The 57,671-nt window shown below is 70.9% G+C and carries 45 protein-coding genes (1 of these 45 running past the window's edge); 36 read left to right on the top strand and 9 right to left on the bottom strand.

Features of this window, described 5'->3' with window-relative positions; all coding sequences use genetic code 11:
- The 5 genes from J7I98_RS33300 to J7I98_RS33280 all read right to left on the bottom strand — a co-directional run.
- Positions 1 to 2,286, bottom strand: partial view of a cation-translocating P-type ATPase gene (locus J7I98_RS33300; protein WP_214928797.1) — the 5' portion only. 54 nt of this gene lie to the left of the window's left edge; only the first 2,286 of its 2,340 coding nucleotides appear in the window; it begins with the start codon at positions 2,284 to 2,286; the stop codon falls past the left edge of the window.
- Between the two features lie 136 nt (positions 2,287 to 2,422).
- Positions 2,423 to 2,743, bottom strand: coding sequence for a heavy-metal-associated domain-containing protein (locus tag J7I98_RS33295; protein WP_214928796.1), 321 nt, complete (start codon positions 2,741 to 2,743; stop codon positions 2,423 to 2,425).
- Between the two features lie 93 nt (positions 2,744 to 2,836).
- Positions 2,837 to 3,436 (bottom strand): GNAT family N-acetyltransferase, encoded by a 600-nt coding sequence (locus J7I98_RS33290; RefSeq protein WP_214928795.1) that lies wholly within the window; start codon positions 3,434 to 3,436, stop codon positions 2,837 to 2,839.
- Between the two features lie 93 nt (positions 3,437 to 3,529).
- Positions 3,530 to 3,730 (bottom strand): AlpA family transcriptional regulator, encoded by a 201-nt coding sequence (locus J7I98_RS33285; protein ID WP_214928794.1) that lies wholly within the window; start codon positions 3,728 to 3,730, stop codon positions 3,530 to 3,532.
- A gap of 198 nt (positions 3,731 to 3,928) precedes the next feature.
- The gene (locus J7I98_RS33280; RefSeq protein ID WP_214928793.1) at positions 3,929 to 4,840 is read right to left on the bottom strand and encodes a sugar phosphate isomerase/epimerase; all 912 of its coding nucleotides are present in this window, start codon (positions 4,838 to 4,840) and stop codon (positions 3,929 to 3,931) included.
- Positions 4,841 to 4,966: 126 nt separating this feature from the next.
- Between J7I98_RS33280 and iolC the strand changes: the two genes are divergently transcribed.
- From iolC to J7I98_RS33240, 8 genes are all read left to right on the top strand, one after another.
- Entirely contained in the window at positions 4,967 to 6,046 is a 1,080-nt protein-coding gene (iolC, locus tag J7I98_RS33275; RefSeq protein ID WP_214928792.1) for a 5-dehydro-2-deoxygluconokinase, read from the top strand.
- A complete protein-coding gene (locus tag J7I98_RS33270) occupies positions 6,043 to 6,927 on the top strand; it encodes a deoxyribose-phosphate aldolase (RefSeq protein ID WP_214928791.1) in 885 nt (294 codons plus the stop codon). The genes iolC and J7I98_RS33270 overlap by 4 nt, the downstream gene beginning before the upstream one ends.
- Positions 6,928 to 6,959: 32 nt before the next feature.
- Positions 6,960 to 7,901, top strand: coding sequence for a 5-deoxy-glucuronate isomerase (gene iolB, locus J7I98_RS33265; RefSeq protein WP_214928790.1), 942 nt, complete (start codon positions 6,960 to 6,962; stop codon positions 7,899 to 7,901).
- Entirely contained in the window at positions 7,898 to 9,775 is a 1,878-nt protein-coding gene (gene iolD, locus J7I98_RS33260) for a 3D-(3,5/4)-trihydroxycyclohexane-1,2-dione acylhydrolase (decyclizing) (RefSeq protein ID WP_214928789.1), read from the top strand. The genes iolB and iolD overlap by 4 nt, the downstream gene beginning before the upstream one ends.
- A 30-nt stretch (positions 9,776 to 9,805) precedes the next feature.
- Entirely contained in the window at positions 9,806 to 11,305 is a 1,500-nt protein-coding gene (locus tag J7I98_RS33255; RefSeq protein ID WP_214928788.1) for a CoA-acylating methylmalonate-semialdehyde dehydrogenase, read from the top strand.
- A gap of 151 nt (positions 11,306 to 11,456) precedes the next feature.
- Positions 11,457 to 11,945, top strand: coding sequence for a GNAT family N-acetyltransferase (locus J7I98_RS33250; RefSeq protein ID WP_214928787.1), 489 nt, complete (start codon positions 11,457 to 11,459; stop codon positions 11,943 to 11,945).
- On the top strand, positions 11,945 to 12,562 hold the full coding sequence (locus J7I98_RS33245) for a DUF4291 domain-containing protein (protein WP_214928786.1): 618 nt from the start codon (positions 11,945 to 11,947) through the stop codon (positions 12,560 to 12,562). The genes J7I98_RS33250 and J7I98_RS33245 overlap by 1 nt, the downstream gene beginning before the upstream one ends.
- Positions 12,563 to 12,723: 161 nt before the next feature.
- Entirely contained in the window at positions 12,724 to 13,248 is a 525-nt protein-coding gene (locus tag J7I98_RS33240) for a CHRD domain-containing protein (RefSeq protein ID WP_214928785.1), read from the top strand.
- 78 nt (positions 13,249 to 13,326) lie between these two features.
- Here the strand turns inward: J7I98_RS33240 and J7I98_RS33235 are convergent, their stop codons facing one another.
- Both J7I98_RS33235 and J7I98_RS33230 read right to left on the bottom strand, forming a co-directional pair.
- Positions 13,327 to 14,505: a S8 family peptidase gene (locus J7I98_RS33235; protein WP_214928784.1), complete on the bottom strand. Its 1,179-nt coding sequence runs from the start codon at positions 14,503 to 14,505 to the stop codon at positions 13,327 to 13,329.
- Positions 14,506 to 14,665: 160 nt separating this feature from the next.
- Entirely contained in the window at positions 14,666 to 15,076 is a 411-nt protein-coding gene (locus J7I98_RS33230) for a GNAT family N-acetyltransferase (protein WP_214928806.1), read from the bottom strand.
- A 134-nt stretch (positions 15,077 to 15,210) separates the two neighbouring features.
- On the opposite strand from J7I98_RS33230, the gene J7I98_RS33225 reads away from it, so the two are divergent.
- The 4 genes from J7I98_RS33225 (at position 15,211) to J7I98_RS33210 (ending at position 20,866) form a co-directional block, all read left to right on the top strand.
- Complete coding sequence (locus J7I98_RS33225) at positions 15,211 to 17,856, top strand: alpha/beta fold hydrolase (RefSeq protein WP_214928783.1); 2,646 nt, start codon at positions 15,211 to 15,213, stop codon at positions 17,854 to 17,856.
- The gene (locus J7I98_RS33220; RefSeq protein WP_214928782.1) at positions 17,853 to 18,710 is read left to right on the top strand and encodes an ABC transporter permease; all 858 of its coding nucleotides are present in this window, start codon (positions 17,853 to 17,855) and stop codon (positions 18,708 to 18,710) included. The genes J7I98_RS33225 and J7I98_RS33220 overlap by 4 nt, the downstream gene beginning before the upstream one ends.
- A 114-nt stretch (positions 18,711 to 18,824) precedes the next feature.
- Positions 18,825 to 19,301 carry a DUF1772 domain-containing protein gene (locus J7I98_RS33215; protein ID WP_214928781.1) on the top strand — a complete coding sequence of 159 codons (477 nt, stop codon included), beginning with the start codon at positions 18,825 to 18,827 and terminating at the stop codon, positions 19,299 to 19,301.
- A 95-nt stretch (positions 19,302 to 19,396) separates the two neighbouring features.
- Positions 19,397 to 20,866 (top strand): FG-GAP-like repeat-containing protein, encoded by a 1,470-nt coding sequence (locus J7I98_RS33210; protein WP_214928780.1) that lies wholly within the window; start codon positions 19,397 to 19,399, stop codon positions 20,864 to 20,866.
- Positions 20,867 to 20,971: 105 nt separating this feature from the next.
- Here the strand turns inward: J7I98_RS33210 and J7I98_RS33205 are convergent, their stop codons facing one another.
- On the bottom strand, positions 20,972 to 21,175 hold the full coding sequence (locus J7I98_RS33205) for an acyl-CoA carboxylase subunit epsilon (protein ID WP_214928779.1): 204 nt from the start codon (positions 21,173 to 21,175) through the stop codon (positions 20,972 to 20,974).
- A gap of 33 nt (positions 21,176 to 21,208) precedes the next feature.
- Positions 21,209 to 22,816, bottom strand: a complete 1,608-nt coding sequence (locus J7I98_RS33200; protein WP_214928778.1) for an acyl-CoA carboxylase subunit beta — start codon at positions 22,814 to 22,816, stop codon at positions 21,209 to 21,211.
- 211 nt (positions 22,817 to 23,027) lie between these two features.
- Here J7I98_RS33200 and J7I98_RS33195 point away from each other — a divergent pair, with 211 nt between their 5' ends.
- The 24 genes from J7I98_RS33195 to J7I98_RS33080 all read left to right on the top strand — a co-directional run bounded on the left by J7I98_RS33195 (position 23,028) and on the right by J7I98_RS33080 (position 57,656).
- Complete coding sequence (locus J7I98_RS33195) at positions 23,028 to 23,291, top strand: hypothetical protein (RefSeq protein WP_214928777.1); 264 nt, start codon at positions 23,028 to 23,030, stop codon at positions 23,289 to 23,291.
- Between the two features lie 210 nt (positions 23,292 to 23,501).
- Complete coding sequence (locus tag J7I98_RS33190) at positions 23,502 to 24,527, top strand: LuxR family transcriptional regulator (RefSeq protein WP_214928776.1); 1,026 nt, start codon at positions 23,502 to 23,504, stop codon at positions 24,525 to 24,527.
- Between the two features lie 78 nt (positions 24,528 to 24,605).
- A complete protein-coding gene (locus J7I98_RS33185; RefSeq protein ID WP_214928775.1) occupies positions 24,606 to 24,875 on the top strand; it encodes an acyl carrier protein in 270 nt (89 codons plus the stop codon).
- Positions 24,875 to 26,122: a beta-ketoacyl synthase gene (locus J7I98_RS33180; protein ID WP_214928774.1), complete on the top strand. Its 1,248-nt coding sequence runs from the start codon at positions 24,875 to 24,877 to the stop codon at positions 26,120 to 26,122. Before J7I98_RS33185 ends, J7I98_RS33180 begins: the two co-directional genes overlap by 1 nt.
- Positions 26,119 to 26,946 (top strand): alpha/beta fold hydrolase, encoded by an 828-nt coding sequence (locus J7I98_RS33175; protein ID WP_214928773.1) that lies wholly within the window; start codon positions 26,119 to 26,121, stop codon positions 26,944 to 26,946. The genes J7I98_RS33180 and J7I98_RS33175 overlap by 4 nt, the downstream gene beginning before the upstream one ends.
- Before the next feature lie 23 nt (positions 26,947 to 26,969).
- The gene (locus tag J7I98_RS33170) at positions 26,970 to 28,103 is read left to right on the top strand and encodes a beta-ketoacyl synthase N-terminal-like domain-containing protein (RefSeq protein ID WP_214928772.1); all 1,134 of its coding nucleotides are present in this window, start codon (positions 26,970 to 26,972) and stop codon (positions 28,101 to 28,103) included.
- Positions 28,100 to 28,477 (top strand): 3-hydroxyacyl-ACP dehydratase FabZ family protein, encoded by a 378-nt coding sequence (locus J7I98_RS33165; protein WP_214928771.1) that lies wholly within the window; start codon positions 28,100 to 28,102, stop codon positions 28,475 to 28,477. The genes J7I98_RS33170 and J7I98_RS33165 overlap by 4 nt, the downstream gene beginning before the upstream one ends.
- Positions 28,474 to 28,998, top strand: a complete 525-nt coding sequence (locus J7I98_RS33160; protein WP_308378029.1) for a 3-hydroxyacyl-ACP dehydratase — start codon at positions 28,474 to 28,476, stop codon at positions 28,996 to 28,998. Before J7I98_RS33165 ends, J7I98_RS33160 begins: the two co-directional genes overlap by 4 nt.
- A gap of 12 nt (positions 28,999 to 29,010) precedes the next feature.
- Complete coding sequence (gene fabG, locus J7I98_RS33155; protein WP_214928770.1) at positions 29,011 to 29,763, top strand: 3-oxoacyl-[acyl-carrier-protein] reductase; 753 nt, start codon at positions 29,011 to 29,013, stop codon at positions 29,761 to 29,763.
- Positions 29,764 to 29,981: 218 nt separating this feature from the next.
- Positions 29,982 to 30,251 carry an acyl carrier protein gene (locus tag J7I98_RS33150; RefSeq protein ID WP_214928769.1) on the top strand — a complete coding sequence of 90 codons (270 nt, stop codon included), beginning with the start codon at positions 29,982 to 29,984 and terminating at the stop codon, positions 30,249 to 30,251.
- 2 nt (positions 30,252 to 30,253) lie between these two features.
- Complete coding sequence (locus J7I98_RS33145) at positions 30,254 to 31,468, top strand: beta-ketoacyl synthase (protein ID WP_214928768.1); 1,215 nt, start codon at positions 30,254 to 30,256, stop codon at positions 31,466 to 31,468.
- Positions 31,465 to 32,469 (top strand): beta-ketoacyl synthase N-terminal-like domain-containing protein, encoded by a 1,005-nt coding sequence (locus J7I98_RS33140; RefSeq protein ID WP_214928767.1) that lies wholly within the window; start codon positions 31,465 to 31,467, stop codon positions 32,467 to 32,469. The genes J7I98_RS33145 and J7I98_RS33140 overlap by 4 nt, the downstream gene beginning before the upstream one ends.
- Before the next feature lie 222 nt (positions 32,470 to 32,691).
- Positions 32,692 to 34,011, top strand: a complete 1,320-nt coding sequence (locus J7I98_RS33135; protein WP_214928766.1) for a condensation domain-containing protein — start codon at positions 32,692 to 32,694, stop codon at positions 34,009 to 34,011.
- A 100-nt stretch (positions 34,012 to 34,111) separates the two neighbouring features.
- A complete protein-coding gene (gene sbnA, locus J7I98_RS33130; RefSeq protein ID WP_214928765.1) occupies positions 34,112 to 35,095 on the top strand; it encodes a 2,3-diaminopropionate biosynthesis protein SbnA in 984 nt (327 codons plus the stop codon).
- Positions 35,096 to 35,118: 23 nt separating this feature from the next.
- Positions 35,119 to 35,325 (top strand): MbtH family NRPS accessory protein, encoded by a 207-nt coding sequence (locus J7I98_RS33125; RefSeq protein WP_214928764.1) that lies wholly within the window; start codon positions 35,119 to 35,121, stop codon positions 35,323 to 35,325.
- Between the two features lie 52 nt (positions 35,326 to 35,377).
- Positions 35,378 to 40,387: a non-ribosomal peptide synthetase gene (locus tag J7I98_RS33120; protein WP_214928763.1), complete on the top strand. Its 5,010-nt coding sequence runs from the start codon at positions 35,378 to 35,380 to the stop codon at positions 40,385 to 40,387.
- Positions 40,384 to 51,315, top strand: coding sequence for a non-ribosomal peptide synthetase (locus J7I98_RS33115; RefSeq protein ID WP_214928762.1), 10,932 nt, complete (start codon positions 40,384 to 40,386; stop codon positions 51,313 to 51,315). The genes J7I98_RS33120 and J7I98_RS33115 overlap by 4 nt, the downstream gene beginning before the upstream one ends.
- Complete coding sequence (locus J7I98_RS33110) at positions 51,312 to 52,265, top strand: ornithine carbamoyltransferase (RefSeq protein WP_308378028.1); 954 nt, start codon at positions 51,312 to 51,314, stop codon at positions 52,263 to 52,265. The genes J7I98_RS33115 and J7I98_RS33110 overlap by 4 nt, the downstream gene beginning before the upstream one ends.
- Positions 52,262 to 53,515 (top strand): MFS transporter, encoded by a 1,254-nt coding sequence (locus tag J7I98_RS33105; protein WP_214928761.1) that lies wholly within the window; start codon positions 52,262 to 52,264, stop codon positions 53,513 to 53,515. Before J7I98_RS33110 ends, J7I98_RS33105 begins: the two co-directional genes overlap by 4 nt.
- A complete protein-coding gene (locus J7I98_RS33100; protein WP_214928760.1) occupies positions 53,499 to 54,263 on the top strand; it encodes a thioesterase II family protein in 765 nt (254 codons plus the stop codon). Before J7I98_RS33105 ends, J7I98_RS33100 begins: the two co-directional genes overlap by 17 nt.
- A 4-nt stretch (positions 54,264 to 54,267) precedes the next feature.
- Entirely contained in the window at positions 54,268 to 55,203 is a 936-nt protein-coding gene (locus tag J7I98_RS33095) for a TauD/TfdA family dioxygenase (RefSeq protein WP_214928759.1), read from the top strand.
- Positions 55,203 to 55,988: a 4'-phosphopantetheinyl transferase superfamily protein gene (locus J7I98_RS33090; protein ID WP_214928758.1), complete on the top strand. Its 786-nt coding sequence runs from the start codon at positions 55,203 to 55,205 to the stop codon at positions 55,986 to 55,988. Before J7I98_RS33095 ends, J7I98_RS33090 begins: the two co-directional genes overlap by 1 nt.
- Entirely contained in the window at positions 55,985 to 56,905 is a 921-nt protein-coding gene (locus tag J7I98_RS33085) for a TauD/TfdA family dioxygenase (protein WP_214928757.1), read from the top strand. Before J7I98_RS33090 ends, J7I98_RS33085 begins: the two co-directional genes overlap by 4 nt.
- Before the next feature lie 457 nt (positions 56,906 to 57,362).
- Positions 57,363 to 57,656 (top strand): hypothetical protein, encoded by a 294-nt coding sequence (locus J7I98_RS33080; protein WP_214928756.1) that lies wholly within the window; start codon positions 57,363 to 57,365, stop codon positions 57,654 to 57,656.
- Positions 57,657 to 57,671: the final 15 nt, after the last annotated feature.

The following is a 57,671-nucleotide window of genomic DNA, read 5'->3' as shown; positions in this document are numbered from 1 at the left end:
GTTTGTCACTACGAAGACGGAGGAAAACGCCATCGCACATCCGGCGATCATGGGGTTGAGCAGCCCGGCGGCGGCCAACGGAAGGGCCGCGACGTTGTAGCCGAAGGCCCAGAAGAGGTTGCCCCTGATGGTCGCCAGGGTTCTGCGCGACAGCCGGATCGCATCCGCCGCCACCCTCAGATCTCCACGTACGAGCGTGAGATCGCCGGCCTCGATCGCGGCGTCCGTGCCCGTGCCCATCGCGAGCCCGAGATCGGCGGTGGCCAGCGCCGCCGCGTCGTTCACGCCGTCGCCGACCATCGCGACGCTGCGGCCCTCGGCCTGGAGCCGCTTCACCACGTCGACCTTGTCCTGGGGGAGAACCTCGGCGTACACATCCGCGGCGTCGATCCCGACCGTCCGCGCGACCGACTCGGCAACGGCCCTGTTGTCGCCGGTCAGCAGCACCGGCCTCAGGCCGAGCCCGCGCAGCTGCGCCACCGCCTCCGCGCTGGTCTCCTTCACCGCGTCGGCGACCGCCAGGACGCCGCGTGCGGCGCCGCCCCAAGCCACGGCAACCGCCGTACGGCCCTCCGCCTCGGCCGCCGCCGTGGCGTCGGCCAGCTCGCGCGGCAGCTCGATGCCCGCCTCGGTGAGCAGCGTCTCGCGCCCGACGAGCACGACGTGCCCGTCGATCAGGCCGCGCACCCCGAGCCCCGCGACGTTCTCGAACTTCTCCGGTACGGGGAAGGGCTGGGCGGCCGGTCCGACCCGCTCGGCGGCTCCCGCCGCCACGGCTTGCGCGACCGGGTGTTCGGAGGCGTGCTCCAGTGCGCCCGCCAGGCGCAGCAGCTCGGTCTCGTCGGTGCCGGGGGCGGTGAAGACGCCCTGGAGTTCCATGCGCCCCGTGGTGACCGTGCCCGTCTTGTCCAGTACGACGGTGTCCACGCGCCGGGTGGACTCCAGCACCTCAGGACCCTTGATCAGAATGCCGAGCTGGGCGCCGCGACCCGTACCGACCATGAGCGCGGTAGGTGTGGCAAGCCCCAGCGCGCACGGGCACGCGATGATCAGGACGGCGACGGCCGCCGTGAAGGACGCGGCCGGGTCGTCCGTGGCCAGCAGCCAGGCGACGAGCGTGCCCAGCGCGATCATCAGCACCACGGGCACGAAGACCGCCGAGATGCGGTCGGCGAGGCGCTGTACTTCCGCCTTGCCGTTCTGGGCGTCCTCGACGAGGCGGGCCGTCCGCGCGAGCTGGGTGTCGGCGCCGACCCTGGTCGCCTCGACGACGATGCGGCCCGCCGTGTTGACGGTGGCGCCGGTGACGGCGTCGCCGACGATCACGTCGACCGGCACGGATTCCCCGGTCAGCATGGACGCGTCCACCGCCGACGCGCCCTCGGTGACCGTGCCGTCGGTGGCGATCTTCTCCCCGGGCCGTACGACGAACCGGTCCCCGACGGTGAGGGCGGCGACCGGGATACGTACCTCCGTACCGCCCCTCAGTACGCTCACGTCCTTGGACCCCAGCTCCATCAGCGCCCGCAGCGCGGCGCCCGCCTTCCGCTTGGCCCTCGCCTCCAGGAAGCGGCCGAGCAGGATGAACGTGACGACCCCGGCGGCCACTTCGAGGTAGATCGTCGACGAGCCGTCCGTACGCCCCGCCGTGAGACTCGTGAGGGCCGAGAGGTCGAAGTCGTGCCGCATGCCCGGCATGCCCGCGTGCCCGAAGAACAGGGCCCACAGCGACCAGCCGAACGCGGCCAGCGTGCCGACCGAGACAAGGGTGTCCATGGTGGCCGCGCCGTGCCGCAGATTGGTCCAGGCGGCCCGGTGGAAGGGCAGCCCGCCCCAGACGACGGCAGGGGCGGCGAGGGTCAGCGAGAGCCACTGCCAGTTGTCGAACTGGAGGGAGGGGATCATCGCGAGCGCGACGACGGGCACGGAGAGCGCGAGCGAGACCAGGAAGCGCCGGCGCAGTGAGGCGAGTTCCGGGTCCTGCGGCGCGGCCGCCTCCGGCTCCTGCGGGGCGGCAGTGGCGGCGGGCGGCGGGGGCTGCTCAGCGGTGTAACCCGTCTTCTCGACGGTCGCGATGAGATCGGCGATGCCGACCCCGTCGACGTAACTGATCTTCGCCTTCTCCGTCGCGTAGTTGACGGTGGCGAAGACGCCGTCCATCCGGTTGAGCTTCTTCTCGATGCGGGCGGCGCAGGAGGCGCAGGTCATTCCGCCGATGGTCAGCTCGACCTGAGAGGTGTCCACCGTCGGTGCCGACGGCGGCGCCTCGTGCGCTGTGCTGGTCATTTTCTCGCTCCAGAAGGCAGGCCGGGCCGTACGGAGACCAGTATGGGCTGGTCAGGTACGGCCCGGCCGAAGAGGTGCGAAGAGTACGAGAGTACGAAGGGTGGTGAGGGCGGTGAGGTGTACTGCCGGGCGCCGCTCAGGCGGCGCGGCCGACCAGCTCGTACCCGGCCTCGTCGACGGCGGCGCGTACCGCTTCGTCGTCCAGCGGGCCCTCGGAGATCACGGTCACTTGGCCGGTGGAGGCCACGGCCTTCACCGAGGTGACGCCGGCGATCTCGGAGACCTCGCCGGAGACGGCGCCTTCGCAGTGACCGCAGGTCATCCCGCTCACCTGGTAGACGGTGGTGACGGTGCCCGCCCCGGCCTCCGCCGCCGAGCTGTCGTGGCAGGAGCCGGACGGCGAGCAGCAGGAGCCGGTCGCGGTGGCCTCGGTCTTCGTCTCGGTCTCGGCGGTCATGTCGTTCTCCCTCTCGAAGGCGTACGCAGTCGTGGTGCCCCGGAAAGCCACGGGGATGCCGTGACTTTCTGATGCTGAAACAACACTATACCCCTAGGGGGTATGAATGCGAGCGTCGCCGGTCCCGGGGTGGCCGCGATGGACCGCCCACTCCCTGGCCAGGATCGACATGTACATCGCGTCGATCCACTCGCCCTCGTGAAGCAGCGCCTCGCGCTCGATGCCTTCGGAAACGAAGCCGACCTTCTTGTACGCCCGGCGGGCCCGGGGGTTGAAGTCGTAGACGCCCAGTGCGATCCGGTTCAGGCCGAGCCGCTCGAATCCGTGCCGGACGATCAGGCGGCACGCCTCGGTGCCGAGGCCGCGGTCGCGGCCGTTCGGGCCGATCAGGGTGCGGAAGCTGCAACTGCGGTTGGGCGCGTCCCACTCGTACAGCACCACTTCACCGACGCACGCGCCGGTGGCCAGGTCGACCACGGCCAGGTCGAGCCGGTCGACCGCGTCGTTGCGGGTCGTGTACCAGGAGCGCAGCTGCTCGGGAGTCAGGTCCCCGGGCGGTGAGCCGGTGTACTTGCACACCTCGGGGACGGCTCCCATCACCGGAACGTCGTCCGCCGTGAAGGGGCGCAGCAGCACCTTGTCGCCGGTGAGGGTGGGCTTGACGGAGAAGTCTGCGGTCGGCTGTTCGGTCATCCGGGGATTCTCGGCACGCCGAATCCGCACGGACAACTCCATTACCGTCAGGGCCCCGCACCTGCCCGTCAGTCACAGGGCCCTGTGGCCCTCTCAGTCTCTCCGGGCGCCTCTGTTGCCTGGTCGGAGTGAAACCCAGGTACGGATGGTGTCCGCGAACCAGTACGGCTTGCCGCTCTCCACGTGATCGGGCGTGGGGAGCAGTCCGTGCTTGCGGTACGAACGGACCGTGTCCGGCTGGACCCGGATGTGTGCGGCAATCTCCTTGTAGGACCAGAGCCTTCGGTCAGTCATCGATGGCACCTCCCTGCGTGCGCCGCAGCGGCAGCCGGAGGGCTGTCGGGGGGGCTGAGGCGCGAACGCTGGCGATCAATCAGCCTGTGTCCGTTGAACGACACTGAGTAATGGCGGGGGAGGGGCTGTAGAGCATCTGTGACGGAAGCCCCGCACAACGGAGACATGCGTGACGGGACTTCTATGTTCTACGACGTTTCATGCGCCGCAGGAGCGGAGGAAGTCGCGGGTGCGCTGTGCGATCGGCAGCGGCTTGTCCGGCGGGCACGGATACATGTCCTGCTCGACGATCGCGAACAGGTCGACGTCCAGCCGCCGCGCCGCCGCCAGTACGGGCTCCAGCGCCGGCACCCCGCCGGGCGGCTCGCACATCACGCCCCGTCCGACGGCGGGCCCGAACGGCACCTCGTTCGCGACGACATCGGCGAGGATCTCCGGGTCCACCTGCTTGAGGTGCAGGTAGCCGATCCGTTCCCCGTACGTCTCGAGGAGCTTGACGCTGTCCCCGCCGCAGTACGCGTAATGGCCGGTGTCCAGGCAGAGCGAGACCAGGCCGGAGTCGGTCGCGTCCAGGAAGCGGGTGACGTTCTCCTCGCTGTCGATGTGCGTGTCCGCGTGCGGGTGTACGACGATCTTCAGCCCGTACCGCTCGCGCACCTCGCGGCCGAGGCGCTCGGTCTGGGCGGCGAGCGTCCGCCACTGCGCGGGCGTGAGGGTGCGGTCCTCCAGCACCTCGCCGGTCTTGTCGTCGCGCCAGAAGGACGGGATGACGACGAGATGCTCCGCACCCATGGCCCTGGTGAGCCCGGCGACGTCCGACACGTGCTTCCAGGTGGCGTCCCAGACCTCCGGGCCGCGGTGCAGTCCGGTGAAGACCGTGCCGGCGGAGACGGAGAGACCCCGGCGCCGGGTCTCGTCGGTGAGCCGGGCCGGGTCGGTCGGGAGGTAGCCGTACGGACCGAGCTCGATCCACGGATAACCGGCCTGCGCGACCTCGTCGAGGAAGCGTTCCCAGGGGACCTGCCGCGGGTCTTCGGGGAACCACACTCCCCAGGAGTCGGGGGCTGAACCGACCCGGATGCGGGTCGACGCGGGTACGGAAGAGGTCATGGGCGCCAGCTTTCCGGCCGCCGGAGAAAGGTGTCAAGAGTTCGTCCGAATGTAAGGACAAAATGTTGACAGGGCTCGGCGGGGCCGACTAGACCTGGGTGCAGTCGCCGAACCGAGAGGCCGCGCATGCAGTCCAATTCGTACGACTCGCAGGAATCGCACGACTCGTACGCTCCCTACGCCGCGTACGACCTGATCACGATGGGCCGCATCGGTGTGGACCTGTATCCGCTGCAGGCCGAGGTGTCCCTCGCGCAGGTCGACACGTTCGGCAAGTTCCTCGGCGGCTCGGCCACGAATGTGGCGGTCGCGGCGGCCAGGCTGGGGCGGCGCACGGCCGTGATCACCCGCACGGGGCTCGACCCCTTCGGCGACTATCTCCACCAGGAACTGGGGGAGTTCGGGGTCGACGACCGCTGGGTGACGGGGGTCGCGGGGCTGCCGACGCCGGTGACGTTCTGCGAGATCTTCCCGCCCGACGACTTTCCGCTGTACTTCTACCGGCAGCCGAAGGCGCCGGACCTGGAGATCCACGCGGACGAACTCGACCTCGACGCGATCCGTTCGGCCCGGATCTTCTGGATGACGGGCACGGGCCTGTGCGAAGAGCCGAGCCGCACGGCGACGCTGACGGCCCTGGAAGCGCGGAGCGCGTCGGCGGCGGAGCGGGCTCCGGAGGCCCGTATCACCGTGTTCGATCTCGACTGGCGGCCTATGTTCTGGGCGGACGCGACCTGGAACGCCGACCGGGCCGACCCCGACCGGGCCCGCCCCCACTACGCCGCCGCCCTGCGCCACGCCACCGTCGCCGTGGGCAATCTCGACGAGTGCCAAGTCGCCACCGGCGAGCGCGAACCGTACGCCGCCGCCCAGGCACTCCTCGCCGCCGGCGTCGAGCTCGCCGTCGTCAAGCAGGGCCCGAAGGGCGTACTCGCCATGCACCGCGACGGTGCGACGGCCGAAGTGCCGCCCGTACCCGTCAAGGTGCTCAACGGGCTCGGTGCGGGCGACGCGTTCGGCGGGGCCCTGTGCCACGGTCTGCTCGCGGGGTGGGAGCTGGAGCGCGTCATGCGGTACGCCAACGCCGCCGGGGCCATCGTCGCCTCCCGCCTCGCCTGCTCCTCCGCGATGCCGCACCCCGCTGAGGTCGAACAGGTACTCGCCGCCGGTGAAGTCCCCGTACCGGCCCCGGGAGCGGCGTCGTGACCGACGGCGTTCCCCTCTCCGAGCTGGTACGGGTACGGACCCGGCACCCCGAAGCGATCGCCGAGGCCGCCGCCCGCCGTCGGCGCCGCCCCCTCATCGGCGAAAGCGGGCGGCTCATGATCATCGCCGCCGACCACCCCGCCCGCGGCGCCCTCGCCGTCGGCGACCGCGAACTCGCCATGGCCAGCCGCCCCGACCTGCTGGAGCGGTTGTGCCTGGCGCTGTCCAGGCCCGGCGTCGACGGCGTACTCGCCACCGCCGACATCCTCGACGACCTGCTCCTCCTCGGCGCCCTCGACGACAAGGTCGTCGTCGGCTCCATGAACCGCGGCGGCCTGGCCGGCGCCGCCTTCGAACTCGACGACCGCTTCACCGGCCACCGCGCCCAGGACCTGGAGCGCCGGGGCTTCGACGCGGGCAAGCTGCTCCTGCGGATCGACTACGAGGACAGCGGTTCGCTGGACACCCTGCACGCCACCGCCCGCACCATCGACGACATGGCGGAACGCCGGCTCCCGGTCTTCGTCGAGCCGTTCATCTCCCGCCGCGTGGCGGGAAAGGTGCGCAACGACCTGAGCGCCGAGGCCGTCACCCGCTCCATCGCCATCACCTCCGGCCTCGCGGGCACATCGGCGTACACCTGGCTGAAGGTCCCCGTCACCGAGGACCCGGACGACATGGCAAAGGTCATGGAGACGTCGACCCTGCCCGCCGTCCTGCTGGGCGGCGAGGTGGGCGAAGACCAGGACGGTGCGTACGAGAAGTGGCGCAAGGCGCTCCGGCTGCCGACCGTCCAGGGTCTGGTCGTCGGGCGGTCGCTGCTCTATCCGGCCGACGGGGATGTGGCGGGGGCGGTCGACACCGCCGTAGGACTGCTGTAGCGGATGGGTGAGCGAGGGGTAGGGACAGTGTCATGACGGACAGCGACAGCTACAGCGGCAGCGACAACGGGATGTACGTACGGGCGGGGGCCGCCGCGCACGGCCCGTACTCCCTGGACATCGGGCCCAAGCGGGCCGGATGGGACTACTCCGCCCTGCGCGTGCTCGATCTGCCGCCCGGCGGCTCGCACACCCTCGCCGCCGGCGACAGCGAATGGATCGTGCTGCCCCTCAGCGGTGGCTGTACGGTGCACGTGGACGGCGAGAGCTTTGAACTGCTGGGCAGGGAAAGCGTGTTCAGCGCGGTCACCGACTTCGCGTACGTGCCCCGTGATGCCCACGCCCAGATCGCCTCCGGCGCGGGAGGCCGCTTCGCCCTGGCAGGAGCGAGGTGCGAGCGACGACTCCCCGCCCGCTACGGCCCCGCGCCGGAGGTACCCGTCGAACTGCGCGGCACCGGCAACTGCTCGCGCCAGGTCAACAACTTCGCGGCCGCTGCCCCCGCCGGAGGCGGAAAAGCAGGAGGAAGTTTCGAGTGCGACCGGCTCATCGCCGTCGAAGTCCTCACCCCCGGCGGCAACTGGTCCTCGTACCCGCCCCACAAACACGACGAGCACCACCCCGGCGCCGAGTCCGAGCTCGAAGAGATCTACTACTTCGAGACCGAGGGCGAAGGCGGCTTCGGCTACCACCGGGTCTCACCGTCCCGCCCCGGCGGTACGGACGTACTCGCCGAAGTCCGCACCGGCGACGCCGTGCTGATCCCCGACGGCTGGCACGGCCCGTCCATCGCCGCGCCCGGCCACACCCTCTACTACCTCAATGTCATGGCGGGCCCGGGAGCGGGGGACGGGCGGGAGTGGCTGATCCGCGACCATCCCGACCACGGCTGGATCCGTGACACGTGGCCGTCGCAGCCCGTGGACCCCCGACTGCCGTTGTACGGAACCGGACCGCAGGAGCAGCAGCGATGAGTACGCGCCGACTGACCACCGCCCAGGCCCTGGTCGCCTTCCTCGCCCGCCAGTACACCGAGCGCGCCGGCGCCCGCCACCGCCTGATCGCCGCCACCTGGGGCATTTTCGGCCACGGCAATGTCGCCGGCATCGGCCAGGCACTCCTCGAACCCGGCTCGGACGACATGCCGTACCACCAGGGCCGCAACGAACAGGCCATGGTCCACGCCGCCGTCGGCTACGCCCGCCAGAGCGACCGCCTCTCCGCCCACGCCGTCACCACCTCCATCGGCCCCGGCGCCACCAACCTCGTCACGGGCGCCGCCCTCGCCACGATCAACCACCTCCCGGTCCTGCTCCTCCCCGGCGACACCTTCGCGACCCGCCCCGCCGATCCGGTGCTCCAGCAGCTCGAAGTCCCGTACGCGGGCGACGTCTCCGTCAACGACTGCCTGCGCCCGGTGTCCAGGTACTTCGACCGGGTCACCCGCCCCCAGGCCCTGATCCCGGCGGCCCTGCAGGCGATGCGCGTCCTCGCCGACCCCGCCGCGACCGGCGCCGTAACGCTGGCGCTGCCGCAGGATGTGCAGGCCGAGGCGTACGACTGGCCGGAGGAGTTCTTCGCCGAACGCGTCTGGCAGGTACGGGCGCCCGAGCCGGACCGGCATGAACTCGGCGCGGCCGCAGAGGCGTTCCGGACCGCGCGGCGCCCCCTGCTGATCGCGGGCGGCGGCGTCCACCACAGCGGCGCCGAGCAGGCCCTGGCCGCCTTCGCCGAGGCGACCGGTACGCCCGTCGCGTCCACCCAGGCGGGCAAGGGGTCACTTCCGTACGACCACCCGGCGGACGTCGGCGGCATCGGCCACACGGGCACGGCGACGGCGGACGAGCTGGCCCGCAGCGCAGACCTGGTGATCGGCGTCGGAACCCGCTACTCCGACTTCACCACCGCATCCGCGACCCTCTTCGAGAACCCGGCCGTCCGCTTCGTCAACCTCAACATCACCGGCTTCGACGCCCACAAGCTCGCCGCCCTCCCCCTGGTCGCCGACGCCCGCGCCGGGCTCCAGGCCCTCACCGGCGCCCTGCGCGGCCACCGCGTCCCCGACGCCTACGCCGCCGAGTACGGCGAGGCCAAGGCGCGCTGGGAGGAGCGGGTCACCGCCGCGTACGCCGCGCCGGACGAGGACGCGCGGCCCACCCAGGTCCAGGTGCTGGGCGTACTGGACAGCCTCGTCACCCACGACGACATCCTCATCAACGCGGCGGGCTCGCTCCCCGGCGACCTGCACAAGCTGTGGCGGGCCCGCTCCCGCGACCAGTACCACGTCGAATACGGCTACTCCTGCATGGGATACGAGATCCCGGCGGCCATCGGCGTACAGCTCGCGGCCCCGCAACGCCCGGTCTGGGCCCTGGTCGGCGACGGTACGTACCTGATGAATCCCACCGAAATCGTTACCGCCGTCCAGGAGCGCCTCCCCATCAAGGTCGTCGTCCTCCAGAACCACGGCTACGCCTCCATCGGCGGTCTCTCCGAGTCCGTCGGCGCCGAGCGCTTCGGTACGGCGTACCGCTTCAGGGCGGCCGACGGCTCGTACAGCGGCGCCCCGCTGCCCGTGGACCTGGCGGCCAACGCCGCGTCTCTCGGGATGCACGTCATTCGCGCCAAGACGGTGCGTGACCTGCGAGAAGCTCTTGCGGAGGCGCGATGGTCGGACCTCCCCACATGTGTCTACGTCGAGACGGAAACGCCCGACACAGTGTCGGGCGCGCCCGGCGCCCAGGCGTGGTGGGATGTTCCCGTGGCCGAGACCGCGACCCGCCCGTCGACGGTCAAGGCCCGGGAGGAGTACGACCGTCAAGCCGCTGCGCGACGCCGCCATCTCTGACCGACCCGCTGCAATACAAGGAGTTCTGGGATGAAGACCGTCAACCACTTCATCGGCGGCAAGGCCGTCGAGGGCGCGTCGGGCAACTGGGGCCCGGTCACCGACCCGGCCACCGGCGCCGTGACCACCAAGGTCGCGCTCGCCTCCGTCGAGGAGGTGGACGCCGCCGTCGCGTCGGCGAAGGCCGCGTACGCGACGTGGGGCACGTCCTCGCTCGCGGCCCGCACCGCGGTCCTCTTCCGCTACCGGGCGCTGCTCGACGCGCACCGCGACGAGATCGCCGCGCTGATCACCGCCGAGCACGGCAAGGTGCACTCGGACGCGCTCGGCGAGGTCGCCCGCGGCCTGGAGATCGTCGAGCTGGCGTGCGGCATCACGACGCAGCTGAAGGGTGAGCTGTCCACGCAGGTCTCCAACCGGGTGGACGTGTCCTCGATCCGCCAGCCGCTGGGCGTGGTCGCGGGCATCACCCCGTTCAACTTCCCGGCCATGGTGCCGATGTGGATGTTCCCGCTGGCCATCGCGTGCGGCAACACCTTCGTACTCAAGCCGAGCGAGAAGGACCCGTCGGCCTCGGTGCGCCTCGCGGAGCTGGCCTCCGAGGCGGGCCTGCCGGACGGCGTACTGAACGTCCTGCACGGCGACAAGGTCGCGGTCGACGGCCTGCTCCATCACCCCGACGTCGCGGCGGTCTCCTTTGTCGGCTCGACCCCGATCGCCCGCTACATCCACACCACCGCCTCCGCCAACGGCAAGCGCGTCCAGGCGCTGGGCGGCGCCAAGAACCACATGCTGGTCCTGCCGGACGCGGACCTGGACGCGTCGGCCGACGCGGCGGTCTCGGCCGCCTACGGTTCGGCGGGCGAGCGCTGCATGGCGATCTCGGCCGTCGTGGCGGTGGGCGCGATCGCCGACCAGCTGGTCGACAAGATCCGCGAGCGCGCCGAGAAGATCAAGATCGGCCCCGGCAACGACCCGACGTCCGAAATGGGCCCGCTGATCACCGCGGCCCACCGCGACAAGGTCGCCTTGTACGTCAAGGGCGCGGCCGCCCAGGGCGCGAAGGTCGTCCTCGACGGCACGGGCCACACGGTCGAAGGCTTCGAGGACGGCCACTGGATCGGCCTCTCCCTCCTGGACGAGGTCTCCACGGACTCCGACGCCTACCGCGACGAAATCTTCGGCCCGGTCCTCTGTGTCCTGCGCGCGGACACGTACGAGGAGGGCCTCGCCGTCATCAACAACTCGCCCTTCGGCAACGGCACCGCGATCTTCACCCGCGACGGCGGCGCGGCCCGCCGCTTCCAGCTGGAGGTCGAGGCCGGCATGGTCGGCGTGAACGTCCCGATCCCCGTGCCGGTCGGCTACCACTCCTTCGGTGGCTGGAAGGACTCGCTCTTCGGCGACCACCACATCTACGGCACCGACGGCATCCACTTCTACACCCGCGGCAAGGTCACAACCACCCGCTGGCCGGACCCGGCAGACGCCCCCGCAGGCGTGGACCTGGGCTTCCCCCGCAACCACTGATCCACGGGGCGCGCTGGGGCCCGTACGGACACTTGTTCCGTACGGGCCCCAGCGCGGACGCACGCCCGGCAGGGGAGCCGGGCTCCGGGCGGCTGATGCGCGCGGGCAAAAATGCTGGCGGTCGCGGTATGCGTACCGGCATGCTGACCTCATGTTGATCAGGGAAGCCACCACCGAGGACTGGCCCGCGATGTGGCCGTTCTTCCACGAGATCGTCGCCGCCGGCGAGACCCTCACGTACCCGCTCCAGCTCGGTGAGGACGATGCCCGCGAGTGGTGGTACCTGGCCGCTCCCAACCGTACGGTCGTCGCCGTCGACGACGACGGCACCGTTCTCGGCACCGCCAAGATGAACCGCAACCACATGGGCAACGGCTCCCACATCGCGAGCGCCACCTACCTGGTCGACCCCAAGCATTCGGGGCAGGGCGTGGGGCGGGCGTTGTGTGAGCACAGCGTGGAATGGGCGCGTGGCGCCGGGTTCCGGGCGATGCAGTTCAATGCGGTCGTCGAGACGAATGTGTACGCCGTGAAGCTCTACCGGTCGATCGGCTTCGACGTGATCGGGACTCTTCCCGAAGGGTTCAACCACCCCAAGCAGGGATACGTCGGCCTGCACATCATGCATATGGCGCTTTGATGCAACACGAGATACGGGCGCTGCACACCGGGACTACGGTCACCGTCTATCAGGCTTACGCCCCGTCGATCGGCCTCCCGGCCGCCCGCGACGGGCGTTTCCCCGCTGCCTGGAAGCGGGACCGGATGACGTGGATCAAGCCGTCGTTCCTGTGGATGATGTACCGCTGTGGGTGGGGGACGAAGCAGGACCAGGAGACGGTCCTGGCCGTTGAGATCAGCCGCGAGGGTTTCGAGTGGGCGCTGCGCAATTCCTGTCTGTCGCACTATGTGCGTGGGCTGCACGCCGACCAGGCGTCCTGGAAGCGGCAGTTGAGGCAGTCCCCGGCGCGGGTGCAGTGGGATCCCGAGCGTGACCTGCGGCTGAATCCGTTGCCGTACCGCTCGCTTCAGTTGGGTCTGGCGGGCGATGCGGCGGGGCGGTACGCCGATGAGTGGACGGTGTCCATCAGCGACGTCACGCCTCTCGCGCGCGAGATACACGCCCTCGTGCGTGGCGGCGACCTGGACGCCGCCGCGCGGCTGCTGCCGGACGAGCGGCCCTATCTCGCGGGCAAGGAGCTCCTCGGACATCTGGGCGTCGACGGTGAGGGGGACATTGAGGGGGACGGCGCCTGACCGGGCTTTTCGGTGTCTGTGCGCGTTGCCGCCCATCCAGCCGCGCAAATGTTGAGGGAACCCCGTGGGTGGCTTTGTGTTGGGAACCAGCGATCCCACTTCAGTGCGGGCCACCGGGCTTCGCCCTGCTCCGATCGCCCAAACACAGAGATGAGACGTCCATGCGTGTTCTGACCACCCTCATGGTCTCGGCCGTTTCGTGTACGGCCACCCTCGCCGCCCTGGCCGTTCCGGCCGCCGCGGCCAGTACCGACCCCGACAACGGCGGCCGCCACGCCGTCGTCAAAGGACGAGCCGACCTCACCGGCCGGCAGGAAGTGCCCGGACCGGGCGACCGTAACGGCAGCGGCGAGTTCTGGTTCCTGATCAAGCACGGCACCCTTTGCTACTCGCTCAACGTACGCAAGATCGCAAAGGCGAACGCCGCCCATATCCACGCCGGCAAGCGCGGTAAGGCCGGGCCTGTGGTCGTCACCCTCAAGACCCCCCTCTCCAAGTACCCCAAGGGCGGAAGCTCGAAGGACTGCATCAAGGCGAAGAAGCATCAGACACCCAAGAACGCCGACAAGGTCCTGACGTTCCGCGAACTGGCGCTGATCGCCCTCGTGCCCAAGAATTTCTACGTCAACGTCCACAACCGCCCCTTCCCCGACGGAGCCATCCGCGGACAGCTCCGCCACCAGTAGGAGCGCGGGCTACGCACCCGACCGGCCGCCACTGGGTTCAGTGGCGGCCGGTCGCTCGTCACGGTGCGGGAGATCCGGTCAGAAGAGGGAGTGCAGCAGCCGGTTCGGGGAGCCGGTGAGCGGGTCCTGGACCTTGCCCGGGGTCGCGTTGTTCACCAGCGCGTCGCGGACCTGCGCCGGGGTTGCGGTGGGGTGTTCCGAGACGTAGAGGGCGGCAACGCCTGCTGTGTGCGGGGCGGCCATCGACGTACCGGAAATGGTGTTCGTGGCCGTGTCGTTGTCCTTCCAGGCCGACGTGACCTTCACGCCCGGGGCGAACAGGTCCAGGCACGTCCCGTAGTTGGAGAAGGATGCCCGGCGGTCGGCGCTGTCGGTCGCGCCCACCGTGATGGCCTCGGGGACGCGCGCCGGGGAGGAGTTGCACGCGTTCGCGGGCCAGCCGAGGATGTTGCCGTTGCCCGCCGCGACCGCATAGCTGACGCCGGAGGCCACGGACCGCTTCACCGCGTTGTCCAGGGCCGTGCTGGCGCCGCCGCCCAGGCTCATGTTCGCCACGGCCGGCTTCCTGGCGTTGGCGGTCACCCAGTCGACGCCGGCGATGACGCCCGCCGTCGTACCCGAGCCCTGGCAGTTCAGCACGCGTACGCCGACCAGGTTGACCGCCTTGGCCACGCCGTACTTCTTGCTGCCCACCGTGCCCGCCACATGTGTGCCGTGGCCCTGGCAGTCCTGGCCGTTGCGGCCGTCGCCCACCGTGTCGGTGCCGATCTTGGCGCGGCCGCCGAACTCGCTGTGCGAGGTGCGGATTCCGGTGTCGATGATGTACGCCGAGACGTTCGACGCGGTGGTGTTGTGCGTGTACGTCGTCGAGAGCGGGAGGTTCCGCTGGTCGATGCGGTCGATGCCCCAGGTGGCGTTGGTCTGCGTCTCGGTGAGCCGGACCCGGGCGTCCTGTTCGACGTACGCCACCTTCGGGTCCGACGCCAGCTCGGCAGCCTGAGCCTTGGACATGGTGGTGGAGAAGCCCGTGAGGACGCTGCGGTAGACGTGATGCGGGGTTACGCCCAGGTCGGCCGCGCTGGTCGTGCCGTCCTTCAGGACGACAATCCAGCTGTTTTCGACGGCGGTTGATGCAGGCGCCAGGCGCAGGTCGATGAGCGGTGCGCTCTGTGCGGCGGGCGGGCCCGCCAGCTGGAAACCGGTGGTGAGGGCTATGACGGGTATCAGGGTCCCTGCGCGGCGGAAGGTGAGTCTCATTCTTGTGCACCTGACCTTTCGTTGACCGGATCCCGGGCAACTTACGGTCTGGACGGTGCCGATACGTGGTGCGGATGTGCAGGTCAGGGGCCCGTGTGGTGGACGGGTGCACATGAAGGCATTACCGGAGGTAAGTGGAGGCCCGTGGAGGCCGGCGGAGTCAGGTCAGTGGCCAGGTCAGCATGGCGAAATCGCCGTCGTCCTGCGCCTGCGCCGAGCGGTACGCCGCGAGCGCCGCATCGTTGTCGCGCTCGACCCCGACCCACATGTCGTAACAGCCGCGCTCGCGCGCGACCGCCGCCAGCGCCCGGGTCAGGGCACGGCCGATGCCGCGCCGCCGGTACGGCTCGTCGACCGACAGCTCGTACAGGCACATCTCGGTGCCCTTGTCCGGATGGGTCATCTCGATGCCCGAGACCATTCCGGCCGGCACCCCCGCGATGTACGCGATGAGCATCAGATGGCCGGGCGCCGCCAGGAAGCGCTCGGCCCATTCGGGGCGGGCCGGGCCGTCGTAGAGGTGCTCGGCGGCGGTCAGCTCGGCCACGGTCGTCGCGCGTCGGATGTCCATCCGGATGTCCATGGGTACTGCCCCTCACTACTCCCACTGCGGTACGGGGCGAAGGCCTCGTACTCCTTGCGTACTCCAGAGAGTTCCATCTGGGGGCAGCTTCGGCTGTCATACCCGGGACCTAGGGTTCAGACATGAAGCTACGGATTCCCCGCAGCCGGGTGCTCACCGGTGCGGTAGCCGCGTGTGCCGTCCTGGCGGGGGCCGGCACATGGACGGCTGCCGCCTCCGACAGCGCACCCACTGTGCACCGCGAGGAACGGATCATGCGCATGGACGGGGTGAAGATCGACACCTCGTTCTTCACCGCGGGCGGCGGCAGCGGCGTCGACGCCAAGCGGCCCGCCGTGCTGCTCGGGCACGGCTTCGGCGGCAGCAAGCGCGACGTACAGGCGCAGGCGGAACAGCTGGCAAGGGACGGGTACGCCGTGCTGACCTGGTCGGCGCGCGGCTTCGGGAAGTCCACCGGGAAGATCGGGCTGAACGATCCGGACGGCGAGGTCAAGGACGTGTCGCGGCTGATCGACTGGCTCGCGGACCGCCCCGAGGTGCGGCTCGACGGGGACGGCGACCCGCGCGTCGGCGTGAGCGGCTCGTCGTACGGAGGGGCGGTGTCGCTGCTCGCCGCCGGTCACGACAAGCGGGTCGACGCCATCGCGCCGCAGATCACCTACTGGAACCTGGCCGACTCGCTCTTCCCCGACGGGGTCTTCAAGAAACTCTGGGCCGGGATTTTCATCAACACGGGCGGCGGGTGCGAGAGGTTCGAAAAGCAGCTCTGCGAGATGTATGAGCGGGTCGCGGTCGCCGGGAAGCCGGACACGGCCGCCCGTGAGCTGCTGGAGGCGCACAGCCCCTCGGCAGTCGGCGACCGCATCAAGGTGCCCGCGCTCATCGTGCAGGGACAGAACGACTCGCTCTTCCCGCTCGGCCAGGCCGACGCCATGGCACAGGCCATCAGGGGCAACGGCGCACCCGTCGCCGTCGACTGGATCGCGGGTGGGCACGACGGAGGGGACCGCGAGACCTCCCGGGTGGAGGGGCGGATCACCGACTGGTTCGACCGCTACCTGAAGGGGAACAAGGGCGCGGACACCGGGCCCGCCTTCCGTGTCACCCGCACCGGAGGCGTCAGTTCCACCGATGGCGCCGCCCAGTTGAGAGGTGCCACGAGTGATCGCTACCCGGGCCTCGGGGGCGGCGAGCGGGAACTGAAGCTCGCCGGCAAGCGCGAGCAGACCTTCGAGAATCCGGCCGGGGCCAACCCGCCCGCCATCTCCGCCGTGCCGGGCATCGGCGCTCTGTCCCAGCTGTCCGGGCTCGGGGTGGGGCTGTCCCTCGACTTTCCCGGCCAGTACGCACGCTTCGAAACCGGGGCCGTTGCCTCCGATCTGCGCATCACCGGCTCACCGACCGTACGGGTCAAGGTTCGGTCGGAGCAGGGCGATGTCGTGCTGTTCGGCAAGGTGTACGACGTGAGTGCGGACGGGCGCCGGCAGGTGCTGCCCTCGCAGCTCGTCGCACCAGTCCGCGTCACCGGCGCCGGTGCCAAGGACGGCGCCACCGTCGAGCTGAAGCTTCCGGCCGTCGACCACGAGGTCAGGGCCGGGCACCGGCTCCGCCTCGTCCTCGCCGCCACCGACCTCGGGTACGCGTCCCCGGCCGACCCGGCGGCGTACACCGTCTCCCTCGAAGGCGACGGGGCGCTCACCGTGCCGACCGCGCCAGGCGTGAAGACCCAGGCGGCCGCGCTGCCCTGGTGGGTCTGGGGGCTGCCGGCCGGTGGCGCGGCCCTGGCCGCCGTGCTGCTGCTCACCGCGCGGCGGCGGGCCGCCGCGCCCGCGCCGGATCCGGCGCTCGCCGAGGTGCCTCTGCAGATCACGGACCTGACGAAGCGGTACGCCAAGTCCGCCGACCGGTACGCCGTACGGGACCTTTCGTTCCGGGTGGAGAAGGGGCAGGTTCTGGGGCTGCTCGGGCCGAACGGCGCGGGCAAGACCACCACCCTGCGCATGCTGATGGGCCTCATCACGCCCGACAGCGGCGAGATCCGGGTCTTCGGGCACGCCATCAGGCCGGGATCCCCCGTGCTGTCGCGCGCCGGTTCGTTCGTCGAGGGCGCGGGCTTCCTGCCGCACCTCAGCGGGCGGGCCAACCTCGACCTGTACTGGAAGGCGACCGGAAGGCCCGTCGAGGACTCCCATCTGGAGGAGGCCCTGGAGATCGCGGGGCTCGGCAATGCCCTGGAGCGGGCCGTACGGACGTACTCGCAAGGTATGAGGCAGCGCCTCGCCATCGCCCAGGCCATGCTCGGGCTGCCGGACCTGCTCATACTCGACGAGCCGACGAACGGTCTCGACCCGCCGCAGATCCGCGAGATGCGGGACGTGATGATCCGTTACGCCGCCGCAGGCCGGACCGTCATCGTCTCCAGCCACCTCCTCTCGGAGGTCGAGCAGTCCTGCACCCACCTGGTGGTCATGGACCGTGGGCGGCTGATGCAGGCCGGTCCCGTCGCCGAGATCACCGGCGGGGGAGACACCCTGCTCGTGACGACGGAGAGCGAGGTGTCGGAGGCGATGGCCGAGAAGGTCGGCGCGCTGCCGGGCATCGGGTCCGCCGTACGGACGGAGGAAGGCCTGCTCGTACGGCTGGAGGGCGCGTCGCCGGCCGAGCTCATCGGCGAACTGGTCCGGCTGGATGTCCCGTTGACGGGTGTCGGGCCGAACCGTCGCCTGGAGGATGCGTTCCTCACTCTGATCGGAGGCTCTTCCGCATGAGCACCAATGTCGTTGAGGCCGCGTCCGGTTACCGGGCCGGGCACACCCTGCCGCTGCGCGTCGAAGCCATGCGGCAGTGGCGCAGGCGGCGCACGATGGTGATGGCCCTGGTGCTGGGCGCGCTGCCCCTCGTCCTGATCGCGGCGTTCGCGATCGGCGGCACGCCCAGTGCGGACAGCGGCCGGGTGACCCTGATGGACACCGCGACCGCGTCCGGTGCCAATTTCGCGGCGACGTGCCTGTTCGTGTCGGCGGGGTTCCTGCTGGTGGTTCCGGTGGCGCTGTTCTGCGGCGACACGGTGGCTTCCGAGGCCAACTGGTCCTCGCTGCGCTACCTGCTGGCGGCGCCCGTGCCGCGCGCCCGGCTGCTGTGGAGCAAGCTCGCGGTGGCGCTGGGATTCAGCCTGGCGGCGATGGTGCTGCTGCCGGTCGTGGCGCTGGCGGGGGGGTCCATCGCGTACGGGTGGGGGGCGCTGGAACTGCCGACCGGCGGGTCGCTGGCCGCGGGGGATGCGGTGCCTCGGCTCGCGCTCGTTGTCGCGTTCATTTTTGTGTCGCAACTGGTCACTGCTGGATTGGCGTTCTGGCTGTCCACGAAGACCGATGCTCCGCTGGGGGCGGTCGGTGGGGCTGTGGGTCTGACGATCGTCGGCAACGTGCTGGATGCGGTGACGGCGCTCGGGGCCTGGCGTGATTTTTTGCCGGCGCACTGGCAGTTCGCCTGGGCGGATGCGCTTCAGCCGGAGCTGGAGTGGGGCGGGATGCTCAAGGGGGCGGCGGTTTCGGTCACGTATGCGGTGGTGCTTGTTGCCCTCGCGTTCAGGGGGTTCGGGCGTAAGGACGTTGTGTCCTGAGGCGGGTGGGGGTGCGGGTGCGGTCCTCGAACTCCCCCAAGGACTGCGTCCAGGGGGGGACCCCACGGACTGAATTGAGCCCCCGTGGGAGCCGGACGCGCCATGATGTGCGCCATGGCCACTCTGCTGCTCGTCCTTGCCGTCGTCGCCACCGGGCTCTACGCCGGGTTCATGCTGATCTTCCTGACCGGGATCATGCCCGCCCTCGCGCGGCTCACGGACGAGCAGTTCGTGGCTGCCATGCGGCGCATCAACGAGGAAGTGCCGGGTGCGGTGTTCGTCAGCGTCATGCTCGCCTCGGTGGTCTTTCCGGTCGCCGCCCTCGCCGTTCCCGGCGACGACCGGTCCGGTACGCAATGGGGGCTGCTCGGGGCCGGGCTGGCGTGCGTGGTGGTCAATCACCTCGTCACCGTCGCCGGGAACATTCCCCTCAACAACGCCCTCGCCGCATCCGAGCAGGCCGGGACGGGGGATCGCCAGGTGCGTGAGGCGCTCGAGGCGCGGTGGAACCGGCTGCATCTCGTACGGACGCTGCTCGTCACCGTCGGGTTCGTCCTTGTCGCCAGTTCCGCTGTCGTCGGCGGGAGTTAACCCGAGGGCAACCATTTGGCGCGGCCGCGTGTCTGGTGAGGCGTGTACGGAGCTGACTGCTCCGGCACCGTTCGCCTTTCCCGTAAGGAGTCAGCGTGCCTGCCAAAGCGCTCCGCACGAGTGTCGCCCTCGCCGCCGCCGTGGTGTCCGCCGTCGTCGCCGTACCGGCTGTCGCGTCGTCGCCCGCCCAGGCGGCCACCACGACCACCAGAGGCGACGACTTCAACGGCGACGGCTACGCGGACGTCGCGGTCACCGCTCCCTCGGCCACGGTCAACGGCAAGGCGAAGGCCGGTTATGTCGCGGTGGTGTACGGCTCCGCCTCCGGTCTCAGGACCGCGTCCAAGCAGGTCTTCAGCCAGGCCACCGAAGGCATACCCGGCGCCCCCGAGGCCGGTGATGCTTTTGGCACCGCGGTCATGACCGAGGACCTCGACCGCGACGGATACGCCGACCTGATCGTCGGCGCCACCGGCGAGGACATCGGCACCGTCGCCGACGCCGGTTCGCTGTCCGTCATCTGGGGCGGTGCGAAGGGCCTGGCAGGCGCTGCGGTGCTGGCCGAGGGCAAGTCGCTGTACGAGACGGTCGGCGGCATGGTCAAGGCCGGTGACTTCGACGGCGACGGCACCCCGGACGTCGCGAGCATCGCGGAGTCCCGTCACGTCCGCGTCCTTTCGGGCCCGTTCGGCCGCGACGGCGCCGCCCGCGCCACGTCCGAGATCCCCGACATGGACGACCTCCGCTTCCTCGACACCTCCGTGGGGGACGTGAACGGCGACGGCACCGACGACCTCGTGGCCGTGCTGAACAGCGGCGACGAGTGGGACTCCCGGTTCATCCGCTACTGGCGGGGTACGCCGGAGGGCTTCGCACCGGCCGCCACGGTCGTCGGCACCAACGGCTACGCAATCGAGGGCGGCGAGCACATCGCGGCGGGCGACGTGAACAAGGACGGCTACGCCGACCTCGTCGTCGGCCGCTCCGTCGACGGCTACGACAGCGACGTGGACATCCCGATGGCCAAGGGCGGCATGATCACGTACGTACCCGGCAGCGCGACCGGCCCGCAGGGCACCAAGGCGAAGGTCTTCAACCAGGACAGCCCCGGCATCCCGGGCGCGGCCGAGAACGACGACGCGTTCGGCAGCTCGGTGTCGGTCGACGACGTGAACGGCGACGGTTACGGCGACATCGCGATCGGTGTCTTCGGTGAAGCACTCGGCACGCTCAAGCGCGCGGGGTCGGTCATCGTCATGCGCGGCTCGGCCACCGGCCCGACCGGCACCGGCGCCCAGGGCTTCAACCAGGACACCCCCGGAGTGGGCGGCGCGGCGGAGACCGACGACTTCTTCGGCCTCGCGGTGAAGCTCGTGGACACCAACCGCGACTCCCGCGCCGAACTCGTCGTCGGCGCCCCGCGCGAGAACGCTGGCGAGGGCTCCGTCTGGGTCCTCCCCGGCACCACGGCGGGCATCACCGCCACCGGATCCTTCACCTTCGGCGCCCCCACACTGGGCACCGTCGCCGCCGGAGCCGCCCTCGGCTCCCAGTTCAACCGCTGACCCTCCACGGGAAAGGCAGTGCCCCGCCGCGGGGGGATGCGCGGCGGGGCACTGCCGGCTCAGGGGGCTGCCGACCAAGGGGCGGCCGGATCCGGGGCAGGAGGCTCAGGGGGCCGTCCAGTCGCCCGGAGCCCGGAAGACCGACGGGTCGCGCCAGCGCGCGGTGTCCCTCGGCGGCGGTCCCGGCGCGGGCCGGGCCGCCTGGGAGCGGCTCAGCAGAATCGCGGTCAGGGCGGCCAGTTCGTCAGGGGCGGGCTCACCGCGTACGACGCGGATCAGGGGCTGGGGCGGCGGATCGTTGCTGGTCAATTGAGGACCTCCTCGAATACGCGGACAAGAGCGTCAGAGCGGCGGGATGCCGTGCTTGCGTTCGGGCAGCGACGCGTGCTTGGTGCGCAGCATCGCGAGGGAGCGGATCAGTACCGCGTGGGTCTCGGCCGGGTCGATGACGTCGTCGACGAGGCCGCGCTCGGCGGCGTAGTACGGGTGCATCAGCGAGGACCGGTACTCCTCGACCAGCCGCGCCCTGGCCGTCTCCGGGTCCGGCGAGGCCGCGATCTCCCGGCGGAAGACGACATTGGCCGCGCCTTCCGCGCCCATCACGGCGATCTCGTTGGACGGCCAGGCGAAGGACAGGTCCGCGCCGATGGAGCGCGAGTCCATGACGATGTACGCGCCGCCGTACGCCTTGCGCAGGATCAGCTGGACGCGCGGCACAGTCGCGGTGCAGTACGCGTACAGCAGCTTCGCGCCGTGCCGGATGATGCCGCCGTGCTCCTGGTCGCGCCCCGGCAGGAAGCCCGGCACGTCCAGCAGCGTCACCAGCGGGATGCTGAAGGCGTCGCAGGTCTGCACGAAGCGCGCCGCCTTCTCCGAGGCCGCGATGTCGAGTACGCCGGCGAGTACGGCGGGCTGGTTGGCGACGATGCCCACGACATGGCCGTCGAGCCGGGCCAGCGCGCACACCACGTTGCCGGCCCAGCCCGCGTGCACCTCGGTCCAGTCGCCGTCGTCGACGATCTCGCCGATGACGTCGGTGACGTCGTACGAACGGGTGGGATCGGCGGGCACCAGGTCGAGCAGGGCGTCGCAGCTGCGGTCCGCCGGGTCGTCGGTGGGCTGGTGCGGCGGCAGTTCACGGTTGTTGGCGGGCAGCAGCGACAGCAGGTGCCTGACCTCTTCGATGCAGGATTCCTCGTCGTCGTGGGCAAAAGCTGCCACGCCCGTCGTGCCGGCATGGACGTCGGCGCCGCCGAGACCGTTCTGGTCGATGCTCTCGCCGGTCACCGCCTGCACCACATCGGGTCCCGTGATGAACATCTGCGAGGTGCCGCGCACCATGAAGACGAAGTCGGTGAGCGCGGGGGAGTAGGCGGCGCCGCCCGCGCAGGGGCCGAGCATGACGCTGATCTGCGGGATCACCCCGGAACAGCGGGCGTTGCGACGGAAGATGCCGCCGTATCCGGCCAGCGCGGTGACGCCTTCCTGGATACGGGCGCCCGCTCCGTCGTTGAGCGACACGAGTGGCGCGCCCGCCGACTCGGCCAGGTCCATCAGCTTGTGGATCTTCTCGGCGTGGGCCTCTCCGAGCGCACCGCCGAAGATGCGGAAGTCATGGGCGTACGCGAATACGGTCCGGCCGTCGACCGTGCCCCAGCCGGTGACGACTCCGTCGGTGTGCGGGCGTTTGTGTTCCAGGCCGAAGCCGGTGGCACGGTGCCGGCGCAGCGACTCGACCTCGGTGAAGGAGCCCGCGTCGAAGAGCAGCGCCAGACGTTCACGGGCGGTGAATTTGCCCTTGGCATGCTGGCGTTCGGTGGCCCGGGGGTCGGGTCCTGACTTGGCATCATGCTGCACCGCGTGGAGTTCCGCGGTCCTGGAGCGGAGTGTCGGGCGGGGCGGCGGGGGCGGTTCGAGCCGCACGGCGGTCGGTTCCGAAAGCACGGTCATGCGGGAAAGAGGTAGTTCAGCGGCCTCTACTGTTTCTACACGGCTTGTTTACAGGTGAAACGGTGGGATGTATTCCGCTGTCAGCACCTTGCCAGCGGAACTCCCTGCACCCGTAATTCCTGGTGAGCGAGCGGGTGTCCGGGCAAGAATTTCGTCATCGGACGGCAGGGGAGCCGACCGGTAACCGAACTGCCTAGGGGGCAATAGATTCATGCGTATTAACCTGCTGCGTAGCGCCATAGTCACCCTGACCGTCGTCACCGCCGGGTTTGCCGGCGGAGTGACCGTGTCGGCGGCGACGGCGGCTCCGGCCGGGGTGCGGGTCGTCTCCGCTCCGGAGCAGGACCCGATCTGGGATGCCGTTCCGGCCGGTGCGCTGCTGGACCCGATCTGGGATCTGGCACCCGTCGACGCCACGCTCGACCCGATCTGGGACTCGGCGCCCGAGGCTCCGATGGACCCGATCTGGGACTGAATGCCCATGGACCGCCCGCCGATCGCCTGTTGATTGTCGGCCGATCGCTCGCTGCGATCGAATGCTCACTCTTCGGTAACTGGAAGGGCCCGCCCCGGTTGGGGCGGGCCCTTTGTTACTTTTCAGTTTGATCACTTGTTCGTTGCCATCCCAATCGAACTCCACATAATGTCGAGGAGTTTGTATGCAGGACGGGGGCGGGGGATGTTCATGCTTGAACCGCTGGGGTTGAGTACACATGCGGCGGAGGTCTACAGAGCCATGCTCCACCGGCCGGATTCCGGGGTGGAGGAACTGGTGGCATATTTGGACTGGCCTGCCGAGCAGGTCCGTTCGGCACTCGACGAGTGCGCCCGGCTCTCCCTCATCAAGCCTTCCTGGGACGAACCCAGCCGACTGCGCGTCGTGAGCCCCGAGATCGGACTCCAGGAACTCCTCGCCCGGCGGGAAGGTGAATTCCTGGAGAAGCAGCGGAAAATCGCCGAGTCCCGCGTCGAAGTCGCCCGCTTCATCGACGAGTACGCGACGGCCCAGCAGAACTTGCGCAGTTCCGTGGTGGAACGGCTCGACGGAATCGGAGGTATTAGATTCCGCATCGAGGAATTAACGCAGGAATGCGAGTCCGAACTCCTCACCTTCGCACCCGGCGGAGGCCAGTCGGAGAGCGGCCGCAAGGCCAGCCGCCCGCTCTGCGAGGCGCTCGCCGCACGCGGCGTCGTCATGCGCAGCGTCTATCTCGACAGTGTCCACAACGACCCCGGCTCGGTGGAGCACCTGCGCTGGCTGCACACCCACGGCGACGAGGTGCGCACCATCGTCTCGCTGCCCTCCCGGATGCTCATTTTCGACCGCGCCGTCGCGGTTCTGCCGGTCGACCCCGACGACTCCGCGGCCGGTGCCGTCGTACTGCGCGGGCACGGCATCATCGCCACCCTCTGCGAGCTGTTCGACCACGTCTGGGAAGCCGCCACCCCGTTCAGCGGCGGCCGGCCGCAGCCCAGGGAGTCCGAATCCGAGGAACTCTCCAGCCAGGAAAGAGCCGTACTCAGACTGCTCGGAGAAGGCCTCACGGACGAGGTCGTCGCCCGCAAACTGGGCGTCTCCGTACGCACCGGGCGCCGCATCACCGCCGAACTCATGACACGGCTCGGCGCGCGCAGCCGCTTCCAGGCCGGTGTCCGCGCCGCCCAGCTCGGCTGGATGGCGGAGATCAGAAACGGTATAGGCCGCGTATAGCAGGCGAATCCAGTCTCGGCTCATCGAACGGATGGCGGGGCCAAAGGGCCCCGGACACCGATCCCTCATGGAGTCGAGATGACCAACGTGGACCTGACGACCGGACTTGACGCTGCCCGCAAGCAGGAGATCAAGGAAATCATCTGCGACATTCTCGAGATCGACGAGGACGAGGTCACCGAGACCAGCCTCTTCAAGGAGGACCACGACGCGGACTCGCTCCGCGCCATCGAGATCCTCGCCGCTCTCGAACGCACCCAGAACGTGACCATCGACCAGGACGACCTGGCCCGCATGGTCAACCTCGAGGGTGTGTACGTCGTGGTCGCGGAAGCCGCCAAGAACTGATGAGCACCGACGTGCGAGACGCCGGGCGCCGGGTCGTCATCACCGGGCTCGGCGTGGTCACCAGCATCGGCATCGGTGTCGAGGCCTTCGCCGCCGGACTCCGTGAGGGCCGCAGCGGCGTCAAGCCGATCACCGCATTCGACACGACCGGATTCGACCATGCCAACGCCTGCGAGGTCACCGACTTCGAGCCCGCGCACTGGATCCGGAACCAGGACCCCGAAGAGCTGGGCAGGGCAAGCCAGTTCTCGGTGGCCGCGGCCCGCATGGCGGTCGCCGACGCCGGAATCACCGTGGACGACGTACGGGCCCGCCGGTCCCTGGTGTCCGTGGGCACCACGGACGGCGAGTCCCGCGACCTCGACCAGCTCGTCGCCTCCGGCCTGGAACACGGCCCAGAGGAGTACGAGCCGGTCGTCGCCCGGCGCATCCCCGCGGGCCGGCTCTCCGCCGGCATCGTCCGCGAGCTGGAGCTGGAAGACGTCGAGGCCGTGACGATCCCGACCGCGTGCGCGGCGGGCAACTACGCGGTCGGATACGGCTACGACGCCCTGCGCAGCGGTGATGTCGACATCGCCCTGTGCGGCGGCGCCGACGCCCTGTGCCGCAAGACGTTCACCGGCTTCTACCGGCTCGGCACCATCGCCCCCGAGGTGTGCAGGCCCTTCGACAAGGACCGCGAAGGCATCCTCACCGGCGAGGGCGCGGGCATCCTCCTGATGGAGAGCCTGGACTCGGCGCTCGCCCGGGGCGCCCGGATCTACGCTGAGGTGCTGGGGTACGGGCTCGCCTGCGACGCCCTGCACCCCGTCGCACCGGACCGCGACAGCATTGCCAGGACGATGGAGATCGCCCACCGCAATGCCGGAGTGACCCCGGACCGGATCGACTTCGTATCGGCGCACGGCACGGGCACCAAGGCCAACGACATCACGGAGGCCAGCGCCATCCGCCAGGTGTTCGGCGAGGACGCCATGCCGCGCACCGTGTCCATCAAGTCGATGATCGGCCACAGCATGGGAGCGGCCAGCGCGGTCTCCGCGGCGGCCTGCGCCCTCGCGATCACCGAGGGCTTCGTCCCGCCGACGATCAACCACCGCGAGACCGACCCCGAGTGCGGCGTGGACTGCGTACCCAACGAGGCGGTCGAGGCCGAACTCGACATCGTGCAGAACAACGCGCTCGCGTTCGGCGGCAACAACGCCGTACTCATCCTCGGCAAGTACCGGGACGGGGCCGCTGCATGAGCGCGGGCGGCTCCCGCACGGCCGCTGTCCGGCTGCGGCGCGCTGCCCGCGACGGCAGCGGCCCGGTGCGGTTGCTCGCCCTGCACGGGCTGGCCGGCAGTGGTGCGGTCTGGCGGAAGTACGAGCGACTGGCCGTGGACCAGGTGGAGTTCTGGGCGGCCGAGCTGCCCTGGGGCTCCGAGGGGCACGTCGGCTGGAGCCACTCCGGTGACCCCGTCGACCACGTGGACCACGCGCTGGACTCCGTACCGGGCGGTGTCGACGTACTCGTCGCGCACTCCTTCGCGACGGGCCCGGCACTCGAAGCGCTCGCCCGGCGGGACGGCCACGACCGGCCGCGCGCCGCGGTGATCGTCTCGCCCTTTCACCGGCGCAGCCCCGGGGACTTCTCCTGGGACGACGCGGCGTACTACCTCGGCGGCTTCCACCACCTGCTCCACGAGGGCCTGCGCATCACATCCGAAGGACGGCTCTCCGACGAGATGTGCCACGACGTGGCGCTGCGGGTGCGCGACCGGATCGGGCCGTACGGCTGGCAGCAGTTCTTCGGCGCCTACCTGCGCAGCCCGTTCCTGGACGTCGCCGCGCTCGGCCTGCCGGTGCTCGTCGTCGCGGGCGAGGACGACGTCTCGGTGTCCGCGGACGACGCCCGTGCGCTCGCCGGCGCGCTGCCCGACGCCCGCATCGAACTCTTCGGCGACTGCGGCCACTTCGCCATGGTCGAGCAGCCCCGGCGCTTCGCGGCGGCCGTGCACCGCCTGATCGGCGCGTGCTTCCCGGAAGCCGCGCCCCGCGACCGTCCGTACGTACCGGAATTGACGTGACCCACCGACAGGAGCAGAAAGCGATGAGCGTCAGTCTTGCCACCGGGGCAGACCCGGACACCCTGGTCATCTCGGGCTGGTCGGCGGCCTCCCCCTACGGCCTCGGCGCCGAGTCCTTCGCCGAGGGCGTGCGCGAGGACCGCCTCGCCGTGACCGCCGGAGACGGCGCGACGGACCTCGGCCCCTTCGAACGAGCGGGCCGCATACCGGATTTCGACGCCAAGGCGGTCCTGGGCCGCAAGGGAACCCGCGCCATGGACCGGGCCACCGCCATCGCCGTGGCCACCGCGGGGATGCTCCTCGAAGAGGCCGGGCCCGGCCTCGCCAACGACAACCCCGAGGCCGTCGGCATGGTCCTCGGCACCGGACACGGCAGCGTCCAGAGCATCATGGACTTCACCCGCGACGCCCTCACCGGCGACAAGCCGTTCCACGTCGACCCGGCCCGCTTCCCCAATACGGTGATGAACCGCGCCGCCGGCCAGAGCGCCATCTGGCACACGCTCAGGGGCCCCAACACCACCGTCTCGGGCGGCGCCCTGACCGGCCTGCTCGCCCTCAGTTACGCGTCCCGGCTGCTGCGGCAGGGGCACTGCGAGGCGGTGCTGTGCGGCGCGGTCGAGGAGTTCTCGGCGGATCGCGCCTGGCTGGAGTACCGGTCGAGGACCGGCGGCGGTGCCTACCGGCAGCCCGCGGGCCCGCTCGGCGAGGGCTGTGCACTGTTCCTCATCGAGCCGCTCGGCCGGGCCGACGCCCACGGCCGTACGCCGCTCGCCGGCCTGCTCGGCTCCCGCTTCATCGCCTTCCCCGACCCGGCCGGCGCCCAGCGCGCCGTCACCAGGGCCGTCACCGAGGCGCTCAAGGAAGCCGGTGTGCACCCCGACGAGGTCGGCCTGCTCGTACCGTCCGACTGCGGAGGCCCGCTCGGCGCCCGCGAGGACGCGGCGCTCGCCGACGTCTTCGGCGACACCAGGCCGCCCCGCCTGCGGCTGCGCCGGCTCATCGGCGACGCCTCCGCCGCCTCCGCGTCCCTCCAGCTCGCCGCGGCGCTCGCCGCCCCCGGCGAGGGCGGGCCCGTACTCGTGACCTCCGTCGACCCCGACGGCCAGACCGGGGCGGTCGTGCTGCGCACGGGCACTCCGGCGGGCCGCCGGTGAGCGCCGCCAGCCCGCTCGGCGCAACGGAACTGATTCGCAGCGGCCCCTCGGGCGCCGCGACCGCCTTCGACGTACCCGACGACGATCCGTCGATCGCCGGGCACTACCCGGGCTTCAACCTGATGCCCGGCGTCTACCTGGTCGAGGCCGTGGACCGCACGGTGCGTCAGTGGGCCGGGCCCGGCAACGAAGTGGAACTCGCCGCACTGGACCGCTGCCGCTTCCACAGCCCCGTCCACCCGGGCGAGCGGGTCTTCGCCGACGTGTCGGTCGAGCGGTCCGCCTCCGGGCTGCTGTGCAGCGCCGCCGTCGTCACCAACCGCGGCAGGGTCGCGGACATCAGGCTCCGCTACCGCCGCAAGGAAAGCCCGTGACCACGACCGTGACCACGACGACGACCGCGATCGCCACCGTGACCACGACCTACGGGTTCGAGCGGATCAAGAGCACCATCCCGCACCGGGGTCAGATCCTCCTGGTCGACCGAGCCACCGACGTGGTGCCGGGCGTGAGCCTGACGGCGTACAAGGCGATCTCGGGCAACGAGCCCTGCTACGCGCCCCTCGGCGACGAGGCGGCCGCGTCCGACTACGCCTACCCGATCTCGCTCGTACTCGAATCGTGGGCCCAGTCCGCCGTCCTGCTGTCGGCGTGGGAGGACCCCAACCCCGACGTGCTGACCGGAAAGGCCGCACTCGCCGGGTCCGTGAACGAGGTCGCCATCGGCGGCCGGGCCTACCCCGGGGATGTGCTCGAACACCGGGTGCGGCTGGTCAAGTCCGTGGCCGGTACGGCGGTCCTCACGGGCGAGACCCATGCCGGCGGCCGCGAGGTGCTGCGCGTCGGCACCTTCGTGGTGACGGGCCGCGACGTCGCCGACCTGCTGAACGCGTAAGGAGAGAGTGGAATGTCCGAAGTAAATGAGAACACCGGAGTCGCGCTGGTCACCGGAGGCTCGCGCGGCATCGGCCGCTCGGTCGTCGAGCGCCTCGCCCGCGACGGCTACGACATCGGCTTCTGCTACCGCGCCGACGAGCAGGCGGCCGCCCTGGTCGAGAAGGAGGTACGGGCGCTGGGCCGCCGGGTCCTGTCGCGCCGCGTGGACGTCACCGACCGTACGCAGATACGGGAGTTCGTGGCCACCGCCGAGGACGAGCTCGGCCCGGTGACGGCCGCGGTCACCTCGGCCGGGATCACCCGCGACAGCCCGCTGGCGCTCATGCCCGACGAGGACTGGGACGCCGTACTGCGCACCAACCTCGACGGCACGTACAACCTGTGCCGGGCGGTCGCCTTCCCGATGATCAAGCGGGGCGGCGGTGCGCTGGTCACCCTCTCCTCGATCGCCGGAGTCGCAGGCAACGCGGGGCAGACGAACTACTCCGCGTCGAAGTCCGGGATCATCGGCTTCACCCGCTCGCTCGCCAAGGAGGGCGGCAGGTACGGCATCCGCGCCAACGCCGTCGCCCCCGGGATGATAGACACCGACATGACCTCCGTACTGACGGAGAAGGCGTCCAAGGACATGATCCGGCGGATCCCGCTCAAGCGGTTCGGCCGGCCCGAGGAAGTCGCGTCGCTGGTCGCCTACCTGCTCTCGCCCGAGGCTTCGTACATCACCGGGCAGGTCTTCCAGGTGGACGGTGGAATCGAGCTCTGACTCGACGGATGCGCACCTGACGTACATCCGGCTGAGCACCTGACGTACATCCGGCGCGGTGTCGCCCCGGCCGAACCCGGCCAGGGCGGCACCGCGCTGTTTCGTACCGGCTGCCCGCCGCGCCCGCCGCGCCCGCCGGACGCCGCGTCGGCGCGTATAGGCGTCGTATAGCGGTAGCTCCCAGCCTGGCCCACAACGACACATCGAGGAGCTGAACCATGCAGCAGACCGCCTCCGCTTCCGGCGACACCGCCGCCCGCATTGCCGAGATCCGCGACATCGCGGCCGACATCTTCTCCGTGGAACCCGAAGAGGTCGAGGCCGCGGAGTCCTTCGTCACCGACCTGGACGCCGATTCGCTGCTCGCCATCGAGCTGCTCTCGCAGCTGGAGAAGAAGTACGACATCCACATCCCTGAGGGCGAGGTGCCGCGGCTGGTCACTCTGCGGGCCACGTACGAAGTGGTGGCAGAAATCTCCGGGTGGTGACAGTGACAGCGACAGGGGCACGGCGCATCGTCATTACGGGCATGGGCCCCGTGTCCGGCATCGGCACGGGGATCACCGACTTCTCCGCCGCCCTGCGGCTGGGCAAGAGCGGCACAGGGCCGATCCGGAGCTTCGACACCACCGGCTTCCTGCGGACCTCCGCGGGTGAGGTGGACGGTTTCCGGCCGGAGAACATCGTGCGGCGCATCGACCCCGGACAGTGGGGGCGCTCGGCACAGTTCGCGGCGGCGGCCGCCAGGCTCGCCGCGACGGACGCGGGCGACGTCGACCTGTCGGGCGAGCGCACCGCGGTCGTCATGGGCACGACCTCGGGCGAGATCGTCCAGGTTGAGGAAATGGCCAGGCGCTGGCACGAGGACGGCTGGGGGCTCCCCGACCATGACGTCGCGCGCCGGGTGCCCGCGTCGCGGGTCGCCCTGGCGGCGGCCCGCGAACTGGGCGCCGAGGGCGAGGTGATGACCCTCGGCACCGCGTGCGCCGCGGGCAACTACGCCCTGGGGTACGCCTGCGACCTCATCAACGCCGGAGAGGCCGACGCGGCGGTCGCGGGCGGAGCGGATTCGGTGGCGCGGTTCATCCACGCCGGCTTCCACCGGCTCGGCGCACTCGCCGCCGACAGCTCCCGCCCCTTCGACCGGGACAGGGACGGCATCATCACCGCCGAGGGCGGTGTGGCGCTCGTACTGGAAACACTGGAGTCGGCGCGGGCGCGCGGCGCGCGGATCTACGCCGAGATCCTCGGGTACGGCATGACGTGCGACGCCGAACACCCGGTCGCACCGGACGAGGACAGCATCGCCCGCTGCATACGCACAGCGCACGAGCGGGCCGGTGTCACACCCGGCCAGGTCGACTACATCTGCGCGCACGGCACCGGGACCAAGGCGAACGACCTGGTGGAGTCCAACGCGGTGCGCGCGGTGTTCGGGGCGGCCCCGCCGCCGATGAGCTCCATCAAGTCGATGCTCGGACACGCGATGGGGGCGGCGGCCGGTCTCGGCGCGGTCGCCTGCGCACTGAGCATCCACGAGGGTTTCCTGCCCCCGACGGTCAACCACCGGACGCCAGACCCGGAGCTGGCGGGCATCGACCCGGTGCCCAATGCGAGCCGCACGGCGGACGTCCGGGTGGCGCAGAACAACGGCTTCGCCTTCGGCGGCAACAACGCGATCGTCCTGCTGGGAAGAGTGACATGACGGAGATGGTGATCACCGGGGTCGGAACGATCAGCGGGGAGGGGCGGCCCGTTCCGGTGGTGGACGACGCGGCTGATCTGCCGGTCGAGTACGCCCATGCCGTCACGGGATTCGACGCGGCTGCCCGCGTCGGTCGCAAGACGGCCAAGGTCAGCCACCGGTCGACGCTGCTCGCCATGGCGGCGGGCGAGGCGGCGATGGAGGCGGCGGGTCTTCTGGTGACCGACGAGGTCAGGGACCGTATCGGCATCACGGTGGGGACCACCACCGGAAGCATCACCGGCGCGGTCGAATTCGGCACGGATTCCTTCCGTGCCCGCCCCTACCTTGTCGACGCCGTCAAGGCGCCCAACGCGATCATCAACACGGCGGCCGCTTCCATGGCCATACGGTTCGGGCTGCGCGGCGCGAACTCGACTGTCGCGGCAGGGCCGTTGGCGGGCGTCGCGGCGCTGCGGCACGCGCAGGTGGCGCTGCGGGCCGGGCACGTGGACACCGTACTGGCGGGCGCCTCGGAGGAGTTCACCTCGGCGAGCGCCTGGTGGGCTGCGGCCGAGCGGTCGACGGGGGTGCCGGGTGAGGGCGCGGCCATGTTCGTGGTCGAGCGGCCGGAGGTCGCGGAGGCCGCGGGCCGGCGTCCGGTCGCGCGGCTGGCGGGGACGCTGGTCCGGGCGGTGGATGTCGCGGACGAGGCGGCGGTGCGGGGGGCGGTTGCGCAGGCGCTGGAGCGGGCCGGGGTGGGTCCTGGCCAGGTCGACGTGGTGGCTGTGCGGCGGACGGGTGAGGCGGCGGTGGATGCGGCGCAGAGTGCGGCTCTGACGGGGTTGCTTTCGGCTCCGCTGTTTTGGAGTGAGGCGGTCATTGGGGACTGCTATGCCGCGCACGGCGTGCTGCAGCTGGCCTCGTTGTTGACGACCGCCGAGCGGGTCGTCCTGGTGGTCTCCGTCGACCCGCAGGGTGTGCTGGGTGCGGCCGTAGTACGAACCACCGCGACGCCGTGAGCGGCGCCGGACAGAACACGTAACACGTAGCGCGGGGGCGCCTGCGGCGGGCTTCTTCCCCACCCCGCCCCTTCCCGAAACTGGGGCTCCGCCCCAGACCCCGGTCCTCAAACGCCGGACGGCTGAAAGATCAGCCCGTCCGGCGTTTGAGGACACGCCCGAAGGGCCGCAGGCCGGCCCCGCCTCCGCGCCACCCACCACAAACCTGAGGAGTTCCCCATCATGCCGCTGCCCCTGACCACCGGGCAGGAGACCATGTGGTTCCTGCACAGCCTCGCACCGCACAGCCCCGCCTACAACGTAGTCGTCGGCCTAGCAGTCCAAGGCCCCCTGGACACCACCGCATTGGCGCACGCCGTCGCCACCGTCGCCGACCGTCACGAGCTGCTGCACTCCCTCTTCACCGAGGCGGACGGCGGGCCCGCCCGCATCCTCGCCCCCGGTCTCGACGTGCCGCTGGAGATCCGGGACGTGGCCGGGGTGACCGACCAGGAGCTGGCGGAGCTCGCCCGGGCGGCCGGGGCCGCGCCCTTCCGGCTGGCGGAGGAATGGCCGTTTCGCGTCGTGCTGTTGCGCCGCGCACCCGACGACGCCGTGCTGGTGACCGCCGCGCACCACATCGCCAGCGATGCCACCAGCAGTTGGTTGCTCGTACGCGACCTGATCGACGCGTACAAGGGGGTCGACTGGGCGCCGCTCCCCGCCACCTTCGCCGAACACGCCGCCGACGAACGCGCGTTGCGCGATTCCCCCGGCAAGGCCCGCGCCGACGAGTACTGGGCCGGGGTCCGCCACGGCGCCGTCGCCGGGACGCTGCAGACGGACCGGCCCCGCTCCGGGCAGGTCGTGGCGCAGGGCGCGACGTACCAGTGCGAGCTCAACGACGCCTCCGCCCTGCGGCTGCGGCAGACCGCGGGCGACGCCCGGGTCACCCCCTTCGGGCTCCTCCTCGGCGCGTTCCAGGCAGCGGTCCACCGCAGTACGGGACTTGAGGACTTCCTCATCGGCTGCCCGGCCTCCGTCCGCTTCGGCCGACGCAAGGCCGACATGGTGGGCTACCTGGTCGACGTCATGGTGCTGCGGTCCGCGTTCGGACCCTCCACCACCTTCCGCGAGGCCATGGCGTCCGCACACGGTCAGCTGCTGCGCGGCATGGCGCATCTGCGCTATCCCGCCGGAGCCGGACCTGCCGGGTCGCCCCCGTTCCGGATGGCGGTGACGCTCGTCGACATGGACAAACTGCCGGTGCCCTCGGTGGACGGGCTGCGGCTGCGCTGGCTCGACATCCCGCACATGGAGGGCCAGTCGGACCTCAATGTGGAGCTGCGCATCAGCCCCACCGGCCTCACCGTCGCCCTGCGTTACGCCACCGATCTCTTCGACAGGGCGACGATCGAGCGGTTCGCCGGCATGTACCTCCGCATGATCGAGGCCGCCGTGGACGACCCGGACGCCGTGGTGGCCGCTGTGCCGCTGGTCGAATCCGGGCAGTACGCCGACCTGTTGAGCTTCGGCGTCGGCGCGGACGACGACGAGTGGTGACCGCGCGGTGCGTACGTATAGGGGCGGTATAGCCCGTACACGCACAATCAAAGTGTTCGGTCGGAAATTCAATGGCGGTACCTTCCATGAAGGGATAGTCGTGCCGGGCAAACCGTATAGAGGAATTCTTGAGACCATCGGGAACACCCCGCTGGTGGAATTGGAAAGCCTGCTGCCCGGCTTCCCTTCCAAGGTCTACGCAAAGGTCGAGAGGTTCAATCCGGGCGGCAGTGTCAAGGACAGGTCCGCGGCGCGGATGCTCGTCGACGCCATCAAGAGCGGCGAGCTGGAGCCGGGCCGTTCGGTGGTCGTCGAGTCCAGTTCGGGCAACCTGGCGGTCGGTCTCGCCCAGCTCTGCCGGTACTTCGGACTGCGCTTCATCTGCGTCGTCGACGGCAAGACCACGGGGCAGAACCTCTCCATCCTCGCGGCCTTCGGGGCCGAGGTGGAGGTCGTCACCGAACGCGACGCGGTCACCGGCGAGTATCTGCCGGTGCGGCTGCGCAGGGTGCGTGAGCTGGTCGAGCGTACGCCGCACTCGTTCTGGCCCAACCAGTACGCCAACCCGCTCAACCCGCGGGCGCACGAAAGCACCATGGGGGAGATCGCGTCGGTCCTGGACGGCCACGTGGACTACCTCTTCGCCTCCGTCAGCACCTTCGGCACCCTGCGCGGCTGCACGCAGTACATCCGCAAGGAGGGGCTCGGCACCAAGGTCGTCGCCGTCGACGCCGTCGGCAGTGCGATCTTCGGGCAGGTGCCCACCCAGCGGCTCATACCGGGCCACGGCGCCTCGGTGGTGCCGGCCCTGATGGACCCCAGCGCCGCCGACGACGTGGTGCACGTGTCCGACATCGAGTGCGTCGCGGCCTGCCGCCGGCTCGTCGGGCGCGAGGCGATCCTGGCCGGCGGTTCGTCCGGCGCCACCGTCGCCGCCCTCATGAAATACCGGGACCGCATTCCCGCAGGTTCGCATTGCGTGATGATTTTCCCGGACGGCGGCGACCGGTATCTCGACACCATTTACTCCGATGAATGGGTGCACCACAACTTCGGTGAGATCTCCCATCTCTGGAAAGAGTGAATTCACTACACGAAGGAGCAGAAATGTCCGACGACCTCACGTACCGAGTCGTGCTGAACGACGAGGAGCAGTACTCGATCTGGGCCACCGGGCGTGAACTCCCGGCCGGCTGGCGGGCGGAGGGGACCGAGGGCTCCCGCGAGGAGTGCCTGTCCCGCATCGCCGAGGTGTGGACCGACATGCGCCCGCTGAGCCTGCGACAGCGCATGGACGAGTCCGCCGCCGCCTGAGTCCTTTGACCCCGCGCCCGTAACCAACGCCCAGTCTCTGACAGGAGTTTGCGTGAACACCGAACCACTGCCGGTTCGCTTCGCCGAGCAGGCTGCCCGGACCCCGGACGCGATCGCCGTAGTGGACGGCGCTCGCACGGTGACCTACCGAGAACTCGACAACGAGGCCAACCGCATGGCCCGCCACCTGCGCGGTCTGGGCGCAGGCCCCGAGACGCTGATCGGCGTCGGCCTGGAGCGCGGCACCGAGCTCGTCGTCGCGCTGCTCGGCGTATGGAAGGCGGGCGCGGCGTACGTGCCGCTCGACCCCGGCCAGCCGCCCTCCCGGCTGGCCGGGCTCGCCGCGGACTCCGGCGCAGCCCTCGTGCTCGCCGGGGACGCGGTGGCGGACGCGATACAGGGAACGGGCGTACGTACACTCCGCTCCGTGGAAACGGCCGCCGCACTGGCGCTGCTGGGCGATGAACCCCTCCAGGCCGGGATCGACGCCGACAACATCGCGTACGCCATCTTCACCTCGGGCTCGACCGGCCGCCCCAAGGCCGTCGCCGTCACCCACGGCGGCATCGCCAACCGTGTCGGCTGGACGGTGCGCAAGCACGGTCTCGGCCCCAAGGACCTGGTACTGCAGAAGACTTCGATCGGCTTCGACGCCGCGGGCTGGGAGATCTTCGCGCCGCTGGTCAGCGCCGGCACCGTGGTGCTGGCCCCGGCCGGCGCCGAGCGCGACCCGGCCGCGATGCTGCGGGCCGTCGCCGAGCACCGTGTCACCGTGCTCCAGAGCGTCCCGTCCGTCCTGCGGCTGCTCGCCGAGGAGCCGGACTGGAGCGGCTGCGACGCACTGCGGCTGCTGTTCTCGGCCGGTGAGCCGCTGCACGGCGAGCTGGTGGCGCGACTGCGCGGGCGCATCGGCCGCGACATCGACATCTGGAACACCTACGGTCCGACCGAGTGCTCCATCGACATCACCGCCCAGCCCGTGCCCGAGGGCATCACCGCAGGCCCGGTCCCGATCGGCCGCCCCATCCCCGGCCTGCGCGCCCTGGTCCTGGACCCGGCGGGCAACCCCGTTCCGATCGGTGTCGCCGGTGAGCTGTACGCCGGTGGGGCCGGGCTCGCCCGCGGCTACCAGGGCCGTCCCGACCTCACCGCGGAGCGCTTCGTACCCGACCCTTACGGTCCGGCGGGCTCCCGCCTCTACCGCACCGGCGACCTGGTGCGCTGGCGCGAGGACCGGACCCTGGACTACGTCGGCCGCCTCGACGACCAGGTCAAGGTGAACGGCGTCCGCATCGAGCCCGCCGAGATCGAGGCCGCCCTCGTCGCCCACCCCGCCGTCAGCGGCGCCGTGGTCACCACCTACACCGCCGACGCCGAGGGCACGCAGAAGCGGCTCGCGGCGCACCTCACCACCCGCGAGGCACTCACCCCCGGCGAGCTCCGGGCGTACCTGCGCGAGCGGCTGCCCGACAGCCACATCCCCAACGTCTTCAACGTCGTCGACGCCTTCCCGCTGACCGTCAACGGCAAGGTCGACCGCGCCGCGCTCCAGGTCCCCGAGCCCGCCGACGAGGCCCCCGGATCCGGTTACGTCGCCCCGCGCGACGCGGCCGAGACCCTGGTCGCCGAGGTGTGGACCGGGCTCCTCAAGGCCGAACGGGTCGGCGCCACCGACGACTTCTTCGCGCTCGGCGGCACTTCCCTCCAGCTGACCCGCCTCGCCGCCCGTCTGCGCGCGGTCTCCGGCGAGCAGATCACGCTGCGCGGCCTGTTCTCCGCCACCACCGTGGAGGCGCAGGCCCGGCTGCTCGGCACGCAGAGCGACACGGCGGCAGAAGCCGACCGGCCCGTACGCCCCGTGCCCCGCGACGGCGAGCTCCCGCTCTCCTCCGGCCAGCACCGCATGTGGTTCCTGGACCGTATGCACCCCGGCAGCCCCGAGTGGGTCGCCCCGATGTTCCTGCGGCTGCCCGCCGCGACCGCCCCGGCCACTGTCCAGCGCGCCCTCGACGCGCTCGCCGCACGCCACGAGATCCTGCGGACCCGGTACGTCGAAACCGGCGGTGAACCCCGCCAGGTCATCGACGCCCCCGGTGCTCAGGCACCGATCGAGCTGCGGGTCGAGGACACCCTGCGCGACGGCATCCCCGCCCTGTTCGGCGAGCAGTTCCGCCGCGGCTTCGACCTCGCCAACGGCCCCCTGTGGCGGGCGCTCCTCGCCCGCGTCCCCGGCCAGGACCACGTACTCCTCCTGACGCTGCATCACATCGCCTGCGACGGCTGGTCCACGGTCGTCCTGGAGCGCGAACTGCGGGAGCTCTGCGCCGCGTTCGAGACGGGGCGCGACGCCGCCCTCCCCGACGTCACGGTGCAGTACGCCGACTACGCGGCCTGGCAGAAGGAGCGCCTCACCGACGCCTACGTCGAGTCCGAACTCGTGCACTGGCGCAAGGCACTGGACGGCATCGCCCCCCTCGACCTGCCGGCCGACCGCCCCCGCCCCGCGGAGCGCGACCCGCTCGGCGCCGGTGTCCTCTTTCACGTCGAACCGTCGCTGACCGCCCGCTTCCTGGAGCTGGGCCGCAGGCACGGCGCGACCCCCTTCATGACGTTGCTGACGGCGTTCGCCACCCTCGTGGCCCGCTACAGCGGGCAGTGGGACGTCCCGGTGGGCACGCCCGTCGCGGGCCGCTCCCGCCCGGAGGTCGAGGGCACGGTCGGCTTCTTCCTCAACTCCCTCGTCGTACGCTGCGGCCTGCACGGCGGCCTGAGCTTCACCGACGCGCTGTCCCGGGTCAGGGACGCCTCCCGCGAGGCCTTCGCCCACCAGGACATCCCCTTCGAGCGGCTGGTGGACGACCTCCAGCCCGAGCGCGACCTGTCCCGTACGCCGCTCTACCAGGTCGCCTTCGACCTGCACAGCGAAGGCGCGACCGGCATCGAGGCCGACGCCGAGGACACGGCGGCTTTCGGCGCCGCCTGGGCGGTCGCCAAGACCGACCTCTCGCTCTTCATGCGCCGGCTGGCGGACGGCGCGCTGGAAGGCGCGCTGGAGTACGCCACTTCGCTCTTCGACGAGGCGACGGTGGCCCGCATGGCCGCCCACTTCACGACGGTCATCGAGGCGGTCACCGACCGCCCCGGGCTTGCCCTGGACGACGTGCAGCTCCTGTCCCCGGCCGAGCGTTCGCGGCAGCTCGTCGAGTGGAACGACACCGCGACCGAGCCGGAGACGGCCGCCGTCCTCCAGCGGTTCGAGGCCCAGGCCGCCACCGCCCCCGGCGCCGTCGCCCTGACGTACCAAGGACTCACCGTCTCGTACGGCGAACTCGACGCACGGGCCAACCGCCTCGCCCACCACCTGCGCGCCCGCGGCATCGGCGCCGAATCGCGGGTCGCCGTTCTGCTGGACCGAGGCCCCGACCTCGTAACGGCACTGCTCGCCGTGTGGAAGGCGGGCGGCGCCTACGTGCCGGTCGACCCCTCCTACCCGGCCGAGCGCATCGCCTCGATGCTGGACAGCGCGGGCGCACGGGTCGCCGTCACGCAGTCGGCGTACGAGAACCGTTTCGACGGCGTCTGGCTGGTCCTGGCGGACGCGGACACGGCGGCGATCGACGCCCAGCCCGAGTCGGCCCCCGAGCGCGACGACGACCTGGACCGGCTGGCGTACGTCATCTTCACCTCGGGCTCGACCGGCCGCCCCAAGGGCGTCGAGGTCACCCACCGCGGTCTCGCCAACCACGTCGCCTGGGCGGCGCGCGAGCTGCTGGCGAGCGACTACGGCGGTGCGCCGCTCTTCTCGTCGGTCGCCTTCGACCTGGTCGTCCCCAACCTGTGGGGACCGCTGGTCACCGGCCAGCGGGTCTTCCTGCTGCCGCAGGACAGCGACATGGGCGAACTGGGCCACAAGCTCGCCGAGGCCGGTCCCTTCAGCTTCGTGAAGCTGACCCCGTCCCACCTCGACATCCTGGCCCTCCAGCTCGCTCCCGACCAGGCGGGCGCCCTGGCGCCGGTCCTGGTGGTCGCGGGTGAGCCGTTCACTTCGGTGACGCTGGCGCGCTGGCGCGAAGTGGCGCCCGAGTCCTCGCTGATCAATGAGTACGGCCCGACGGAGGCATCGGTCGGTACGTCCGTCTTCCCGGTCCCGGCGTTCCCGTCGGCGGAGGTGCTGCCGATCGGGCGTCCGCTGCCGAACATGGCGATGTATGTGCTGGACGCGGGCCTTGAGCCGGTGCCGGTGGGTGTGACGGGTGAGTTGTATGTCGGTGGTACGGGTGTGGCGCGTGGTTACGCGGGACGTCCCGACCTGACGGCAGAGCGTTTCGTCCCGGACCCGTACGGTCCGGCGGGCGCCCGCCTGTACCGCACCGGCGACCTGGTGCGTCAACTCCCGGACAGCAACGTGGAGTTCCTCGGCCGTATCGACGACCAGGTCAAGATCCGCGGCTACCGCGTCGAACTCGGTGAGATCCAGGCCGTCCTGGCCGGCCACCCCGCCGTCCGCGAGGTCTTCATCGGCGTACACGAGCCGGAGCAGGGCGACAAGCGCCTCGTCGCGTACGTCGTCCCGGCCCCGGACGCCGAACCGCCGGGCGCCACCGCCCTCGCCGAGTACGCCGCGCTGCGGCTGCCCGAGTACATGGTCCCGTCCGCGTTCGTCGCGCTGGACGCACTCCCGCTGAACGCCAACGGCAAGGTCGACCGCCGCGCCCTGCCCGCCCCCGACGGCAGCAGCGCCGCCGCCGACGAGGGCTTCGTGGCCCCGCGCACGCTCACCGAACAGCACATCGCCGAGATCTGGGAGGAGCTGCTCGGCGCCACGGTCGGCGCCCACGACAGCTTCTTCCAGGTCGGCGGCAATTCGATCCTCGCGATCCGGCTCATTTCGCGGATCCAGGAGGACTTCGAGATCAACTTCGCGGTGCGCACGGTGTTCGAGGGCCCCACGGTCGCTCAGCTGGCGGCCGCTGTCGAGGAACGCATCCGGGCGGAGATCGCCGCGCTTCCCGACTCAGAACTGATGACTGACGGACTGCTGGTGAAGGAGCACAAGGCATGAGCAGCGGGGATGTCGACAACAAGACCGCCGAGGCGCGACGCGAAGAGCTACTGCGTGCCCGGCTCGCCGGACGCGGATCGGGGCGCAGGGCGCCGTCCATACCGCGCGCCGACCGCGACCGTCCGCTGCCACTGTCGCACGGCCAGCAGCAGATGTGGTTCCTCAACCGGCTGGAGCCGGAGAGCACCGAGTACGCCGTTCCCCTCGTCCTCAGCCTGCACGGCGCCCTCGACGCGCCCGCCCTGGCCCGCAGCTGGCAGGAGTTCCTGAACCGGCACGACATCCTGCGCACCCGGTACGTCCTCGACGGCGAGGAGCCGGTGCAGCTGGTCGACGAGCCGCGCACCGTCGAACTGCCCGTCGAAGAGCTGGCGTCGAGTGTGGACGCCGTCATCGAGGACGTACTCCTCACGCCCTTCGACCTCGCCCGCGACTGGCCGGTCCGCGCCAGGCTCGTCCGGGTCGCGGCCGACGAGCACCTCCTGGTGGTCGCCTTCCAGCACATCGCCTGCGACGCCTGGTCCATGGGCGTCCTCGGCCAGGAGCTCAGCGCGCTGTACGCCGCGTTCAGCACCGGCGCCGCCACGAGCCCCCTCCAGCCGCTGCCCCTCCAGTACGCCGACTACGGCACCTGGCAGCGCTCCGAGCTGACCGGCGACGTACTCGACCGCCGGCTCGGCCACTGGAAGGAGCAGCTGGCCGGCCTGGAGCCGCTCGAACTGCCGACGGACCGGCCGCGCGCCGCCGTACGGGACGGGGCCGGTGACTCCGTGGCCTTCACGCTGCCCGCCGCACTCGCGGACGGCATCAGGAAGACGGCCGTCCAGCACGACGCCACCCCCTTCATGGTGGTACTGGCCGCCTTCCAGGCTCTGCTCGCCCGCTACAGCGGCAGCTCCGACGTCGCCGTCGGCACCGTCGTCTCCGGCCGCGACCGCCCCGAACTCCAGGGCATCTTCGGCTACTGCATCAACAGCCTCGTCCTGCGGGGCCGCTGGGAGGGCGACCCGGCCTTCCGCGAGCTGCTTTCCGGCACCCGCTCCACCGTGCTGGACGCCTTCGACCACCAGAGCGTGCCGTTCGCGCAGCTGGTCGACGAGCTCCAGCCGGAGCGCGACCTCTCCCGCACCCCGCTGTTCCAGGTCGCGTTCACCATGCACGGCGAGCGCACCACGGCCTTCGATCTGCCCGGGATCCGTACCGAGCCGTACGGGGCGATCGGCAGCACCGCCAAGTTCGACCTGGACCTCCAGCTGCGCGAAGCGGGCGACGGGTCGCTGGGCGGGCATCTGGAGTACGCCACCGCGCTGTTCGACCGGGCAACGATCGAGCGGATGGCAGGGCACCTGGTGCGGCTGCTCACCGCCGCCGTCGCCGACCCGGACCTGCGCCTCTCGGCCCTGGACATCCTCGACGACGCCGAGCGCGCCCTGCAGGCCGCCCCGGCGGGCGACGCCGAGTTCCAGCCGGTCGACGGCACCGTCCACGCGGCCTTCGAGGCCCAGGCGCGTCGCACACCGGACGCCGTCGCCGTGGTCTTCGACGGCGCCGAGCTCACCTACGCCGAACTGAACGAGCGGGCCAACCGCCTCGCCCACCACCTGCGCGCCCAGGGCGTCGGCCCCGACGCCCTGGTGGGCGTCTGCCTGGACCGCGGCGCCGACCTGGTGCCCACGCTCCTTGCCGTACTGAAGTCCGGCGGCGCCTACCTGCCGCTCGACCCCGCGCAGCCGGCCGACCGCCTGAAGTTCATGATCGACGACGCGAGTGTGGCGGTCGTCGTCACCCAGGACAGCCACGTCCCGAAGCTGAGCGGCGTGCACGACGGCGCCCTCGTCGTCGTCGACCGGGACGGCGAGGCGCTCGCCGCCCGCCCCGGCACCGACCCGGAGCCGCTCACCTGCGCCGAGAGCCTGATCTACGTCATCTACACCTCGGGCTCCACCGGCCGGCCCAAGGGCGTGGCGCTCACCCACGCCAATGTGCTGCGCCTGTTCACCATCACCGAGCCGCAGTTCGGCTTCGGCCCCTCGGACGTCTGGACGCTGTTCCACTCGTACGCCTTCGACTTCTCGGTCTGGGAGCTGTGGGGTGCGCTGCTGTACGGCGGCCGCCTGGTCGTCGTGCCGTTCGAGGTGTCGCGCTCGCCCGAGGACTTCCTCGACCTGCTCGTCGAGCAGCAGGTCACCGTCCTCAACCAGACTCCGTCCGCGTTCCGCGCCCTGGTCGGCGCCGCCCGCGACGGCGACCCGCGCACCCGCGAACTCGCCCTGCGCAGCGTCGTCTTCGGCGGAGAAAAGCTGGAGACGGCCGAACTCCGACTGTGGGCCGACCAGTTGGGGCTCGACGCGCCCCAGCTGATCAACATGTACGGCATCACCGAGACCACCGTGCACGTCACCCACCACCGGCTGACCCCCCAGGACCTGGAGCGCCCGTCCGCCAGCCCGGTCGGCGGCCCGCTGGGCGACCTGCGCATCCACCTCCTCGACCCGTACGGCAACGTCGTACCGGTCGGCGTCGCCGGCGAGATGTACGTCGGCGGACGCGGCGTGGCCCGGGGCTACCTCAACCGCCCTGAGCTGACCGCCGAGCGCTTCGTCCCCGACCCGTACGGCCCGGCCGGCGCCCGCCTGTACCGCAGCGGCGACCTGGCCCGCCGCCTCGCCGACGGCAGCCTCGAATTCCTCGGCCGCATCGACGACCAGGTCAAGATCCGCGGCTTCCGCATCGAGCTGGGCGAGATCGAAGCCCGCCTGGCCGGGCACCCGCAGGTGCGGGACACGGTCGTCGTCGTACGGGAGGGCGACCTCGTCGCGTACGTCACCCCGCAGGGCGACACGGCCCCGGCGCCCGGCGACCTGCGCACCGCACTCGCCGCCTCGCTGCCCGAGTACATGGTCCCGACGGCGTTCGTGGTCCTCGACCGCTTTCCGCTGACCGTCAACGGCAAGCTCGACCGGCGCGCACTGCCCGCCCCCGCGCAGGACGCCCTCGGATCCGGCGCCGCGTACGTCGCACCCCGTACGGTCACCGAGGAGCGCATCGCCGACCTCATGGGCGAGGTCCTCCAGGTCGAGCGGGTCGGCGTCGACGACGGCTTCTTCGACCTCGGCGGCCACTCCATCCGCGCCGTCAACCTCGTCGGCAAGCTGCGCTCCGCCGGCTACGAGATCTCGGTCCGCGACGTCTTCGAGTACCGCACGGTCGCACGCCTCGCCGAGGTCGCCACCGGCCGTCCCGCCCCGGCGGACGCCGACCGCGTCGTCGAGCCGTTCGCCCTGGTCTCCGCCGAGGACCGCGCGAAGATGCCGTCCGGCCTCTCCGACGCGTACCCGCTGTCGCAGGTGCAGCTGGGCATGGTCGTCGAGATGCTGGCCGACACCGACCGGCACCCGTACCACAACGTGACGTCGTTCCGTATCCGCGACGACCGGCCCGCCGACGCCGACGCGCTGCGCCGGGCGGTGGACCTGACGGCCGCCCGCCACGACGTGCTGCGCTGCTCCGTCGACCTGAACACGTACGCCGTACCGATGCAGCTCGTGCACGCCGGCCTCACCATCCCGTTCGGCGTGCGCCACCTCTCCGGCCTCACCGACGACGAACTGCGCCGCTCGATGAAGGCGTTCAACGACGCCGAGAAGGCCCGGCTCATCGACCTGACCACCGGGCCGCTGCTGCGCCTGCACGCGCACATCGTGGACGACGGCAGCTGGTGGATCACCATCACCGAGTGCCACGCGATCCTCGACGGCTGGAGCCACCACTCCATGCTGATGGAGATCGTCGACCACTACCGCCGCATCAGGGACGGCGTCGAGCACGAGGCGGCGCCCGTGCCGGCGGTCCGTTTCGCCGACTTCATCGCCGCCGAACTCCAGTCGCTGGCCTCCGACAAGGACCGCGCCTACTGGCAGCGGACTTTGGACGGCCACGCACGACTGGACCTGCCCACCACCTGGAACGAGAGCGAGGCCGTGACCGGCGGCGGAGCCCCGCACCGGGTCCCCGTGCCCTTCCACGACGTCGAGGACCGGCTGCGCGCGCTGGCCGCCAAGGCGGGCGCCCCGCTCAAGAGCGTCCTGCACGCGGTGCACCTCAAGGTGATGAGCATGCTCACCGAGGAGGAGGCGTTCTACACCGGCCTGGTCTGCAACGCCCGGCCCGAGGTGCTCGGCGCCGACCGCGTCTACGGCATGCACCTCAACACGCTGCCCTTCGCCCACAACCGCTCGGCGCGCACCTGGCGCGAGCTCGTACGGCAGGTCTTCGACCGCGAGATCGAGCTGTGGCCGCACCGCGGCTACCCGATGCCGACGATCCACCGCGAGCTCGGCGACGGCGAGCGCCTGGTCAACGTGCGCTTCAGCTACCACGACTTCGACGTCGTGGACCCCGACCGCATCGACTACCTCGCGACGCTCGACGACAGCCCCACCGAGTTCCCGCTGGGCGTGTCGGCCCGTATCGGCAACATGACCCTCACCGCGAGCCCGCGGGTCTTCGACCTGGCCGCGACCGAGCGGCTGGCGGCTATGTACCGCCTGGTCATCGAGGCCATGGCGGCCGACCCCGAGGGCGACGCGCAGGCGGCGTACCTGCCGGCGGACGAGCGGCAGCGGCTGCTGGTGGAGTGGAACGAGTCCGCCTCCGACACCGGTACGCGCTCGGTCCTGGAGCTCTTCGAGGCACAGGCGCTGCGCACCCCGGAGTCCGCCGCGGTGCTCCACGAGGGCCTTTCGGTGTCGTACGCCGAACTGGACGCCCGGGCCAACCAGGTGGCCCACTACCTGCGCGGCCAGGGTGTCGCGGCGGAGTCCCGGGTCGCTGTCCTGCTCGACCGTGGGCCTGCGCTGCTGGCGGCTCTGCTCGGTGTGTGGAAGGCGGGCGGCGCGTACGTGCCGATCGACCCCTCCTACCCGGCCGAGCGCATCACCACGATCGTCGAGAGCGCCGGCGCGCGGGTCCTGCTGACGGAAGGGGACGCGGCGGCGATCGACGCGCAGCCGGTGTCCGCTCCGGTGCGCGAAAACGACCTCGACGGCTCCGACGACCTGGACCGGCTGGCGTACGTCATCTTCACCTCGGGCTCGACCGGCCGCCCCAAGGGCGTCGAGGTCACCCACCGCGGGCTGACGAACCATGTCGGCTGGGCGGCACGGGAGTTGGCGTCGCGCGGCAGCGGCGGTGCGCCGCTCTTCTCGTCGGTCGCCTTCGACCTGGTCGTACCGAACCTGTGGGCGCCGCTGGTCACCGGCCAGTGCGTGCACACGGTCCCGCAGGACGTGGACATGGCCGACCTGGCGCAGCACCTGGTCGCAGGCGGCCCGTACAGCTTCATCAAGCTCACGCCCGGTCACCTGGACGTCATCGCGCAGCAGCTCACCGCCGAGCAGGCGACCGATCTCGCTCCGGTGCTGGTGGTGGCCGGTGAGGCGTTCACGTCGGCGACGCTGGCACGCTGGCGCGAGCTCGCGCCGCACACCGAGCTGATCAATGAGTACGGGCCCACCGAGGCATCGGTCGGCACGTCGGTCTTCCCGGTGCCTGCCGAGACCTCGGCGGAGGTGCTGCCGATCGGGCGTCCGCTGCCGAACATGGCGATGTACGTGCTGGATCCGGCGCTTGAGCCGGTGCCGGTGGGTGTGACGGGTGAGCTGTATGTCGGTGGTACGGGTGTGGCGCGTGGTTACGCGGGACGTCCCGACCTGACGGCAGAGCGCTTCGTCCCGGACCCGTACGGTCCGGCGGGCTCCCGCCTGTACCGCACCGGCGATCTTGTCCGTCAACTGCCCGACGGGAACGTGGAGTTCCTCGGCCGTATCGACGACCAGGTCAAGATCCGCGGCTACCGCGTCGAGCTCGGCGAGATCCAGGCCGTCCTGGCCGGCCACCCCGCCGTCCGCGACGCCGCCGTGATCGTGCTGGACGCCGGCACCGCCGACGCACGCCTGGCCGCGTACTACGCACCGGCCGAAGGGTCAGACGAGGTCGACGGGCTGGCCGCACACTGCGGCAACCTGCTGCCGGCGTACATGGTCCCGGCTACCTTCACACTCCTCGAAGCGATCCCGCTCAACGCCAACGGCAAGATCGACCGGCGTGCTCTGCCCGTCCCCGACAGCAGCGCCGCCGGCGCCGAGGACGACGGGTTCGTGGCTCCCCGTACGGTCACCGAGCAGCACATCGCCGACATCTGGGCCCAGGTCCTCGACCTCGAACGCGTCGGTGTGGAGGACGGCTTCTTCGAGCTCGGCGGCCACTCCATCCGCGCCGTCGCCCTGGTGGGCGCACTGCGCGGCGCCGGGTTCGACGTCGGCGTCCGTGACGTCTTCGAGTTCCGCACGGTCGCCGAACTCAGCGAGCACCTGACCGGACGCCCGGCCCGCACCGAGGTCGACGTACCGGTGGAGCCGTTCGCACAGGTCGGCGCCGAGGACCGGGCGAAGCTGCCCGCCGACGCGGTCGACGCCTACCCGCTGTCCGAGGTCCAGCTCGGGATGGTCGTCGAAATGCTCGCCGACCGCGAGACGCACGCGTACCACAACGTCTCCGCCTTCCGGATCAACGACGACGCACCCTTCTCGCTCGACGCCCTGCGCACGGCAGCCGCCTCGGCCGCCGCACGGCACGAGATGCTGCGCACCTCCTTCCACCTGGACGCCTGGTCGGTGCCGCTGCAGGTCGTGCACGCCACCGCCGAGATCCCCGTCGCCGTACGCGACCTCGGCGGACTCACGGAGGACGAACGCCGCGATGCGGTGGCCGAGTTCATGGCCGAGGAGCGCGCCGCGCTGTTCGACCTGGAGCAGGCCCCCCTCCTCCGGATGACCGGGCTGGTCGAGGACGACGGCACCTGGCGCCTCGGCCTCACCGTGGCCCACGCCATCACCGAGGGCTGGAGCCACCGCGCCCTGCTCATGGAGCTCATCGAGGAGTACCGCGCCGCGAGGGACGGGCAGCCCACTGACCGCCCGGCCCAGCCGGACGTGCGGTACGCCGACTTCATCGCTGCCGAGCAGCGGTCGCTGGCCTCGGACGAGGACCGCGCGTACTGGAAGGACGTGGTGGGCCGCAACGCCCGCTTCTCCCTGCCGGCCGCCTGGGCCGACACCGCCGGACCGCGCGAGAAGTTCCGTACGGTCGTGCCGCTCCGCGAGCTGGAGACCGGCCTGCGGGCCCTCGCCACCCGGGCCGGGGTCTCCGTCAAGAGCGTCCTGCTCTCCGCGCACCTCAAGGTGCTGAGCATGATCACCGAGGAGGAGTCCTTCTTCTCCGGCCTGGTGTTCAGCGCGAGGCCCGAGGCCCCCGGCGCCGACCGCGTCTACGGCATGTACCTCAACACCCTGCCCGTCGCGTACGGCAGAGGGGTGGCCACCTGGCAGGACCTGGTCCGCGAGACCTTCGCCCGCGAAGGCGCGATCTGGGGCCACCGGCGGTTCCCGATGCCGTCCATCCAGCGCGAGTCGGGCATGGAACGGCTGCTCGACGTCCGGTTCAGCTACCAGGACTTCGACCACGTCGACACCGAGCGCGTCGACGTCGAGGACAGCTCCGGCGAGGGAGCCACCGAGTTCGGCCTCGCCGTCTCCGCCGCCTCCGGCTACCTCCTGCTCACCACCCACACCCACGCCCTGTCCCGTGCCAACGCGGAACGGCTGGCCGACCTGTACCAGCAGGTCCTGACAGCGATGGCGGCCGACCCGGCGGGCGACGCCCGCGCGACGTACCTGCCGGCGGACGAGCGGCAGCGGCTGCTGGTGGAGTGGAACGACTCCGCCTTCGACACCGGCTCGCAGTCCGTCCTGGAGCGCTTCGAGGCCACGGCCGCCGACGCCCCTGAAGCGGTCGCGGTCACCCTCGACGGCCTCTCGGTGTCGTACGCCGAACTGGACGCCCGGGCCAACCAGGTGGCGAACCACCTGCGCGAGCGGGGTGTCGTGGCCGAGTCCCGGGTCGGTGTCCTCCTCGACCGCGGCCCCGAGCTGCTGGCGACGCTGCTCGGTGTGTGGAAGGCCGGCGGCGCGTACGTGCCGGTCGACCCGTCCTACCCGGCCGAGCGCATCGCCTCGATGCTGGACAGCGCGGGTGCGCAGCTCGCGGTGACGCAGTCGGCGTACGCGGACCGGTTCGACGGCGTCGCACTGGTCCTGGCGGACGCGGACGCGGCGGCGATCGACGCGCAGCCGTCGACGGCCCCGGTCCGTGCGGACGACCTGGACCGGCTGGCGTACGTCATCTTCACCTCCGGTTCGACCGGCCGCCCCAAGGGCGTCGAGGTCACCCAGCGCGGCCTCGCCAACCATGTCGGCTGGGCGGCGCAGGAACTGGCGTCCCGGGGGACCGGCGGTGCTCCGCTGTTCTCCTCGGTCGCCTTCGACCTGGTCGTACCCAACCTGTGGGCGCCGCTGGTCACCGGCCAGACCGTGTACACCGTCCCGCAGGACACCGAGCCGGGCGACCTCGCCCGCCACCTCGTGGCGGGGGCCCCGTACAGCTTCATCAAGCTCACCCCCGGCCACCTGGACCTGCTCTCCGAGCAGCTCACCACCGAGCAGGCGGCGGAGCTCGCCGGCGTGCTGGTGGTGGCGGGCGAGGCGCTGCCGGGGGCGGCCGTCAACCGCTCGCTGGACGTGCTCGGCCCCGGCCGGCTGATCAATGAGTACGGTCCGACGGAGGCATCGGTCGGCACCTGCATCTTCCCGGTGACCGCCTCGGTGGCCCAGGACGTCGTCCCGATCGGACGTCCGCTGCCGAACATGGCGATGTATGTGCTGGATCCGGCTCTGGAGCCGGTGCCGGTGGGTGTGACGGGTGAGCTGTATGTCGGTGGTACAGGTGTGGCGCGTGGTTATGCGGGACGCCCGGACCTGACGGCGGACCGTTTCGTCCCGGACCCGTACGGTCCGGCGGGCGCACGGCTCTACCGCACCGGCGACCTGGTCCGTCAACTGCCCGATGGCAACGTGGAGTTCCTCGGCCGTATCGACGACCAGGTCAAGATCCGCGGCTACCGCGTCGAACTCGGCGAGATCCAGACGGTGCTCGCCGGTCACCCGGCCGTCCGCGAGGCAGTCATCGGCATCCACGAGCCGGTCCCCGGCGACAAGCGCCTCGTCGCGTACGTCGTCCCCGTACCGGAAGCCGAAATGCCGGGCGCGGCCGACTTCGCCGAGTACGCCTCGCTGCGGCTGCCCGAGTACATGGTTCCGTCCGCGTTCATCACGCTCGACTCGATCCCGCTGAACGCCAACGGCAAGGTGGACCGGCGTGCCCTGCCCGCCCCCGACCGGAGTTCGCTGCGGTCCGAGGTCGAGCACGTACCGCCGCGGACCGAGACCGAGCGGCTGCTCGCCGGCATCTGGTCCCAGGTGCTCGACGTGGAGCAGATCGGGGTGCACGACCGGTTCTTCGACCTCGGCGGCCACTCGCTGCTGATGATCAAGGTGCTGGCCGCGGCCCGCCAGGTCGGTCTCACGATCTCGGTGTGGCGCATGTACCAGCACGAGACGCTCCTCGACCTCGCGGCGGCCGTCGACGAGGACGCGGCCGAGGCGGCCGCCGCCCTGGCGCCCGTACCCGAGCCGGAGCCGGAGGCTCCTGTGGCCAAGGTCGAGGTCTCCGCCGAACTCCTCGCCTCTCTCCTGGAGCAGGCGTCCGGCGGCGACGCGAGCAAGCTGGCCGCAGGGCCGCTCGCCGAACTCGCCCAGCTGGTCGGCACGGGCGCAGGTACAGGGAGCTCCACCGCCCCGGCGAAGCCCACTCTCCCCCTGGACGAGCTGGAAACGGTGATGCGCGAGCATCACGTGCCCGGCGCGAGCATCGCCGTCCTGCACGATGGCGAGGTCACCGCGGTCCACGGACTCGGCGTACGGAGCGTCGACGACGGCGGCCCGGTCACCCCGGAGACGCTGTTCCAGGTCGGCTCGATCAGCAAGCACGTCACCGCCCTCGCCACCCTCCGCCTGGTCGCGGAAGGCAGCATCGACCTCGACGCGGACATTGCGGCGTACCTCACGAGCTGGCAGCTGGCCGACGACCCGGCCGCGCCGGGGGCCGTCACCGTACGGCACCTGCTCGGGCACCGGGCCGGTCTCGCCCGGCACCGCAGCGTCGGATTCCGGCCGGGTGAGCAAGTGCCCACCCTGCTGGACCTGTTGGAGGGCACGGGCCCGGTGAGCACCCCGAGGGTGCGCAGGGAACTCGTCCCGGGGTCGACGTTCCGCAAAAGCAGCACCCATTACTGGGTCCTCCAGCAAGTGCTGGAGGACGTGACGGGCGAGTCGTTCGAGACGCTCATGCGACGCCTCGTCCTGGACCCGCTCGGCATGACCGGCACCAGCTTCGACCAGTCGTTCCCGCTCACCGCGGGCAGGCCGGTGGCCGCCGGGCACGACGCCCACGGCACAGCCATGGCGGGCGGCTGGCGCAACCGCGCCCACCTCGCCGCTGCCGGACTGTGGACGACCGCGGGCGACATCGCCGAGATCACCCTGGAAATGCGGCGGTCCCTGCTCGGCCGGCCGGGGGCGCTCCTGCCCCGCGAGCTCGCCGAGGAGCTGCTCGCGTCCGAGCCCGGCGACTTCTACGGGCTGGGAACGATCGTCGACGACACCGGCAGCGACCGGGAGTTCGGCCACGGCGGCGAACCGGCCGGTTTCTGGAACATGGCGATGAGCCGCCTGAACGGCGGGTCGGGCTTCGTGGCCCTCACCAACTCCGACTCGGGCAAGGCGGTGGCCAAGTTCCTGACCGAGGTCATGGGCCGCCAGGACACGGCCTTCGCCAACGGCCGCCTGGCCGCCGAGTGGACCACCGGCGACAACAGCACATCCACCCTGGCCGTCCTCGCACCGGTGATCACGGACGAGGACAGGGCCGCCGGGACCGGGACGACCCAGCAGACGCAGCGGAGGAAGCCGTGACCACCAGCGCCGTCAGGCACCTGATATCCATCAACGACCTCAACGACGACGACCTGCGGTCCATCGCCGAGCGCGGCGCGGCCTTCTCGGCCGGCGAGGCCGGTCCCGTGGCCCCCCTCGAAGGGGACATCGTCGGCATCTACTTCAGCAAGACGTCGACACGGACCCGTACCGCCTTCTCCAGCGGGGCACTTCGCCTCGGCGGCCGCATCGTCGGATACGGTCCCGGCGACCTCCAGCTCAACACCGGCGAGACCAGCGAGGACACAGGGCGGGTCATGTCCCGCATGCTCGACGTCCTCGTCGCCCGCACCGCGGGCGACCCGGAGGAGCTGCGCGGCTGGGCCACCCAGGAACGTATGTCGGTCGTCAACGCGATGACCGCCGACGAGCACCCGACCCAGGCACTCACCGACCTGACCACGATGCTCCGCCACTTCGGCCGGATCGACGGCCTGCGCATCCTGTACGTCGGCGAGGGCAACAACACCGCATCCGCCCTGGCCCTCGCCCTCACCCGCTTCCCCGGGGTCGAGTTCGAGCTGCGCACACCGCCCGGCTACGGGCTCGCGGACGAGTTCGTGACCCGGGCCACCGAGCAGGCCGCCCGCAGCGGGGCGACCTTCCGCGAGCGGCACGACATGTCCGGCCTGCCTTCGGACCTGGACGTCATCTACACCACCCGCTGGCAGACCACAGGCTCCACCAAGCCGGACGCCAACTGGCGGGAGATCTTCGCCCCGTTCCAGGTGACCGAGGCGCTGTGGGAGCACAGCCCTAAGGCCGTCTTCATGCACGACCTGCCCGCCCACCGGGGCGAAGAGGTCGTGGCCGAGGTGCTCGACGGGCCCGCGAGCATCGCCTTCGACCAGGCCGAGAACAAGATGCACAGCGCCATGGCCGTCCTGGAGTGGTGCCGTGGCGGAATCGCCGGGGCGGTGCACCGGTGACCCTGGCCCGGGATGTCGCGCCCGCCGAGAGCGGGCCCGCAGGACCGCTGCGCAAGAACCGGCAGTTCCTGCTGCTGTGGTCGGGCGCCGGCATGTCCTTCCTGGGCGCCCGGGTGACGGCGGCGGCGTATCCGGTGATCGTGCTCTGGCACACCGATTCGCCGCTGGCCATGTCCGTCGTCTCGTTCGCGGCGCTGCTGCCGCTGCTGCTCATCCAGCTGCCCGCCGGTGCCTTCGTGGACCGCTGGGACCGGCGGCGGCTGATGATGGCCTGCGAAGTGGGCCGGCTGCTTGCGGTGGGCAGTGTGGCCGTCGCTCTCGCGGCGGGACGGATCTCCGTACCGCACCTGGCGGTGGTGGCGTTCGCCGAGGCGAGCCTGACCGTTTTCTACCGCCTGGCCGAGCGGGGCGCCGTACGCAACCTGGTGCACCGCGACCACCTGTCCGCCGCGCTCTCGCAGAACGAGGCGCGGGGGCGGGCGGCCGGACTGCTCGGCCAGCCCGGCGGCATCCTGCTCCAGACGCTCACGCGCTGGGCGCCGTTCGCCTTCTCGTCCGCCGCCTACCTGCTCTCCCTGTTCTCCCTCCTGCTGATCCGCAAGGACTTCCAGGGGGCGAGGACGGGCAGCGCGAAGAAGCGGCTGCGCAGTGAGGTCGCCGACGGTCTGCGGTGGTTGTGGGCCCGGCCATTCCTGCGCGCCGTGCTCGTCTCCATCGCCGTCACCAACATCCTTTTCCAGCTGCTCGGGATGGCGATGATCGTCCTGGTCAAGGAGGAGGGACAGTCCTCGGCGTCGCTGGCGATCATCTTCGGCATCAGCGGAGCCGGCGGTGTGATCGGCGCACTCGCCGGCGGGCGGCTGCGGCGGCTGAGCCTCGGCTCGGTCATGATCGGCGGCATCGCCGTCTGGGCCGTGCTCATGGGCGCCATGTCGTTCGTACGCGACCCCTTCGCCCTCGGCGGCCTGTACGCGGGAGCCGCCGCCGTGGGCGCGGCGTTCAACGTCGTCGCCGCCGTCTACCAGGTACGCATCACCCCCGACGAGCTCCAGGGCCGGGTCGCCGCCACCGGCGCGCTGATCGGCTCCGGCTCCAGTTCAATCGGCGCACTCCTGGGCGGCCTGCTCCTGGCCGCCTGGGGCGCCGGCCAAACCATCTCCGTGATCGGCGGAGCCATGGCCCTGCTGGCCGTGATCGCCGCCGTAGGACCGGCCCTGAAGGGAGGGCACGCGGATGAGACGTCCGCCTGAAGTGACCGACGACGAGCGGTGGTTCAGACGCTACGCGCGGACCACCGAACCCCGGCTGCGGCTTGTGTGCTTCCCGCACGCGGGCGGCAACGCGCAGATGTACCACGGCTGGGCGGCCAGGCTGCCGCGCGACGTGGAGGTCCTCGCCGTCCGCTACCCCGGACGCCAGGACCGCCTCGCCGAACCGTGCATCGAGGACATGGCCACCCTCGCCGACGAGGTCACGGCGGCGCTGCTGCCCTACCTGGACCGGCCCGTCGCCCTGTTCGGCCACAGCATGGGGTCCTCGGCGGCGTACGAAACCACCCTGCGTCTGGAATCCCGGCACGGCGTCGTACCCCGCCGCCTGATGGTCTCCGCACGCTCCGCCCCGCACCGCGCCAACCCCACAGGGCTGCACGAGCGGGACGACGAGGCGCTCGTCGCGGGCGTACGCCGACTCGGCGACCTGGGCTCCGAGGTGTTCGACATCCCGGAGCTGAGGGAACTGCTGCTGCCCGCGCTGCGCGCCGACTACCGGCTGATCGAGAACTACCGGCCCGCGTCCCCGCCCGCCCGGGTGCGCGCGCCGATCACGGCGTACCTCGGCGAGAGCGACCCCGGCTGCGAACGCGAGAACGTCCTGGCCTGGGCCGAACTGGCCGGCGCCAAAGGCTTTGAACTCCGCACCTACCCGGGCGACCACTTCTATCTCGCGCAGCAGGAAGCCGAGCTGGTCGCCGACATCATCAAAGATCTGGAGGCATGAACTCATGAGCAGAACACAGGCCTGGACCCCCCTGGAGATCGAGACCGAGGGCGTCGGCGGTGCGGAGGAGCTCGTCGGCCGGATCGACGAGATGGGCGACGAGCTCGGCAAGCTGCTCGTCCAGGAGAAGGCCCTGGTCTTCCGCGGCTTCGGCATCACCCCCGAGAGCCTCGACCCGGTCCTCGACGCCCTGCTCCCCAACCGTCTCGCCTATGTGCACGGGAACTCGCCGCGCACCAAGGTCGGCAGCAATGTCTACACCTCCACCGAGTACCCGCAGGAATTCACCATCTCGATGCACAACGAGATGAGTTACGCCCACGCCTGGCCCGCCCGGCTGGCGTTCTGCTGCACCGTCCAGCCCGGCGGTGGCGGCGCGACCCCCGTCCTCGACGCCGCCCTGTGGCTGGAGTCCCTGGACGACGAGGTCCGCGAGGCCTTCGCGGGCGGCGTGCGCTACATGCAGAACCTGCACAGCGGCTTCGGCCTCGGCAAGAGCTGGCAGGACACCTTCGAGACGACCAGCCGCGAAGAGGTGGAGGCGTTCCTCGCCCCCACCGGCGCGACCTGGGAGTGGAACGCCGACGGCGGCATCCGCGTCGCCTCCGTCCGCCCCTCCGCGGTCCGCCACCCGGTGACCGGCGCCGAGGTGTGGTTCAACCAGGCCGACCAGTGGCACCCGGCCGGTCTCGGCGACGACACCGCGGCCGCCCTCGCCCAGATCATGCCCGCCGACGAGTTGCCGCAGAGCGTCACCTTCGCCGACGGCAGCCCCATTCCGGCGGAGTATGTCCTCCAGATCCGCGACCGCGGCCTGGAGAACGCCGTCGACGTGGACTGGCGGGCCGGTGACCTCCTGCTGATCGACAACGTCCTGCTCGCGCACGGCCGCCGGCCGTTCACAGGGAGCCGGCGCGTCCTCGTCGCGATGTCGGACTGATGACGTCTCGCCACGAGTACGACAGCCTCCGTGCGGAGGATGCCGTGCACGTCTGGCAGGGCCGTACCACCACGGCCCTGCCGGACCCGGCCGGGACAGCGGCAGTGCTGTCCGGCGCCGAACTCGCCGCAATGGAGCGCCTGCCGCGCCAGGCAGGCCTCCATTACGGGGGCGCACACGCCGGACTGCGGCAGATCCTGGCCGGCTATCTCGGCGTATCGCCCGCCGAGCTCCGGTTCGGGCGCCGGCCCTGCCCGTGCTGCGGCGACGCCCAGCACGGCCGCCCGCGGCTCGAATGGCCGGACGCCGCACTCGACTTCAACCTCTCCCGCTCCGGCCCGCACTGGCTGCTGGCCGTCACGGCGGGCCACCAGGTCGGGGTCGACGTCGAGGACGGCTGCCGGCTGGACATCGAGGGCACCTCCGCACTGGTCATGTCCCCCTCCGAACTGACCCACCTGCGCTCCCAGCAGTCCCCCTCGTCCCGCCAGGACGTGTTCTTCCGCTGCTGGACGAGAAAGGAAGCCATCGTCAAGGCGAGCGGCGTAGGCATCGTCACCGACCTGATGGCCATCGACGTACGCCCTGCATCGGCAGAGCCGGTGACGGTGACCCACCAGCAGCCGTCGGGCCCGGACACCTGGCTGGTCCGGAGCCTCACTCCCGGCGGGGGCCTGTACGCCGCCCTGGCCACGGACGCCGCCCGCTGCACCGGTCCCGTCCGCCTGAGAACGTACAACGAGCCGGTGGCGTACGCCGCCGGGGAAGGAGCCTTGGTCTCATGAGCGCCTACGAGATCACCGCGGCACCCGGCACAGGTGTCCACGGCTACATCAAGGACAACCACGAGAAGCTCCGAGCCATCCTCACCGAGAACGGCGCCGTGCTGCTGCGCGGCTTCGGCGTCGGGGGAGTGGACGGGCTCGACGGGGTGGTGCGGGCCTTCTCGGGGTCCGCCCCGCTGACGTACGCCGAGCGGTCGTCGCCGCGCTCCACCATCAAGGGGCAGGTGTACACCTCGACGGACTACCCGCAGGACGAGGAGATCTTCCTGCACAACGAGAACTCGTACCAGGCGGCCTGGCCGCGCGTCCTTTACTTCTACTGCATCGAGCCCGCCGTCACGCAGGGCGCGACACCGCTCGCCGACATCCGCGAGGTGTACCGGGCGATCGACCCGTCGGTGCGCGAGGAGTTCGAGCGGCGCGGCTGGCGTGTGGTCCGCAACTTCCATGCGGATTTCGGGGTTCCGTGGCAGGAGACGTTCGGGACCGACGACCGCGCGGCGGTGGAGGAGTACTGCCGGGGCAAGGGCCTCCAGCCGTACTGGCGCCCGGACGGCGGACTGCGCACCACGGCGGTGCGCAAGGCGGTGCACACGCATCCGGACACGGGGGAGACGGTGTGGTTCAACCATGCGACGTTCTTCCACGTCACGTCGCTCGCCCCCGAGGTGCGGGAGGGGCTCCAGGAGATTTTCCCGGAGGAGGACCTGCCCACGAACACGTACTACGGCGACGGCGGCCGCATCCCGGACGACGTGATGGACCACCTGCGGTCCGCCTACCGGGGCGCTTCGACCCGCTTCGACTGGCAGCGCGACGATGTCCTGATCGTCGACAACATGCTGGCAGCCCACGCCCGCGAGCCGTTCACGGGCCCGCGCAAGATCGCGGTGGCGATGGCGGAACCGTCGGCCTGACAGGGTGCGTACGCGTAAGGCCGCGCGGCCACCGGAAATCGATGACCGCGCGGCCATTGACTTCGACCTTCAGTGACGGCCCGTCAGTTCACCTGGCGGGCCGTTTCGCCGCTTGCCGCGCAGAACGCGCCACAGATTTCCAAGGCGCGGCCGGTGATGCTCTCGCCTTCGGGCGGGAGGGGGCGTATTCGCGTCCGGGGACGTACGGCGTGACGGCCAGTACCGCACAGGACGGCGTCTCATCGCCATGGGCCTCTCGATCCTCGGTCAAGCCGAAGGCAGCCAGGAGCGGCAAGTCGTCACAGGGCAGCTGCACCCCATAGGCGGCGAGCCCGCACTGTCCCGCCCGGACTCGGCGCGTCGCCGGGTGTTTTGATGGTATTTCACATTAATCTCCCGTAACTGTACGAAGTCGATCCATCACGGATCGCACCCACCTCGCTCCACCGGAGATGACATGCACAAGCTTCGCAAGGCTGCTGTCCTGGTCGCTGCCCTCGCCAGCGCCGGACTCCTGAGTGCCGGCACTGCCCACGCCGGCGGCGATGGGCACGGCCACCACAAGAGCGGCGACCACTTCAACATCAAGCAGAGCTCCGAGTGCAAGTCGCACGACCTGAACGTCGACGTCCTCGGCCAGGTCGGGCTGGTCAACGGCCTGCTGGGCAGCGCGCTCAACGGCGAGGGCAACCCGGGCGATCAGAAGACACACATCGGTTCGAGCATGGGCTGCGACAACAGCGCCTTCTAAGGCCTGTCCCGTAAA

It is taken from the genome of Streptomyces sp. ISL-98 (assembly GCF_018614055.1).
GTDB lineage: Bacteria > Actinomycetota > Actinomycetes > Streptomycetales > Streptomycetaceae > Streptomyces > Streptomyces spiramyceticus.
The sequence above is the reverse complement of the archived record's forward strand: the minus strand, read 5'-3'. Positions and strand labels throughout refer to the sequence as shown.

Bases quoted from the DNA above. Each gene is read 5' to 3' on its own strand.
- J7I98_RS33250 (WP_214928787.1), top strand. From the start codon at position 11,457: ATGTTGATCAGGGAAGCCACCACCGAGGACTGGCCCGCGATGTGGCCG.
- J7I98_RS33085 (WP_214928757.1), top strand. From the start codon at position 55,985: ATGAGCGCCTACGAGATCACCGCGGCACCCGGCACAGGTGTCCACGGC.
- J7I98_RS33230 (WP_214928806.1), bottom strand. From the start codon at position 15,076: ATGGACATCCGACGCGCGACGACCGTGGCCGAGCTGACCGCCGCCGAG.
- J7I98_RS33185 (WP_214928775.1), top strand. From the start codon at position 24,606: ATGACCAACGTGGACCTGACGACCGGACTTGACGCTGCCCGCAAGCAG.
- J7I98_RS33245 (WP_214928786.1), top strand. From the start codon at position 11,945: ATGCAACACGAGATACGGGCGCTGCACACCGGGACTACGGTCACCGTC.
- J7I98_RS33295 (WP_214928796.1), bottom strand. From the start codon at position 2,743: ATGACCGCCGAGACCGAGACGAAGACCGAGGCCACCGCGACCGGCTCC.
- J7I98_RS33175 (WP_214928773.1), top strand. From the start codon at position 26,119: ATGAGCGCGGGCGGCTCCCGCACGGCCGCTGTCCGGCTGCGGCGCGCT.
- J7I98_RS33170 (WP_214928772.1), top strand. From the start codon at position 26,970: ATGAGCGTCAGTCTTGCCACCGGGGCAGACCCGGACACCCTGGTCATC.
- J7I98_RS33220 (WP_214928782.1), top strand. From the start codon at position 17,853: ATGAGCACCAATGTCGTTGAGGCCGCGTCCGGTTACCGGGCCGGGCAC.
- J7I98_RS33240 (WP_214928785.1), top strand. From the start codon at position 12,724: ATGCGTGTTCTGACCACCCTCATGGTCTCGGCCGTTTCGTGTACGGCC.
- J7I98_RS33290 (WP_214928795.1), bottom strand. From the start codon at position 3,436: ATGACCGAACAGCCGACCGCAGACTTCTCCGTCAAGCCCACCCTCACC.
- J7I98_RS33280 (WP_214928793.1), bottom strand. From the start codon at position 4,840: ATGACCTCTTCCGTACCCGCGTCGACCCGCATCCGGGTCGGTTCAGCC.
- J7I98_RS33285 (WP_214928794.1), bottom strand. From the start codon at position 3,730: ATGACTGACCGAAGGCTCTGGTCCTACAAGGAGATTGCCGCACACATC.
- J7I98_RS33090 (WP_214928758.1), top strand. From the start codon at position 55,203: ATGACGTCTCGCCACGAGTACGACAGCCTCCGTGCGGAGGATGCCGTG.
- fabG (WP_214928770.1), top strand. From the start codon at position 29,011: ATGTCCGAAGTAAATGAGAACACCGGAGTCGCGCTGGTCACCGGAGGC.
- iolC (WP_214928792.1), top strand. From the start codon at position 4,967: ATGCAGTCCAATTCGTACGACTCGCAGGAATCGCACGACTCGTACGCT.
- J7I98_RS33100 (WP_214928760.1), top strand. From the start codon at position 53,499: ATGAGACGTCCGCCTGAAGTGACCGACGACGAGCGGTGGTTCAGACGC.
- J7I98_RS33125 (WP_214928764.1), top strand. From the start codon at position 35,119: ATGTCCGACGACCTCACGTACCGAGTCGTGCTGAACGACGAGGAGCAG.
- J7I98_RS33080 (WP_214928756.1), top strand. From the start codon at position 57,363: ATGCACAAGCTTCGCAAGGCTGCTGTCCTGGTCGCTGCCCTCGCCAGC.
- J7I98_RS33150 (WP_214928769.1), top strand. From the start codon at position 29,982: ATGCAGCAGACCGCCTCCGCTTCCGGCGACACCGCCGCCCGCATTGCC.
- J7I98_RS33135 (WP_214928766.1), top strand. From the start codon at position 32,692: ATGCCGCTGCCCCTGACCACCGGGCAGGAGACCATGTGGTTCCTGCAC.
- J7I98_RS33235 (WP_214928784.1), bottom strand. From the start codon at position 14,505: ATGAGACTCACCTTCCGCCGCGCAGGGACCCTGATACCCGTCATAGCC.
- iolB (WP_214928790.1), top strand. From the start codon at position 6,960: ATGACGGACAGCGACAGCTACAGCGGCAGCGACAACGGGATGTACGTA.
- J7I98_RS33140 (WP_214928767.1), top strand. From the start codon at position 31,465: ATGACGGAGATGGTGATCACCGGGGTCGGAACGATCAGCGGGGAGGGG.
- J7I98_RS33225 (WP_214928783.1), top strand. From the start codon at position 15,211: ATGAAGCTACGGATTCCCCGCAGCCGGGTGCTCACCGGTGCGGTAGCC.
- J7I98_RS33095 (WP_214928759.1), top strand. From the start codon at position 54,268: ATGAGCAGAACACAGGCCTGGACCCCCCTGGAGATCGAGACCGAGGGC.
- iolD (WP_214928789.1), top strand. From the start codon at position 7,898: ATGAGTACGCGCCGACTGACCACCGCCCAGGCCCTGGTCGCCTTCCTC.
- J7I98_RS33190 (WP_214928776.1), top strand. From the start codon at position 23,502: ATGCTTGAACCGCTGGGGTTGAGTACACATGCGGCGGAGGTCTACAGA.
- J7I98_RS33255 (WP_214928788.1), top strand. From the start codon at position 9,806: ATGAAGACCGTCAACCACTTCATCGGCGGCAAGGCCGTCGAGGGCGCG.
- J7I98_RS33195 (WP_214928777.1), top strand. From the start codon at position 23,028: ATGCGTATTAACCTGCTGCGTAGCGCCATAGTCACCCTGACCGTCGTC.
- J7I98_RS33115 (WP_214928762.1), top strand. From the start codon at position 40,384: ATGAGCAGCGGGGATGTCGACAACAAGACCGCCGAGGCGCGACGCGAA.
- J7I98_RS33200 (WP_214928778.1), bottom strand. From the start codon at position 22,816: ATGACCGTGCTTTCGGAACCGACCGCCGTGCGGCTCGAACCGCCCCCG.
- J7I98_RS33215 (WP_214928781.1), top strand. From the start codon at position 18,825: ATGGCCACTCTGCTGCTCGTCCTTGCCGTCGTCGCCACCGGGCTCTAC.
- J7I98_RS33180 (WP_214928774.1), top strand. From the start codon at position 24,875: ATGAGCACCGACGTGCGAGACGCCGGGCGCCGGGTCGTCATCACCGGG.